This window comes from Corynebacterium sp. AOP36-E1-14 (assembly GCF_052377495.1).
Lineage (GTDB): Bacteria > Actinomycetota > Actinomycetes > Mycobacteriales > Mycobacteriaceae > Corynebacterium.
Window position 1 is genome coordinate 113619 of record NZ_JBQSWV010000004.1, and the last position, 43606, is coordinate 157224.

38 protein-coding genes and 1 tRNA gene (1 of these 39 running past the window's edge) are annotated in these 43606 nt (G+C 68.3%); 22 read left to right on the top strand and 17 right to left on the bottom strand.

Annotation, left to right across the window (positions count from 1 at the left end):
* The 3 genes from ACT3TD_RS03325 to prfB form a co-directional block, all read right to left on the bottom strand.
* On the bottom strand, positions 1 to 1009 hold the 5' portion of the coding sequence (locus tag ACT3TD_RS03325) for a sodium:solute symporter family protein (RefSeq protein WP_301443105.1). The gene continues 644 nt to the left of window position 1, outside the view; only the first 1009 of its 1653 coding nucleotides appear in the window; it begins with the start codon at positions 1007 to 1009; the stop codon falls past the left edge of the window.
* Positions 1010 to 1078: 69 nt separating this feature from the next.
* The gene (locus tag ACT3TD_RS03330) at positions 1079 to 2020 is read right to left on the bottom strand and encodes an aldose epimerase family protein (protein ID WP_301443106.1); all 942 of its coding nucleotides are present in this window, start codon (positions 2018 to 2020) and stop codon (positions 1079 to 1081) included.
* 250 nt (positions 2021 to 2270) lie between these two features.
* The gene (gene prfB / locus ACT3TD_RS03335) at positions 2271 to 3395 is read right to left on the bottom strand and encodes a peptide chain release factor 2 (protein WP_301443107.1); all 1125 of its coding nucleotides are present in this window, start codon (positions 3393 to 3395) and stop codon (positions 2271 to 2273) included.
* Positions 3396 to 3469: 74 nt separating this feature from the next.
* Here prfB and ACT3TD_RS03340 point away from each other — a divergent pair, with 74 nt between their 5' ends.
* The 3 genes from ACT3TD_RS03340 (at position 3470) to pgi (ending at position 6893) form a co-directional block, all read left to right on the top strand.
* Positions 3470 to 4315: an inositol monophosphatase family protein gene (locus tag ACT3TD_RS03340; RefSeq protein WP_301443108.1), complete on the top strand. Its 846-nt coding sequence runs from the start codon at positions 3470 to 3472 to the stop codon at positions 4313 to 4315.
* Positions 4312 to 5100 carry an inositol monophosphatase family protein gene (locus ACT3TD_RS03345; protein WP_301443109.1) on the top strand — a complete coding sequence of 263 codons (789 nt, stop codon included), beginning with the start codon at positions 4312 to 4314 and terminating at the stop codon, positions 5098 to 5100. The genes ACT3TD_RS03340 and ACT3TD_RS03345 overlap by 4 nt, the downstream gene beginning before the upstream one ends.
* Positions 5101 to 5189: 89 nt before the next feature.
* The gene (pgi, locus tag ACT3TD_RS03350; RefSeq protein ID WP_444614802.1) at positions 5190 to 6893 is read left to right on the top strand and encodes a glucose-6-phosphate isomerase; all 1704 of its coding nucleotides are present in this window, start codon (positions 5190 to 5192) and stop codon (positions 6891 to 6893) included.
* Between the two features lie 79 nt (positions 6894 to 6972).
* On the opposite strand, the gene ACT3TD_RS03355 is transcribed toward pgi, so the two are convergent.
* The 5 genes from ACT3TD_RS03355 to ACT3TD_RS03375 form a co-directional block, all read right to left on the bottom strand.
* Positions 6973 to 8034 carry a DUF559 domain-containing protein gene (locus ACT3TD_RS03355; protein WP_301443111.1) on the bottom strand — a complete coding sequence of 354 codons (1062 nt, stop codon included), beginning with the start codon at positions 8032 to 8034 and terminating at the stop codon, positions 6973 to 6975.
* Between the two features lie 198 nt (positions 8035 to 8232).
* Positions 8233 to 9075, bottom strand: coding sequence for a DNA-formamidopyrimidine glycosylase family protein (locus tag ACT3TD_RS03360; RefSeq protein ID WP_301443857.1), 843 nt, complete (start codon positions 9073 to 9075; stop codon positions 8233 to 8235).
* 89 nt (positions 9076 to 9164) lie between these two features.
* A complete protein-coding gene (locus ACT3TD_RS03365; RefSeq protein WP_441578968.1) occupies positions 9165 to 10988 on the bottom strand; it encodes an oleate hydratase in 1824 nt (607 codons plus the stop codon).
* A gap of 26 nt (positions 10989 to 11014) precedes the next feature.
* A complete protein-coding gene (locus tag ACT3TD_RS03370) occupies positions 11015 to 12697 on the bottom strand; it encodes an AMP-binding protein (protein WP_301443859.1) in 1683 nt (560 codons plus the stop codon).
* A gap of 81 nt (positions 12698 to 12778) precedes the next feature.
* Positions 12779 to 13762 carry a GDSL-type esterase/lipase family protein gene (locus ACT3TD_RS03375; RefSeq protein ID WP_301442805.1) on the bottom strand — a complete coding sequence of 328 codons (984 nt, stop codon included), beginning with the start codon at positions 13760 to 13762 and terminating at the stop codon, positions 12779 to 12781.
* A 501-nt stretch (positions 13763 to 14263) separates the two neighbouring features.
* On the opposite strand from ACT3TD_RS03375, the gene ACT3TD_RS03380 reads away from it, so the two are divergent.
* Positions 14264 to 15076, top strand: a complete 813-nt coding sequence (locus ACT3TD_RS03380; protein ID WP_301442806.1) for a DUF4143 domain-containing protein — start codon at positions 14264 to 14266, stop codon at positions 15074 to 15076.
* Entirely contained in the window at positions 15073 to 16203 is a 1131-nt protein-coding gene (locus tag ACT3TD_RS03385) for a Swt1 family HEPN domain-containing protein (protein ID WP_301442807.1), read from the top strand. Before ACT3TD_RS03380 ends, ACT3TD_RS03385 begins: the two co-directional genes overlap by 4 nt.
* 91 nt (positions 16204 to 16294) lie before the next feature.
* Here ACT3TD_RS03385 and ACT3TD_RS03390 read toward each other — a convergent pair whose 3' ends face one another.
* Entirely contained in the window at positions 16295 to 21163 is a 4869-nt protein-coding gene (locus ACT3TD_RS03390) for a DEAD/DEAH box helicase (RefSeq protein ID WP_441578966.1), read from the bottom strand.
* Positions 21164 to 21293: 130 nt separating this feature from the next.
* On the opposite strand from ACT3TD_RS03390, the gene ACT3TD_RS03395 reads away from it, so the two are divergent.
* The 10 genes from ACT3TD_RS03395 to ACT3TD_RS03440 all read left to right on the top strand — a co-directional run bounded on the left by ACT3TD_RS03395 (position 21294) and on the right by ACT3TD_RS03440 (position 29943).
* Positions 21294 to 22061, top strand: coding sequence for a 3'(2'),5'-bisphosphate nucleotidase CysQ (locus ACT3TD_RS03395; RefSeq protein ID WP_301442809.1), 768 nt, complete (start codon positions 21294 to 21296; stop codon positions 22059 to 22061).
* Positions 22062 to 22089: 28 nt separating this feature from the next.
* Positions 22090 to 23325, top strand: coding sequence for a phospholipase D-like domain-containing protein (locus tag ACT3TD_RS03400; RefSeq protein WP_441578965.1), 1236 nt, complete (start codon positions 22090 to 22092; stop codon positions 23323 to 23325).
* Positions 23326 to 23370: 45 nt separating this feature from the next.
* A complete protein-coding gene (locus ACT3TD_RS03405; protein WP_301442811.1) occupies positions 23371 to 24183 on the top strand; it encodes a thymidylate synthase in 813 nt (270 codons plus the stop codon).
* A gap of 20 nt (positions 24184 to 24203) precedes the next feature.
* On the top strand, positions 24204 to 24821 hold the full coding sequence (locus tag ACT3TD_RS03410) for a dihydrofolate reductase (protein ID WP_301442812.1): 618 nt from the start codon (positions 24204 to 24206) through the stop codon (positions 24819 to 24821).
* 17 nt (positions 24822 to 24838) lie between these two features.
* On the top strand, positions 24839 to 25081 hold the full coding sequence (locus tag ACT3TD_RS03415; protein ID WP_301442813.1) for a mycoredoxin: 243 nt from the start codon (positions 24839 to 24841) through the stop codon (positions 25079 to 25081).
* A gap of 257 nt (positions 25082 to 25338) precedes the next feature.
* Positions 25339 to 25707, top strand: coding sequence for a DUF485 domain-containing protein (locus ACT3TD_RS03420; RefSeq protein ID WP_301443498.1), 369 nt, complete (start codon positions 25339 to 25341; stop codon positions 25705 to 25707).
* A gap of 29 nt (positions 25708 to 25736) precedes the next feature.
* Positions 25737 to 27368 carry a solute symporter family protein gene (locus tag ACT3TD_RS03425; protein WP_301443499.1) on the top strand — a complete coding sequence of 544 codons (1632 nt, stop codon included), beginning with the start codon at positions 25737 to 25739 and terminating at the stop codon, positions 27366 to 27368.
* 179 nt (positions 27369 to 27547) lie between these two features.
* Positions 27548 to 28735 (top strand): cation:proton antiporter, encoded by a 1188-nt coding sequence (locus ACT3TD_RS03430; RefSeq protein ID WP_441578963.1) that lies wholly within the window; start codon positions 27548 to 27550, stop codon positions 28733 to 28735.
* Between the two features lie 61 nt (positions 28736 to 28796).
* Positions 28797 to 28869: transfer RNA gene (locus tag ACT3TD_RS03435), tRNA-Arg, on the top strand.
* Positions 28870 to 29001: 132 nt separating this feature from the next.
* Entirely contained in the window at positions 29002 to 29943 is a 942-nt protein-coding gene (locus tag ACT3TD_RS03440; protein WP_301443501.1) for an amidohydrolase family protein, read from the top strand.
* Between the two features lie 17 nt (positions 29944 to 29960).
* Here ACT3TD_RS03440 and ACT3TD_RS03445 read toward each other — a convergent pair whose 3' ends face one another.
* The 8 genes from ACT3TD_RS03445 to ACT3TD_RS03480 form a co-directional block, all read right to left on the bottom strand.
* Complete coding sequence (locus ACT3TD_RS03445) at positions 29961 to 30365, bottom strand: hypothetical protein (RefSeq protein WP_444614801.1); 405 nt, start codon at positions 30363 to 30365, stop codon at positions 29961 to 29963.
* Entirely contained in the window at positions 30277 to 32472 is a 2196-nt protein-coding gene (locus ACT3TD_RS03450; protein WP_444614800.1) for an MMPL family transporter, read from the bottom strand. Before ACT3TD_RS03450 ends, ACT3TD_RS03445 begins: the two co-directional genes overlap by 89 nt.
* 106 nt (positions 32473 to 32578) lie before the next feature.
* On the bottom strand, positions 32579 to 33253 hold the full coding sequence (locus tag ACT3TD_RS03455) for a CE1759 family FMN reductase (RefSeq protein WP_441578960.1): 675 nt from the start codon (positions 33251 to 33253) through the stop codon (positions 32579 to 32581).
* Positions 33250 to 34377, bottom strand: coding sequence for an LLM class flavin-dependent oxidoreductase (locus tag ACT3TD_RS03460; protein WP_301443135.1), 1128 nt, complete (start codon positions 34375 to 34377; stop codon positions 33250 to 33252). Before ACT3TD_RS03460 ends, ACT3TD_RS03455 begins: the two co-directional genes overlap by 4 nt.
* 36 nt (positions 34378 to 34413) lie before the next feature.
* Complete coding sequence (locus ACT3TD_RS03465) at positions 34414 to 34812, bottom strand: MmcQ/YjbR family DNA-binding protein (RefSeq protein ID WP_301443136.1); 399 nt, start codon at positions 34810 to 34812, stop codon at positions 34414 to 34416.
* Entirely contained in the window at positions 34805 to 37246 is a 2442-nt protein-coding gene (locus ACT3TD_RS03470; RefSeq protein WP_301443137.1) for an HAD-IC family P-type ATPase, read from the bottom strand. The genes ACT3TD_RS03465 and ACT3TD_RS03470 overlap by 8 nt, the downstream gene beginning before the upstream one ends.
* A gap of 17 nt (positions 37247 to 37263) precedes the next feature.
* Positions 37264 to 38034 (bottom strand): enoyl-CoA hydratase, encoded by a 771-nt coding sequence (locus ACT3TD_RS03475; RefSeq protein ID WP_301443138.1) that lies wholly within the window; start codon positions 38032 to 38034, stop codon positions 37264 to 37266.
* Between the two features lie 96 nt (positions 38035 to 38130).
* On the bottom strand, positions 38131 to 39012 hold the full coding sequence (locus ACT3TD_RS03480; RefSeq protein ID WP_301443139.1) for an aldo/keto reductase: 882 nt from the start codon (positions 39010 to 39012) through the stop codon (positions 38131 to 38133).
* A gap of 83 nt (positions 39013 to 39095) precedes the next feature.
* Here ACT3TD_RS03480 and ACT3TD_RS03485 point away from each other — a divergent pair, with 83 nt between their 5' ends.
* The 7 genes from ACT3TD_RS03485 to ACT3TD_RS03515 all read left to right on the top strand — a co-directional run bounded on the left by ACT3TD_RS03485 (position 39096) and on the right by ACT3TD_RS03515 (position 43523).
* Positions 39096 to 39359 carry a helix-turn-helix transcriptional regulator gene (locus ACT3TD_RS03485; protein WP_301443140.1) on the top strand — a complete coding sequence of 88 codons (264 nt, stop codon included), beginning with the start codon at positions 39096 to 39098 and terminating at the stop codon, positions 39357 to 39359.
* Positions 39359 to 39871, top strand: a complete 513-nt coding sequence (locus tag ACT3TD_RS03490) for a hypothetical protein (RefSeq protein ID WP_301443141.1) — start codon at positions 39359 to 39361, stop codon at positions 39869 to 39871. Before ACT3TD_RS03485 ends, ACT3TD_RS03490 begins: the two co-directional genes overlap by 1 nt.
* Positions 39868 to 40419 (top strand): hypothetical protein, encoded by a 552-nt coding sequence (locus ACT3TD_RS03495; protein WP_301443142.1) that lies wholly within the window; start codon positions 39868 to 39870, stop codon positions 40417 to 40419. The genes ACT3TD_RS03490 and ACT3TD_RS03495 overlap by 4 nt, the downstream gene beginning before the upstream one ends.
* 37 nt (positions 40420 to 40456) lie before the next feature.
* On the top strand, positions 40457 to 41347 hold the full coding sequence (locus ACT3TD_RS03500) for an ABC transporter ATP-binding protein (RefSeq protein ID WP_441583008.1): 891 nt from the start codon (positions 40457 to 40459) through the stop codon (positions 41345 to 41347).
* The gene (locus ACT3TD_RS03505) at positions 41344 to 42561 is read left to right on the top strand and encodes an ABC transporter permease (RefSeq protein WP_441579828.1); all 1218 of its coding nucleotides are present in this window, start codon (positions 41344 to 41346) and stop codon (positions 42559 to 42561) included. Before ACT3TD_RS03500 ends, ACT3TD_RS03505 begins: the two co-directional genes overlap by 4 nt.
* Positions 42562 to 42639: 78 nt before the next feature.
* A complete protein-coding gene (locus tag ACT3TD_RS03510) occupies positions 42640 to 42858 on the top strand; it encodes a hypothetical protein (RefSeq protein WP_301444242.1) in 219 nt (72 codons plus the stop codon).
* Positions 42855 to 43523, top strand: coding sequence for a Fic/DOC family protein (locus tag ACT3TD_RS03515; RefSeq protein ID WP_301444241.1), 669 nt, complete (start codon positions 42855 to 42857; stop codon positions 43521 to 43523). Before ACT3TD_RS03510 ends, ACT3TD_RS03515 begins: the two co-directional genes overlap by 4 nt.
* Positions 43524 to 43606 lie beyond the last annotated feature (83 nt).

Here is a 43606-nt window from a genome sequence, read left to right on the forward strand (position 1 = left end):
CGAGCAGTCCGGTGGGAAGCAGGTCGCGCATGAGGTAGAGGATCGCGTCGTTCGGCTCGGCGTCGCCGCCCTCGGCGTAGGCGGAGACCACCACGCCGGCGATCATGCCGGGGATGATCACGATGAACGGAATGAACAGCTTCACGAAGGAGCCGATGATCGGGGTCTTGCGCGCCGCACTGATCGAGTCCGACGCCATCGCCCGCTGCACCTCCACGAAGTTCGTGGTCCAGTAGCCGAAGGACAGCACGAAGCCCAGGCCCAGCACGATGCCGATCACGGAGAACACCGGGCTGTTGAACCCGGACAGCTCCTGCGCCGGCCACGCGTGGTTCTGGAAGTCCTGCACCTGCTCACGCAGCGCACCCCAGCCACCGACGCGGTTCAACCCGATGATGGTCAGCGGGGCGAGCGCGGCGACGATGACGAAGAACTGCAGCACCTCGGTGTAGATCGAGGCCGACAGCCCGCCGAGGGTGATGTAGGACAGCACGATCAGCGCCGCGGCGATCAGCGTGATCCACAGCGGCCAGCCGAGCAGCGCGTTGACCACCTTGGCCAGCAGCACCAGGTTCACACCGGCGATGAGCAGCTGCGCCACGGCGAAGGAGATCGCGTTGACCAGGTGTGCCCCGTTGCCGAACCGGCGGCGCATGAACTCCGGCACCGAACGGACCTTCGAGCCGTAGTAGAAGGGCATCATCACGATGCCGAGGAAGACCATGGCCGGCACGGCGCCGATCCAGAAGTAGTGCATGGTCTGCAGGCCGTACTCGAGACCGTTGGCGGACATGCCGATGATCTCGACGGCGCCGAGGTTCGCCGCGACGAACGCCAGGCCGGTGACCCAGGCGGGCAGTCCACGTCCGGAGAGGAAGAAGTCGATGGAACTGGAGACCCTGCGCTTCGCGGCCCAGCCGATGCCGAGGACGAAGACGAAGAACAGGGCCACCAGCGCGTAGTCCACCCAGCTCGCGTCGAGCCGGAGGACGTTGGGTGCGGTCTCCATGAGAGAGTCGCTTTCTGGTCGGGATCAGGCGGGCTGATCGGGGTGGAGAAACGTCAGTTTCAGGGTCGTTCAGGGGGTGAGCACGTCCAGCCGCCAGGAGCAGGTCAGGGCCTCCCCCGGCGGCAGGCGGACGAGGTCGGTGCCGGAGTTCAGCGCGTCCGGCGGTGCGGTCATCGGTTCCACGGCCACGGCCCGCCCACCGGGGCGGCCCGGGTAGGGCTGCCCGGTGGAGTCGTCGGGCGTGAAGACCTGGATCCAGTGCAGCTCCGGCGACGTCGTCAGCGCCACGCCCGCACCGTCGGGACGGTGCAGGACGACGCGCGCGCCCGCGCCGTCCGGCACGTCCTGCGCACCGTCGTCGATACGCAGGCAGTGGTCCAGCACGTGCCCCGCCAGCGGCGTCACCGCGTCCGGCAGGACGTCCCTGTCGTCCTGCAGCGGACCGTCCGGCAGGCCCCGCCCGTCGAGCGGCAGGACACGGTGGGCCGGCACACGCAGCGAGCAGGTGTCCGTGTCGGCGCCGAGCGCCGAGGGGTAGAGGTGGAACCCGAGTGCCGCGGGCATGTCGGTGTCACCGTCGTTGCGAAGGGTGGCGTGCGCCTCCAGGCCGTCCTCCCCGACCCGGTAGAGCACCGACAGGTGCACCGGCCACGGCCACCCCGGTTGCGGGCCCGGCTCGACGGAGAGCCGGACGGAGTCGGGATGCCGCTCCGCCACGGTCCACTCCAGGTCGGAGACGAAGCCGTGGATGGCGGTGTTCTTGTCGGGTTCGGTGACCTCCAGTTCACGGCGCCCGTCGAAGTCGTAGACCCCGTCGCGGGTCCGGTTCGGCCACGGCGCGAGGACGAGGTTCGCCGACAGGGGTGGGGTGTCCGGTTCCCCGGGGCCGCCGTACCCCTCGAGCATCCGCCTCCCCCGCCAGGTCCACTGCGAGAGCCCGCCGCCCCGCAACCGGAGGACCGCCCGGCTCTCGCCTGAGCCGATCCCTACACCTGTCGTGCCAGCCGTCATTCATCCGACACTAATACACCCGGGCCAAAAAAGGGACCCTCCTATAAGCCGCATACCGGGGGTGCGTAGCGGGGGCCCAGGTGTCCCCAGGTGTCCCCGGATGTCCCCGGTGCCACATGAGGCCGCATGCCGGCGGACATGTCATCTGAGTCATGCCCCAGGGCGGAAAACGGGCGGAAATCTACCTGGGGCATGAGTCAGATGACATGCACCAGCCACAGCCACCAGCCGCGCCCACCAGCCGCAGGCGCTACTTCCCCTCGCCCTGCTGCTCGGCCATACGCCAGCGGATACCGGCCTCCAGCAGGCCGTCGATGCCGCCGTCGAGCACCTTGGACGGGTCGTTGACCTCGAAGTTCGTCCGCAGGTCCTTGACCATCTGGTACGGGTGCAGCACGTAGGAGCGCATCTGGTTGCCCCAGGAGTTCGAGCCGTCGCCACGCAGCGCGTCCAGCTCCGCGGCCTCCTCCTGGCGCTTGCGCTCCAGCAGCTTCGCGGCGAGCACGCGCATGGCCGAGGCCTTGTTCTGGATCTGCGACTTCTCGTTCTGGCAGGTCACCACGATGCCGGTGGGGATGTGCGTCAGCCGCACCGCGGAGTCGGTGGTGTTCACCGACTGCCCGCCGGGGCCGGAGGAGCGGTACACGTCCACGCGCACGTCGTTGTCGTCGATGTCGACGTGGTCGGAGGTCTCCACCACGGGCAGCACCTCGACCTCGGCGAAGGAGGTCTGGCGGCGACCCTGGTTGTCGAAGGGGCTGATGCGCACCAGGCGGTGGGTGCCCTGCTCCACCGACAGGGTGCCGTACATGTAGTCGCCGTGCACCACGAAGGTGGCGGACTTGATCCCGGCCTCCTCGGCGTAGGAGATGTCGTAGACCTCGACCTTGTGCCCGGACTTCTCGGCCCAGCGGGTGTACATGCGCATGAGCATCTCGGCCCAGTCGGCGGCGTCCACACCACCGGCGGCGGAGCGGATGTTCACCACGGCCTCACGGGAGTCGTACTCGCCGGAGAGCATGGTGGTGACCTCGAGGGACTCGATCTCCTCGCGCAGGTCGGAGAGTTCGCCGTCGGCCAGTTCAGTGGCCTCGGCCGCCTCGTCGCCCTCGGACTCCTCGGCCATCTCGTACATCACGGGCAGGTCGTTGAGCCGGTCGCGCAGGCCACGGACCTTCTTCAACCGGGCCTGCACGTGGCTGAGCTGGCTGGTGATCTGCTGGGCGTGGTCGGGGTCGTCCCACAGGGAGGGGTCGGCGGCCTGGTCCTCGAGTTCGCGGGAACGCGACTCCATCTCGTCCAGGTCGAGCACCTTTTCGATGGTGGTGAGCGTGGAGTCGAGGTCGTCGATCGCGGAGATCACATCGGGCTGCATGGTCGTCCACTGTACTCACCCGCCACGGACCCCAGGGGCTGCACCCCGGGCGGACCGGGTGCACAATAGTGGGCATGAACTCACCCATCCCGGCGGACGCCCTGCAGGCCATCACGAAGACGTTCATCATCTCCCACGACCGGGACGACGACGGCACCCTCGCCCAGGCCCTGGTCTACAACGCCGGCCGGCTGGCCTGGCGCATGCGCGAGGCGGGGCTGACCACCGAGTTCAAGACCTCGGTGTCGGACGTGGTGACGGAGGCCGACCGTGCGGCGGAGGGTTTCGTCGCCGAGGTGCTCAGGACGCTGCGTCCGCAGGACGGCCTGCTCGGCGAGGAGGGCGCCTCCGCGCCGTCGGAGTCGGGGCGCACGTGGGTGATCGACCCGGTGGACGGCACGTACAACTTCACCACCGGTTCGGACTACTGGTGCTCGGCGTTGGCGCTGGTCGACGGCGACCCGGAGGATCCGGAGCGGCTGCACTTCGGCGCGGTGCACCGTCCGGCGATGGGCTACACGTGGTTCGGCGGCCCCGGCATCCCCACCACGCTGGACGGCGCCCCGGTGGGCACGCTGCCGGACCTCGCGCCGCAGCAGTCCTGCCTCAGCGGCTACCTGCACCCCACCGACATCACCAACCCGGAGCTCAACGCGGTGTTCACGAAGGTCGTGGGCGATTTCGCGACGGTGCGCTGGAACGGCTCGGCGTCGGTGGACATGGCGGGCGTGGCGGCCGGCAACGGCGCGTGCTGGTTCCAGCACAGCGTCCTGCCGTGGGACCTGCTGCCGGGCCGCGCGCTGATCGAGGGCGCGGGAGGACGCTGCGAGCGGGTCAGCGCCGGCGGGCGACTGTGGTCGGTCGCCGGGGCACCCTCCAGTGTCGAGGCGGTCGTGGAGTCCCTATCCTTGGGTGCATGAGCGCATACGCCGACGACCTGACCCTGGCCCTGCACCTGGCCGACACCGCCGACGCCGTCACGATGGACCGCTTCGGCGCCGGTGACCTGCAGGTCTCCACGAAGCCGGACCTGACCCCCGTCTCCGACGCCGACACCGAGGTGGAACGCCGGCTGCGCGAGGTGCTCGCCACCCGCCGCGCCGACGACGACGTGCTCGGTGAGGAGTTCGGCGGGGACGCCGCACGCACCGGCCGCCAGTGGGTCATCGACCCGATCGACGGCACGAAGAACTTCGTGCGCGGCGTGCCGGTGTGGGCCACGCTGATCTCCCTGGTCGTCGACGGCACCCCGGTGGTCGGCGTGGTCTCCGCCCCGGGCCTGTCGCGGCGCTGGTGGGCGGCGGCGGACATGGGCGCCTGGTCCACCTTCGGCACCGGCGAGGCACGCCGGATCGGCGTGTCGAAGGTGTCGGACGTGGCGGACTGCTCGATCTCCCTGTCCTCCTTGGAGGGCTGGCACAAGGTCGGACGCCGCGACGACCTCATCGCACTGACGGACGCCGCCTGGCGCCTGCGCGGTTTCGGCGACTTCTGGTCCTACTGCCTCGTCGCCGAGGGTGCGGTCGACGTCGCCGCCGAACCCGAGGTCAACCTGTGGGACCTCGCCGCGCTGGACGTCCTGGTGCGCGAGGCCGGAGGACGCTTCACCGCCCTCGACGGCACGCCGGGTCCGTACGCCGGTTCCGCCGTGGCGTCCAACGGGCTCCTGCAGGACGCGGTGCTCGCCGCACTCACCCCGAACTGACCCCCTGACGCCCGGCCGGGCAACCGGTTTTCCGCTACCGTGGGCGGTGAACTGACAAGACACACCGGATTCTCGAAAGGGCGACACCTGTGACTTTCACCGTCCCGAACCCCACCCCCGTGACGAAGACGCCGGAGTGGCAGGCCCTCGTCGCCCACGCGACCCGCTTCAAGGGCACCACCCTGAAGGAGCTGTTCCAGGACGATCCGGGACGTGCCGGCGACATGACCTTCGAGGTCGGCCCGCTGCACGTGGACCTCTCGAAGAACCTCGTCGACGAGAACACGGTGCGCCTGCTGCTCAACGTGGCGCGCGCCAAGGGGATCGAGAACTACCGCCAGTCGCTGTTCAACGGTGAGCACGTCAACACCACCGAGGACCGTGCCGCGCTGCACACGGGCCTGCGCGTGCCGATCGACCAGGACCTCACCGTCGACGGGCAGGACATCGCCGATGACGTGCACCACACCCTGGACCGCATGCGCGGTCTGGCCAAGGCGCTGCGCAGCGGTGACTGGCGTGGCGCCACGAACCACACCATCAAGAACGTGGTGAACATCGGCATCGGCGGCTCCGACTTGGGCCCCTCGATGGCGGCCCAGGCGCTGCGTCCGTACTGCACCGCCGGGATCACCCCGTACTTCGTGTCGAACGTGGACCCGGCGGACATCACCGCCACGCTCGACGGGCTCGACCCGGAGTCCACGCTGTTCGTGGTCTCCTCGAAGACCTTCACCACCTCCGAGACCCTGGCCAACGCGCACAGCGCCCGGCGCTGGCTGCTCGACGGGCTCAAGCGCACCGGTGTCGACACCTCCGACGAGGCCGCGTCGAAGGACGCGGTGGCCAAGCACTTCGTCGCGGTGTCCACCAACGCCGACGAGGTGGAGAAGTTCGGCATCGACACCCGCAACATGTTCGGCTTCTGGGACTGGGTCGGCGGACGCTACTCGGTGGACTCGGCGATCGGCCTGTCCCTGATGGCGGCGATCGGTCCGCGTGACTTCATGGAGTTCATCGCCGGCTTCCACGAGGTGGACAACCACTTCTACTCCGAGCCGTTGGAGATGAACGCGCCGGTACTCATGGGCCTGTTCGGTGTCTGGTACACCTCGGTGCTCAGCTCGCAGTCCCACGTGGTGCTCCCCTACTCGCAGGACCTGGGCCGTTTCCCCGCCTACCTGCAGCAGCTGATGATGGAGTCCAACGGCAAGTCCGTGCGCCTCGACGGGGAACTGACCACCGCCGAGACGGGCGAGGTGTACTGGGGCGAGGCCGGTACGAACGGCCAGCACGCCTTCATGCAGCTGATCCACCAGGGCACGCACCTGATCCCGGCGGACTTCATCGGCTTCGTCAACCCCCACACCGACCAGAAGGGCTCCGACGGGGAGACCAGCATGCACGACATGCTGCTGTCGAACTTCCTCGCCCAGTCGCGCGTGATGGCCTTCGGCCGGTCCGCCGAGGAGCTGCGTGAGGCCGGTGTGGACGAGGATCTGATCCCGCACAAGGTGATGCCGGGCAACCGTCCGTCGTCCACGATCGTGGCGGACAAGCTGACCCCGCGCACCCTCGGCGCGCTGATCGCCCTCTACGAGCACATCTGCTTCGTGCAGGGTGTGGTGTGGGGCATCAACAGCTTCGACCAGTGGGGCGTGGAGCTCGGCAAGAAGCAGGCCAATGAGCTGCTGCCGCTGCTGAGCACCAACACCGACTCCTCCGACGTCGACACCGGCGACCCCTCCACCGACTCCCTGCTGCGCCACGTGCTGCGCAACCGGAAGCGCTAGTCACCGGACTTTCGCCACCTGTCCCAGAACCCCACGCGATTGTTGGTCCAACTCCTTGTGACCACCATCTGCGGGGGGTTCAGGATGTCCGGGCCTCCAGCGCCGCCATCGCCCTGCCGATGACGTTGCACACCTGTTCGCGTAGATCGCCGGGACACCGTAGATGGCGTTTGTTGAACCTCAGCGCCTCCCACTCCAGGTCCCGCAGCGCGTGGAACTGGTCGAAGTCCACGTCCGTCTGCTGCGCGGTGTCGTGGTGGGCGCCGTCGTAGTAGACCGCCACCTTGAGTTTTGGAACCCCCAGGTCAGGTAGCGTCCGGGCGGTCCAGCCGGAGTGCGCTCCCCGTTCCAGGTCGACCCTCACCTGGGAGACCCACCGGTGGGGTGCCGGCAGCAGGTCCCGGACCATCAGCCGCATCGTGGTCTCCATCGGCGACTGCGCTCCATCGTCCGACAACGCCAGCACGGGTGCGAGGTCACGCCTGTTCACCATGCCTTTCGCCGCAGCCAGAATCTCGTCACGGGTGATCCAGGTGCACTGCGCGAAGGCGTCGATGAACTGCACAGCACGGACCTGTTCCCAGGTCAGGCCGGGGACGCCGTCCACCCACCAGGTGTGCCGGCTGGTCAGGATGCTCCACAGGCACTGTGCCGCAGCAAATGCCGGGGTGACGACTCGCATCTGCGGGAAACGCGGGTCCGGACAGGTAGTCGCCATCGTCGCCGGCAGTGGCTGGACCACGGGTCGGAGGAGTGTACGCACCGCCTCGGCGGTCACCGCAGACAGGCGATGCTTGCTCCCCATGTGGATCAACACGGGCGCGTGGTCGGCCCAGTCCGGACGCAGCCCGTGCAGCGCGGCGGCAGCCCATCCGCCGATCACGGCCTCCGGCTGGACGAGGTGTTGGGCCCGAGCGCGGGTGACGATGTCGACCCCGAATCCGCCGCTGTTGTCATGGCCGGTCCCGGCGTCACGCGGCACCACCACCCCGTGTGCCACGGCACGGTAGTGGTGGCGCAGCTTCCAGTCGGTCACCTTTCCGGCGGCCTTCAGTTCGGCCCTGGCCTGCGGAATGATGCCCGGCATCACCCGCCAGGTGTAGGCGGGCCCCCGTCCCTGTGCCCGCGTATTCTTCCCCATCGGTGTGGTCCTCTCCCCCGGTGTCAGCCGTGCACCGAAGTAGACACCAGCCCCGCCGCCCGGTCCACCCTGCCCCCCACAGTCCCCGAAAACTGTGGACAACTTCCGATGCCTTCTTCCGGAGTTGTCCCCAGAACCCCACGCGGATGTTGGTCCACCTCCCGATGACCACCATCTGAGTGGGGTTTCAGGACAACCTCACTGCGGCTGGCAGACCGGGCACCACCAGATGACCCGTTCGAGTTCCCCGTCGTCGCCGCCGGCGTCCACCCCGCCGAGGAAACCCTTGAGCACCGGGGTGCCGCAACGTCGGCAGGCCTTCGCCGCCCGGCCGAACACGTAGTTGCCCATACCGGGGCGTCGGTCGCCGGTGAACAGCCGACGGGGTTCCAGCCTGTTCTCCCACATCACGGTGCGCGACAGGTCGAGCAGGTGCGCGGCGGTGCTCGCAGCGTCCTGCCCCTGCCCCACCGGGCGGCGCGGGTCGACCCCGCCGAGGAAGCAGACCTCCGCCCGGTACTCGTTGCCGATGCCGGCGACGTTGCGTTGGTCAAGCAGCGCGGCACCGATGCTGCGCTCAGGCCGGGTCAGGATGCGGGCCAGGGCGTCGTCGCGTCCACCCGCCGATGCCCAGTCGGGCGCGAGGATGTCGGGGCCCAGGTGTCCGACGACCTGCGGGTACTCGTCGATGTCGAAGAGTCGGACGAAGCCGAGGCTGTGGCCCACGGTCTCGATCTCGGGGCCACCGGGATGCTGCGGGCTGAAGCGCAGGACGACCCGGGCGGTGTGCCCGGGCCGACGCCAGCGCGCGCCGGCGGCGTGGATGGACCACACACCCTCCATCTTCAGGTGGGTGTGCAGAACGCGCCCGCCGACGTCGATGAACAGGTGCTTGCCGTAGGGCCACACACGCCGGACGCTGAGTCCGGTGAGGTCCTCCGTGGCGAACCGGGGCACGCGGATGTCGCTCCGGGTCACGGTCCGCCCGGTCATCCACTGCATGCGGTTGGACAGCTGCAGCACGGAGTCGCCCTCGGGCATCTGGCGCACCTCCTTCTACGAGCCGGGGATCACCGTGACCGGTGATCCGGGGCTCAGGGTACGCCGCCCGGCACGCGCGGCGGAACTGGTCAGCGCTTCAGCAGACCGGAGTCCTGCAGCAGCTCCTCGATCCAGGTCCCGTGCAGGACACCGTCCAGCTTCGCGCGCACCTTCGCCTTGACGAAACCAGGCACCGGCAGCTTGAACTTCGTGGTCACCGGCTGCTCGTCGAAGCTCTTGCGGTCACGCAGGTGGTAGGTGGCCTTGAGCAGTTCACGCAGGTCGTAGACCGAACCGAAGACCTCCGGGATGCCACGGTCGACGTTCATGAAGGTGTAGACGGCCTCCATGGCGGTACGCACGGAGTACTCCGTGGTGAATACCGTGTCGCGCGAGGGCGACTCGGCGAAGTTGCCGATGAACGCCAGGTTCGCCGAGCCCTGCGGCACCACGGCAGGACGGTCGCCGGCACGCCGCGGCATGAAGTACGCGGTGATGAACGGCATGTACACCGGGTTGGTGTTGATCGACGTCTGGGAGGCCAGCTCGTCGATCTGGTCGACCGGCACACCGAGGTGGTAGAGCCACTCCTGGGTGATCTCCTCGCCGGTGCACTCCACGATCGGCTTCTTCACGTAGTCGCCGTCGACGTCGGAGTACAACGCGTAGATCCACACCACGGTCTCGTCGGGGTTCTGGGAGGTGAAGTGCGGCTGGCGGTGCACCGCGAAGCTCATCAGCCAGGTGGAGTCGGTGACGGTGATGATGCCACCGGTGTTGACCTTGCCGTCGTGCAACGAGCGCCGGGTGAGCCGCTCGATGAACGGTTCGACGCGGGCGTCCTTGACCGTGGCGGTGGCCGAGACGTACCAGCTCTTCTCCGGCAGGTTCTTGTAGAACACCGCCGGGCGACCGAAGTCAGGCGACTTCGACGCGAGGTTCTCCCACAGCTCCCATGCCCCACCGGGCTCGGTGGTCACCGGTGCCGCGGTGTGGTGTGAACCGTAGGTGGTGGACTCGGTGATCGACCCGTTGGTGACGAACACGTAGTCCTCGGCGCCCAGCTCCACGGTCTGCCCGCCCTCGGCGGTGGCCAGGTGGAGCGCGGTGGCCATCTTCTTCTCGCTGTCGCCTGCACCGTCGATGGTGACGTCGATGTCGGTGACGGTGGTGCCGTAGCGCACGTCGACGCCGTGGTCGAGCAGGTAGGCCAGGATGGGCCGGACCATGGAGTCGTACTGGTTGTAGCGGTTGAATTTCAGGGCGGTGAAGTCCGGCAGGCCGCCGGTGTGGTGGATGAAACGCATCACGTAGCGGCGCATCTCGATCAGCGAGTGCCACTTCTCGAAGGCGAACATCGTGGCCCAGTAGAACCAGAAGTTGCTGGCGAAGAACTCCTCGGAGAAGTAGTCCTCGATGGTGCGGCCTTCGAGGGTGTGCTCGGAGGCGGTGACCAGCTTGACGATCTCGAGCTGGGCGTTCTCCGTGAGGGTGAAGTCCCCGTCGGTGGGCACCCGGTTGCCACGGTCGTGGATCAGCCGGCAGTTCGACGAGTTCGGGTCGTCCTTGTCGAGCCAGTAGTACTCGTCGAGGTAGGACGCACCGGGGATCTCCAGCGACGGGATCGAGCGGTACATGTCCCAGAGGCACTCGAAGTGGTTCTCCATCTCCCGACCACCACGGGTGATGAAACCGATGTCGGGGCGCTCTTCACCGTCGAGGGAGCCACCGGCCAGCGGGAGTTCCTCGATGAGGTGGATGTTGGCGCCGGGCATCTGTGCGTCGCGAATCAGGAAGGTCGCCGCAGCCAGCCCGGCCAGGCCGGTGCCGACGATCCAGGCGTGCTTGTCGTCGACGCCTTCGGGCTTGCGCGGGCGGGCGAAAGCCTCGTAGTTGCCGTTGGAGTAGTACATGGTGTTCTCCTTGTTCTCGTTGTTGGCTAGGAGGCGTTGTCGGCCTTGTCGGCGACCTGCGGCAGCAGGCGCGGGACGACCTTGCCGGAGTCGTTGCGGGGCAGGTCGTCGAGGCGGACGATGTTGTCGAGCGAGCAGAACTGGTTGACCCCGGCGAGTACCGCGGCGTTGAGCTCGTCGTCGGTGACCTCAGCAGACTCGGCGGACAGGACGATGAAGGCGTTGAGTGTGGCGACCACGTCGTCCTGGTGGCCGATGACGAAGGCGTCGTCGATCTGAGGCAGGGTGAGCAGGAACTCCTCGATGACGCGGGGGTGGATGTTCTCGCCGCCGCGGATGACCATGTCGTCGGCGCGACCGCACACGTAGAGCTTGCCGTCGGCGTCGATGTAGCCCTTGTCACCGGTGGAGAGCATGCCGTCGACCACGTCGCCGGAGTCCTTGTCGGACAGGAAGCCCAGCGAGGTCATGGAGTTCGACGAGTAGATCACTCCGGTCTGGCCGTCCGGCAGCGGCGTGAGGTCGTCGCCGAGGATCTCCAGGCGCACGCCGGGGCCGGGGCGTCCGGCGGTGGTGGGGTCGGTGACCATGTCGGCGGCGGTGGCCAGGGTGATCTGACCGTGCTCGGTGGAGCCGTAGAAGTTGTGGACCACGCCGGTCCGGTCGCCGAAGCGCTCGTTGAGCTCGACGACGAGTTCAGGGGCGATGGCGTTGCCGGCGGAGACGATGTAGCGTACGCCGGTGACGTCCACGTTGCCGTCGTTGACGCCGGCGAGGACCTGACGCAGGTACACCGCGGCGGAGACGATGCCGGTGACCTTGTGGGTGGTGATGTCGGCGACCTCGGTGTCCACGTCGAACCAGCGGCGGGTCAACAGGGTCGAGCCGGTGGCCATGGAGATGTGCAGGTTCAGCCAGCCCCAGGCGTGGAACATGCCCACGGACAGCTGGATGACGTCACCGGAGCGGAACGGGATGCGCTCCAGGATGCTGCCGAGCACCTTGGGGGTGCGCGGGACGGGCAGCACGACCGCCTTGGGCACCCCGCGGGTGCCCGAGGACATGATGACGGTGGACGCCTGGGTGGGGCGCTGTGGCAGTGCGACGTGGCGGTACTCACCGCGTCCTGCACCGATCAGCGACTCGAGCGTTTCGGTGTCCTGGATGCTGCCGGACCATTCGGCGACAGCGATCTTGTTGTCGGCGTTGAGCTCGGCGAGCACCTCGCCGAACTCGGCGTCGATGAAGGTCACGTCGCTGGGGTACTCGCGGGCGATGTCCTGCAACTGCGACAGCGAGGACCCGGGGTTGAGGATCTTTGCCTCGGCGCCGAGGTAGGCCGCGGCGATGAGCGGCAGGACGAGGCCGCGGCTGTTGCGCGCGATGACCGAGATCGACGAGACGTCCTGCCCGTCGTCGGTGGTGTAGCTGCGCAGGGTGCGCGCCAGGGCGCGGGCGTCGTCGCGCAGCTGGGTGAAGCTCATCGCGCCGCGGTCGTCGATCAGGGCGGTGCGCTTGGGGAACGACGTCGCGCCCATCTCGGCAAGGGCGGCCAGGGACATGCCCCAGTTACCCATCGCGCCGATGAGTCCGACGGACTCCTTCGGCCCACCGGTGCGCAGCACTCCGGCCTTGACCAGGGGCTTGAGTGAGTCGATCATCTGGGTGACCTGCGTACGGGCCGACACGTGGGTTCCGTGCTTGTGCATGTTGCATCCTTTCAGTGCTCGAGACCCCCGGGGTGGGGCCGGAGGTCTCGGGAGGGGTGGGGTGTTGCGTGGTGAGCGGGGTCAGAAGGTCGCTGCGATGACCTCAGCGGACCGGGTGACGCCCCAGTTGGTCATGTGCACCGGCAGGTTGTAGCCGGAGCGGTTGGTGGTGTCGATGACCCCGGCGATCAGCCGGACGTTGTCGGGGGCGCACTCGCCGCGGCCGGCGGTCGCACCGCGCAGGTCGGCGAGCACGACGTTGTCGCGGGCGCGTGCCGCGACCAGTGCCTTGGACCAGTTGCTGATGTTGACCTCGGCGTCACGGATCCAGAAGGCGGGGATGCCGATGTCGCCGGGGATCATCTCGACGTGCAGCAGGCACTGCTCGGCGGTGTCGGGCTTGGAGATCGTCGGGTAGCTGGCGATGGTGACCCGGGCGTTGGGGGCGGCGGCCTTGATCCGGTTGATCGCATCGTTCATCGCCCGGTCCCACAGGACCTTCTGCTCGGCGTAGCGCTGCTGCAGGTTGAGGTAGGTGTCAGGCAGGCCGTTGGCCATGACTTTGCCCAACAGCCAGCTGTAGGAGTCGTTGAAGCCGAACTGGATGACGACGTTGCTGGTCTGGGCGTTGAGCGCCCGGTCGGCCAGGGCGTTGTCGATTTCGCCGCGCAGCGTCATCGCCGGGGTGCCGGTGGAGTAGGCCATCGCACCGGGGCAGGAGTAGTCGTTGACGGTCAGGCCGGTCATCCGGGCGATCTGACGCGGGGCGTTGGTCGGCGACTGACCGCAACCGTGGGCGGTGTACTGGCCCAGCGGTGCGGTGACCGGGTTGTCCAGCGGGATGCCGGCGTTCTCGGCGGCCGAGCGGACCTTGGCGCCGACGGCCTCGGCGGGTGTGGGGTTGGACATGTAGGAGTCACCGAAGGTGACCAGGTTCCGGGCCGGGGCCGCCTGCGCCTGCGGGCTGACCACCACGGTGCCGGCGACGGCGACGCTCCATGCCGCGACGACGGCCAGGGCCGCCCGCCTGATCTTGCGCTTTCCCGCCGTGCTGTTCTTCTCCACTGAAGTGCCTTTCGTACAGAAATAGTTCCCCGAGGAATTCCGTCAGACAATTCCTCGTCTCGCCACCGTAGGCGCAGGACAGTTTGAAGATACATCGAAATTCAACCGAGCGCGACATTCCCCCATTTGATATGGAATATTTGTAGGTATGTGCAGTTTTTAATGGCTATCAGATAGTCAATACCGCGCACTGATCGGCAATATTCAATGCACTTCAGTGCATATCGGGCGAAAATTGTTAATAAGTATCCGGAACATACGACAGTTCGTACGGAGCGAACATCTCTCCACCCCGGAGACAACTTCTCTAGCGGCACCTGCCCGCCCCTTCCGTACCGACGGTCCCCTGGATCCGAGACGGACAAGGGGGACGCCGTCCGACGTGCGGTCGACCGCCACGCACCGGCAGGCAGATTCCTCGCTACGGGAAGCGCCGCTCCGAGGGCGGACTCCAACACCCACTCCGGGGCCGGACGGATCATTTCATTGCGCATGCGCCCCATGTCCCTGTTCGAGCGTGGGGACTTCACCGCTACCGTCCGCTTCAACGACGTCATATCCGGGAATAACCCCCGAATCAGCGAAACCTCGGCCGCCACACTCCCCGACTACACAGCGGCGATCGCGGACAGCGGATTCCCTGGCATCCTCTCGCTTCCGGAGCGCCGGCGGAGCCAGGCCCTGGATAATTATCTTCGCCAGGTCGTGGATCGCGACCTTCCGGGAGCCGGATATACCGCACGCCGACCGGAAACCCTTCGTCGCTGGCTGGCGGCATACGGCGCAGCGTCGTCGACACCGACGTCCTACTCACGAATCCTCGACGCGACGACGGGCCGCGACGGCTCCCAACCGAGCAAGGACACCACCGCGCACTACCGCGACCTGCTCTCCCCGATCTGGGTCCTTGATCCGGTTCCTGCCTGGAACCCGGTACGCAACCCGTTGAAGGCTGCCCAGCTCGCCCCGAAACACCAGTTGGTGGATCCAGCCCTGGCGCTACGCCTGCAAGGCCTCAGCGCCAGGGATCTAACGCTGCCCCGGGGCTCGCACCTGCTGGGGGTACTCTTCGAGCCCCTGGCGACGTTGAGCACCTCCTGTGGTTCCGCGACCAGTTCCCCGACGACGTCGTCGACCTCGTTGTTCTCTACTCGGGCCAGTACGCCTACCGCCGCCCGGACGGTGTCGCCGTCATTCCCCTCGCCCTGCTCGGCAGCTGACGCGACCGAAGTTTCGCGAGCACCACCAGCAGAGTGCGAACACTGCGAGGCCCCGTCTTTCCAGAACGACGAGATGGCACAATCAATCGCATGACCGAGTCTCCCCGCGCCACAATCTCCCCGACAATCGTGGTCTCGGAGATCCTCACCACTCTCGCCCGTCGCCTCGATCCACTCATCGCCGGGCACCTGCAGGACCGGCTCCGGGGACGGGAGTGGACGAGCCTGCTGACCGAACTCGATCACTCCCGCGGGCGCGCTACGCGGGCCTACAGGCGCACCGACCTGCAATCCCAGCTCCGCATGCTCACCGAGAGGCTCGGTCGACTCGGCTACCCCTTCGACGACCAGCTCCGTCAGGTCAGTACCGTCGCCAGCGAGCTTCGCATCATTCGCAACCGGTGGGCACACAACGACATCCTCACCGACCTCGACGCGATCCGTACCGCAGACTTCGGCGCACGCCTCCTGAATTCCCTCGGTGATGCCGCGGCCGCACACAGCCTCGAGGAGGAACGGACCAGGCTCATCACCGCCTACGTTGCGGCGCACGGCGAGGCGTCGCGAGCATCAGTGTCGCTCCCGGATCTCCCCACCGTGCAGCCTGCCGATCAGCCCATGAAACGGAAGGACGACTACACGGCCCCCAGCGCCGACGACCTGCACCGCACCGACAGCAAGGGTGCTGACCCGACCAACACGCCAACCATCGGCAACGGACGCTACGAGTTCGAGGGTTGGGAGGTCGTCCCCGCCGGTGGCTCCGAGGTCATCGACGGCCTCCCCAAGAAGGCCGCCAAGATGCAGGTGCGGGGAGTCGCCGCCGAGATCGCTGAGTTCGAGGGCCCCATCAGTATCGAGCGGCTCATCACACTGACGACCAGGTCATTCGGAAAGTCCCGGTGCGGTCCCAAGAAGAAGCAGCAGATCGCCCGCCAACTTCGGCAGATTGGACTCGCCGTCGATGAGGACGACTTCGTCTGGCCGTCCGACATGACCCCCGAAAGCTGGCGGGAGTTCCGCCCGAATGACTCCATGGCTGACCGCCCCTTCGATGACATCAGCCCGGTCGAGATCGCCAATGCGTGGCGCATCATCGTCGCGCGCACACCGAGTGCCTCAGATGGCGAAACCCGGCGCGCTGTCCTGCAGGCATTCGGCCGCAAGCGCATGACCAGCGCGATCACCGCGCATCTGGACCGTGCCCAGCAGCACCTCTGATCAAGCGCGTGTCATCGGCAATCCGCTCACTTCTTCTTCGCCGCGGTGAACTCATCGAAGGTGAAATCGGCGGGCTCTCCACTTGCCTCCGTCACCGCACCACCAGCCCCTTCGGCGTGAACCGGGCACCGGCCTCGGTCCACACACCGGTGGCCACACCCATCACGTCCACACCGTTGACGCGCTCCACGGTCACCGGCGACAGCCTGCCCGCCTGTACCGCGTCGGACAGCACGGCGACCACGCCGGCAACGTCGCCGGGGTCCAGCGGCGTCGGAGCGTCCGACAGTCCGGGCCTGGTGAACACGGTGACCGTGCGCCCGCCCCGCGTCAGGTGCGCCAGCAGCCGCCCGTCACGCAGGACGACCAGGGCGCCGGCACCGCGGGTCGGACGCGGTGCGTCGTCCGGTACGTCCGGCCAGGGCACCGCCGCACCGTAGGGGTTCGCCGGGTCGGACGCCGCGAGCAGCCGTGGGGCGGCCGCCCCGTCGCCGGAGTCGGTGTTCTCCTCTGCCCGGCGCAGTTGGTCGATGACCTCCCGGGAGGCGAACTGTGCCCCGCCCAGGCCGTCGACCACGTAGCCGCGCAGCACGGTGCCGTTGTCCTCCCAGGCGGTGAGCATCCGGTAGGCCGCTGCGAATCCGCCCTCGGTGTGCTCTGCCATCACCGCGCCGCGGGTCACCACGGCGTAGCGGTCCAGCCACGCCTCACCGGTGGCGATGGCGCGTTCGGCCGCCGCGCCCTCTGCCACGGGCACCTGTGACCAGCGTCCGGGCACCCCTGCGTGGGCGTTCATCGCCGCCCGGCGCGAGCGGACCTCCTGAGACGCGACGGTCTGGGCGAAGGTGCTGCGCCCCATCCTCAGTCGTCGGGTGGTGCCCCGGCCGCGGTTGCGTCGCGGTGCCTTGTGCGCACCTGAACCGGTCCCCCCGGCTCTACCACCGGCTCCACCACCGGCACGGTCGGTGATCCCGGTGCCGGCCAACCGTGCCCGGATCGGGGCGAAGGAGTCCGGCATGAGTAGGCCGACGTCGAAGAGTTCCCAGATGGCGGAGTCCACCGCGTCGTGGTCGCTGCTGTCCCCCAGCCCGCGTTCGATCTCCGCGGCGAGGAACGCCCCTCCCCCGCCGACACGGTCACGCACCAGCGACGCCACCGGCCCCACAGGATCCTCCGAAGCATCTGCAGCCTCATCGGTGCCCGTCTCCTCCACGAGCAGGGGGGCCAGGTCGGCGGGCAGCAGCATGATGCGCGGGTCCGTCGCCGAGGTCGCCCCGGCCCCCACCACCAGGACCTCGCCTGCGGCAACCAGGTCGTCCAGGTCGCCGGTGCGGTAGTCGGGGATGCGCGCGGGCAGCACCACGGTCTCCCAGGCACTGGCGGGCAACGCGACCCCGGCGAGCTGTTCGATGACCCCGGGCAGGTCCTCGCGCTCCCCGACACCCAGGCCGTGCCAGTCGGCGAGCACCGCGGCGTAGGTCTGCACGCTCACCGGTTCCAGTGCCCCACGGGCCTTGGCCAGCGTGGCCGCGCGCAGCCGACGCAGCACGCCGGCGTCCACGTACTCGTTCTCGCCCCTATCCTCATGGGACTCCAGGCGTCTACCGCTGACCCACCGCCGGGCCAACGAGTCGGCGGTGGCCACGCCCAGCCCGAACTCGGCGGCCACCTCGGCGGCGCTGAACGGACCGTGGGTGCGCGCCCAGCGCAGGACGAGCTGGTCGACCGCGTCGTCCACCGTCGCGCTCGCGGCGGCGACGCCGGGCGGCACGGGGATGCCGAGACCGTCGCGCAGCAGGGCGGCGTCCTCCACCACCGCCCACCGTCGCACGCCGCCGACCTTGACCTCGCACACCCGCCGCGGAATCATGCCCCGAACCTGGTCGACCACCGTCTCCACCTCGACGGGGTCCACCCGCCGCCGCACCTCCTCGGGCGCCAACGGGCCCAGGGCGCGCAGCATGTCCACGACCTGCTCTGCGGTGCCGGCACGGCGCCCCTCCGCCAGCCACTGCAGCGAGTCGACGACCTCGGCGACCACGTCCGGGTCGAGCACCAGGCCCTCACCACGTGCCCCCAGCACCGCGGCGAGCAGTGCGGGGTCCACGGTCAGCGCGGCGGCCCGGTCTGCGGAGTCGCCTTCGTAGAGGAACGCCCCGGTGTAGCTGAACAGCAGGGACTCGGCGAAGGGCGAGGGAGTCTCGGTGGTGATCTCGGCGACGCGCATCGCACGGGTGCCCACCGCGGCGACGACCTTCTCCAGGGCGGGCAGGTCGTAGACGTCGCGCAGGCACTCGCGCATGGTCTCCACCATGATCGGGAACTCCGGGTGCGGGCGGGCGACGTCCAGCAGCTGGGCGGCGCGCTGGCGTTGCTGCCACAACGGCTGCCGTTTGCCCGGGTTTCGCCGAGGCAGCAGGAGGGCGCGTGCGGCGCACTCGCGGAAACGGCCGGCGAACAGGGCGGACGACCCGACCGCGTCGGTGACCTCGGCGACGACCGGCGCGGCGTCCGAACCTGCCACGCCACCTGCCCCGCCGGTGAGCAGCTCCGCGCCCGGAGCGTCCTCGGTGTAGGGCAGGCGCAGGACGATGCCATCGTCGCCGGCGACGGCCATCGCGTCGATGCCGGAGCGCCGCGACAGCTCCGCCCCGATCGCCAGTGCCCAGGGCGCGTTCACCGAACGGCCCCAGGGGGTGTGGACGACCACGCGCCAGTCGCCGACCTCGTCGTGGAAGCGTTCGATCAGGATCGTGCGTTCATCGGGCACGACCTGGGTGGCCTCGCGTTGGCCGGCGTAGAAGTCGTCGAGGTTGCGCCGGGTGTAGTCGTCGAGGAAGTCCGAGCCGCGCAGGTCTCCGTCTTTCCCCTTGCCCCAACCGCGACGCGCGGCGCCGAGCACCGGGGCGAGATCGGCGGGACGGCCCTCGGCGTCGCCGACCCAGAACGGCAGGCGCCCGGTGTGCCCGGCCGCCGGGGTGACGATGACCTGGTCACGGGTGATCTCGGCGATCCGCCACGACGAGGCCCCCAGGGTGAACACGTCGCCCACCCGCGACTCGTAGACCATCTCCTCGTCGAGCTCGCCGACACGCCGGCCACCGGTGTTCGCGTCTCCGTCGGCAGGGAGGAAGACGCCGAACAGGCCACGGTCGGGGATCGTCCCGCCCGAGGTCACCGCGGTGCGCTGGGCACCGGGGCGTGCCTCGAAGGCCCCGGTGGCCGGGTCGTAGACCACCTTGGGACGCAGCTCGGCGAAGTCGGTGGACGGGTACCGGCCGCTGACCAGTTCCAGCACCCCGTCGAAGGCCTCGCGCGGCAGGGCGGCGTAGGGGTGGGCACGCCGGACGGTGCGGAACCAGTCCTCCACGTCCACTGTGCCGTCGCCCTCCCCTACCTGGGCGGCCGCCTGTGCCGCCACGGCGACGGTCTGCTGCGCCAGCACGTCCAGCGCATTGGCCACCACCCGCAACGGCTCCAGGTCGCCGGCGAGCATCCGGTCCACGATCACGGTCGCCACCTCGGCATCCGCCCGGTGCAGCGGGTAGATCGTGGCGCGTGACACCGCACCCACGGAGTGCCCGGCGCGCCCGCAGCGTTGCACCGCCGAAGACACGCTCGGCGGCGCCCCGACCTGCACCACATGGTCGACCAGCCCCATGTCGATGCCGAGCTCCAACGACGAGGTGGCCACCACGCACCGCAGCGAGCCGTCCTTCAGCGCCGCCTCGATGTCGGCACGCTCGTCCTTGGACACCGACCCGTGGTGCGCCCGGGCGATGACCTGCGGGGCGCCGGGCACCGCACCGGACTGCGCCATGAGCTGGGCGGGGTCGCGTCGCGTGGGCGGGGCCAACGAGTCCGGGTCGTGCTCCAGGGCCCACATCTCGTTGAGCGCGCCGGTGAGCCGCTCGGCGGTACGCCGGGCGTTGACGAACACCAGGGTGGACCGGTTGTCCATGACCTGTTCGTAGATCGCCCGCTGCACGTGCGGCCACACGGACTTCTGCTGCGGCAGCGCGGACTCGCGGTCCACGCCGGACGCCACCCGCGAACCGCTGCCTGCCTCGGTGACCCCACCGACGCCCTCGCCGATCAACGACGGGCCGGCCAGCGCCTCGTCGAACGGCACTGCATCGTCCGTGACGCCCGTGTCATCTCCCGAGCCCTCCCCTGCCGCGGCCGCCACGTCCTCCAACGCCGGCGGGTCGCGGAAGTCCTCGACCACGCTGCGTACCCGCACGTCCCACAACTTGGTGGTCGGCGGGTTGACCACCGTGACCGGACGGTCCCCGCCGAGGTAGGCGGCGACGGTGTCCACCGGGTTCACCGTGGCCGACAGCCCGATGCGCTGCACGGGGTCCTCGGTGAGCTGCTCGAGCCGCTCCAGGCTCAGTGCCAGGTGCGTACCGCGTTTCGTGCCCGCCACGGCGTGGACCTCGTCGACGATGACGGTGTCCACCCCGCGCAACGTGCCGGCTGCCTTGGAGGTGAGCATGAGGTACAGCGACTCCGGGGTGGTGATCAGCACGTCCGGCGGGGTGCGCAGCATCTTCGCCCGCTCGGCCTGCGGGGTGTCGCCGGACCGCACGCCCACGCGCACCGGGGCGATGTCGGCGCCGGACGCCGCGGCGGTGCGCGCGATACCGGCGAGCGGGACCTGCAGGTTGCGCTCCACGTCCACACCCAGCGCCTTCAGCGGGGAGATGTACAGCACGCGTGTGCCGGCACCGTCCTGCGTCCTGTTCATCAGCCCCTGCGAGGTCAGCCTCGACAGCGCCCACAGGAACGCCGCCAACGTCTTTCCCGAACCCGTCGGGGCGACGACGAGGGCGTTGTCGCCCCGGCTGATCGCGTCCCACGCCTGTGACTGGACCACCGTGGGCTCGCTGAACACCTCACGGAACCAGGCGGCGACCGGGGCGGAGAAACGGTCCAGCGGATCGGGGGCGTCAGTCATGTCCACCAGTCAACCACGCGGCACGGACATGGAATTTCCGGCGCACAAAAGGCCCTGCTCCGGCGTCATCGGCGGACTTCACGACACTTTCCGCTGTGACTCCCCGCCGCTGCGATTACAATGGGTTCCCATGACGCGCTTCATCGACGACGAGACCCTTGCCGGTCGCCTTGCCCAGGGCACCGGAGAGATCCTCAAAGGGGTCCGCAACGTGGGACTTCTGCGGGGCGGGGATCTGGGTGCCGCCGGTGACGCGATCGCCCAGGACTGGATCGCCCGGTCCCTGGCGCTGCACCGCCCGGACGACGCGGTGCTCTCCGAGGAGGCCACCGACGACCTCTCCCGCCTCGGCAAGGACCGGGTGTGGATCATCGACCCGCTGGACGGCACCCGCGAGTACGCCGGCGTGCGCCAGGACTGGGCGGTGCACATCGCCCTGGCGGTGAAGGGCACCGTCACGGTCTCCGCCGTCGGCATGCCGGACCTGGGTCAGGTGTTCACCTCCGCGGAGTCCCGTGCGGTCTCCGGGGCGCCGACGAACCGCTTCGTGATCTCGCGCAACAGCACGCCGGACGTGGCCCCCTACGTCGCCGAGTCGCTCGGCGCGGAGCTCACGACGATGGGTTCCTGCGGCGCCAAGGCCATCAGCGTCCTGCTCGGCGACAACGACGCCTACATCCACGCCGGAGGCCAGTACGAGTGGGACAACGCCGCCCCAGTCGGCGTGTGCCAGGCCGCCGGCCTGCACTGCAGCCGCCTCGACGGTTCCCCGTTGGTCTACAACAACGAGGACACCTACCTCCCCGACCTGCTGATCTGCCGTCCCGACGTGGCCGAGGACATCCTCGCCGCCGCCGCCCGGTTCACCGCGGAGAACGGTTCCTACACAACCGCGTAGCTCCGCGGGCTTCTCTACACTGGGCGGGATGACTTCCGCCCGCACCGCCGCCACCTACGGTGGCCTCGCCGTGAGCGGCGCCGCCGCCCTCGCCGCGGCCGCCGCCCTGCCCGCACTCACCGCCGACCTCGTCCGGCGCCAGGGCCGCAAGCAACGTGAGGCCCCACGTCCGGGCACATTCTCCGCCACCGTCGGCGACTCCGAGATGACCGTCTACACCGACGGACGCAGCCTCTACGACGACATGGTCGACGCCATCGGCGCCGCCGAGGACATCATCGTCATGGAGAACTACATGTGGAAGGCCGACGAGGACGGCCTGGCCTTCATCGAGGCACTCAACGCCGCCGCGGACCGTGGCGTGGACGTCTACGTGATCTACGACGGCCTCGGCAACCTCGTGGTGCCGCGCTCGTTCTACCGCAACTTCTCCGACAAGGTCCACGTCGCCCGCCTGCCCGTGGTCACCCGCAAACTGTGGACCGCCCCGGTACGCACCACCGGGGTGTGCCACTCCAAGATCCTCGTCGTCGACGACCACACCGGCTTCGTCGGCGGCTACAACATCGGCTCCGAGTTCGCCGGGCACTGGCGCGACACCCACGTGCGCCAGGTCGGCCCGAAGACCTGGGGGCTGCGCAATGCGGTCACCCGGGTGTGGAACCAGAAGTGGCCGGACGGCGGGGACATCCCCTGGACCGCCCCGGACAGCTGGGACTCCCGGATCCAGGTCGTGGCGAACCTGCCGGTGCAGCTGGTGTACCCGCTGCGCAACATGTACCTCACCGCCATCGAGCGCGCCCGCGACCACATCTGGATCACCACGCCCTACTTCATCCCGGACCAGCAGATCCTGCAGGCGCTCTACCGGGCGTCCGACCGTGGGGTGGACGTACGCCTGATGGTGCCCAAGGAGTCCAACCACATGGTCGCCGACTGGGTGAGCCGGGGGTTCTACGGCGAGATCCTGGAGCACGGCATCACACTGCACCTGTACGCCACCACGATGATCCACGCGAAGACCGCCACCATCGACGGCGAGTGGTCCACGGTGGGTACGGCGAACATCGACCGGCTGTCGCTGTCCTTCAACTACGAGACGAACATCGAGGTGACGGACAAGGACTTCGCGGCCACGCTGGAGGAGATCTTCACCGCCGACATCGAGCACTGCGAGACGGTCAACTCCACGTCCTGGCGCGACGAGCACCCGCTGTCCCGTGTCGCCGAGATCGCGCTGATGCCGCTGCGCAAGGTGTTATGAACCCGGCGGATGCCGCCGGGACCGACGACACCTATTCTTGACACCATGAGTTCCGCCTCCCCCATCTCCACGCCCTACGAGGATCTCCTGGCCGAGATCCTCGCCGACGGCACCGCCAAGGGCGACCGCACCGGCACCGGCACACGCAGCCTGTTCGGCCGCCAGATCCGCTACGACCTGTCGGCGGGGTTCCCGCTGATCACCACGAAGAAGGTCCACCTCAAGTCCGTCGTGGGCGAACTGCTCTGGTTCCTGCGCGGGGACTCCAACGTGTCCTGGTTGCACGAGCACGGGGTGAGCATCTGGGACGAGTGGGCCGACGACAACGGCGACCTGGGTCCCATCTACGGCGTCCAGTGGCGCAGCTGGCCCACCCCGGACGGCGCACACGTCGACCAGATCGCCGCGGCGTTGGAGACGCTGAAGCAGAACCCGGATTCGCGGCGCAACATCGTCTCGGCGTGGAACGTCTCCGAGCTCGACGACATGGCTCTGCCGCCGTGCCACCTGATGTTCCAGCTCTACGTGGCCGACGGGAAGCTGTCCTGCCAGCTCTACCAGCGCAGCGCGGACATGTTCCTGGGCGTGCCGTTCAACATCGCCAGCTACTCCATCCTGACCCACATGTTCGCCCAGCAGGCGGGCCTGGAGGTCGGCGAGTTCGTGTGGACCGGTGGCGACTGCCACATCTACGACAACCACGTGGAGCAGGTGGAACGCCAGCTCAGCCGGGAGGCGCGCCCCTACCCCACGCTGTCGCTGACGAAGGCGGACGACATGTTCAGCTACACCTTCGACGACATTTCCGTGGACGATTACGACCCGCACCCGGGTATCAAGGCCCCGGTGGCGGTGTGAGGAAGGACGAGACAGTCACCATGAGCGATACCACACTAACCAGGGACGCACTGCGCGCCGCCGGGCTGCCGGACGACGTCGAGGTGGCGATGATCTGGGCGCAGACCACCGACAACATCATCGGCGACGGCACCGACATGCCCTGGTACCTGCCGGAGGACCTGGAACACTTCAAGAACTCCACCGTGGGCGCACCCGTGGTGATGGGCCGGATCTCGTGGGAGGCCCTGGACCCGCGCTTCCGTCCCCTCCCCGGACGCGACAACGTGGTGATCACCCGCAACACCTCGTACGACGCCCCGGGCGGGACGGTGTGCGCGACGATCCCGGAGGCCGTCGCCGCCGCCTACCGCGTCGCCGGGGCGGACGCGTCCACAGTTCCCACGGTGTGGATCCTCGGTGGCGGGGAGATCTACCGCCAGTGCCTGCCGGTCGCCGACCGGGTGGTGGTCACCGAGATCGCCTGCGGGGCGCCGGAGCGCTTCACCGTCGCCGCCCCCGACATGCGTGCGACGCTGGAGGACGGCTCCTTCGCCGTCGCCGACGGCCCCTGGCTGGAGTCGGCGAAGGGAACCGCCCTGACCGGCGAGGACCCGTTGCGTTACCGTATCTGCGAATACACGAACACGAACCGCTAACGATCAAGGAGTAACCCATGTCCGTCACCCTGTACACCACCACCTGGTGCCCCTTCTGCAAGCAGCTCACCGCTGACCTGGACGCCACCGACACCCCGTACGAGCGTATCGACGTCGAGGAGCACCCGGACGCCGGCGAGTGGGTCAAGTCCGTCAACGACGGCAACCGTGTGGTGCCCACCGTGAAGTACTCCGACGGCACGCACGCCACCAACCCGCCTGCGGACGACGTCCGGGCGAAGCTCGCCGAGCTCGGTTAGCGGAACCGCACACCCATAAGCACATATTTTCGGAAACACTTACGGAGGGCCTGCCGCACATCTGCGACGTACCCCTCCCGACCCCCACCCCCGTTTGTCTCCCGCTTAGACGCATGTCAGGACGACGAACGGGGGTGCACTGCGTTCATCGCCCCCGCCCAGTCACATTTGGCCTTGAAATGGCTTCGTCGGGTTCTGTAACTTGACACCCATCCACAGCGCGGCTGTGACCATTATCACTGACAGAAAGGGAGCCGATGTCGACACCCGACCTCCGGCACACACCGACCCCCGAGGAGTTCGTCGAGGCGCAGAAGAGCCCCGAGTTCCAGGAGCTCCGCAAAAAGCAGCGTGGCTTCGCCTTCCCCGTGACGATCTGTGCGCTGCTCTGGTTCGCAGCGTACGTCCTGCTCGCCATGTTCGCCCCCGACCTCTTCGCCGGCAAGGTCTGGGGCAACATCAACGTCGGAATCATCCTGGGCCTGCTCCAGTTCGTGACCACCTTCGCCATCACCTACGCCTACGTGAAGTTCGCCGACCGTGAGCTCGAGCCGCGTACCGCAGCACTGCGTGACCGCCTCGAGCGCACCGGTGACTTCGCCGAGACCGGCAACGCCCCGGCGTAAGCCCCGCTGACACGGAACTGAGAGAAAACATGCAGACACATCTCCTCGCCCAGTCGGACACGGGCAACCCCATCCTCAACATCGCCATCTTCGTCGGCTTCATCGTGATCACGATGTACATCGTGACCCGGGCCAGCAAGTCCCAGCAGAAGGACTCCGCCAAGGACTTCTACACCGGTGGCGCCAGCTTCTCCGGTACGCAGAACGGTCTCGCCATCGCCGGCGACTACCTCTCCGCGGCATCCTTCCTCGGCATCGTCGGTGCCATCGCATTGCAGGGTTACGACGGATTCCTCTACTCGATCGGCTTCTTCGTCGCCTGGGTCGTCGCGATGCTGCTGGTCGCCGAGCCGCTGCGTAACACCGGTAAGTTCACCATGGCCGACGTACTGTCCTTCCGGCTGAAGCAGCGCCCGGTCCGACTGGCCGCCTCCTTCGCGACGCTGTTCGTGTCACTGTTCTACCTGATCGCGCAGATGGCCGGCGCCGGTTCGCTGGTCTCCGTGCTGCTCGACATCCACGAGAAGCCCGCCCAGGCCGCCGTGGTCGCCGTGGTCGGTGCCGTGATGATCGCCTACGTGCTCATCGGCGGCATGAAGGGCACCACCTACGTGCAGATGATCAAGGCAGTGCTGCTGTGCACCGGTGTGGTCGTCATGGCCGTGATCATCATGGTCATGGTCAAGGGCAACTTCTCCGAGTTGCTGCAGATGGCCATCGACAACCACGCCGAGGCCGGCACCGAGAACCCCGAAGGTATCCTCGAGCCCGGACTGAAGTACGGCGGTTCCCTGATGGGCCAGCTCGACTTCATCTCCCTGGCCATGGCGCTGTGCCTCGGTGTCGCCGGCCTGCCCCACGTTCTGATGCGCTTCTACACGGTGCCCACCGCCCGTGAGGCCCGCAAGTCCGTGACCTGGGCCATCGTCCTGATCGGTGGCTTCTACCTGCTGACCCTGATCCTGGGCTACGCCGCCGCCGCCTACGTCGGAGTCGACCGGATCCAGAACGCCCCGGGTGGCGCGAACGCCGCAGCCCCGCTGCTGGCACTCGAGCTCGGCGGATCGATCTTCATGGCACTGATATCCGCGGTCGCCTTCGCCACCGTGCTCGCCGTGGTCGCCGGCCTCGCCATCACAGCCTCCGCCTCCGTCGCCCACGACTTCTACGACGCGGTGCTGCGTGGCGGCAAGTCCAGCGAAGCCGAGCAGGTCCGTGTCTCCAAGATCACCGTGGTCGTCATCGGCATCGCCTCAATCATCCTCGGCATCCTGGCGATGGACCAGAACGTGGCCTTCCTGGTCTCCCTGGCCTTCTGCATCGCGGCCTCCGCCAACCTGCCGACCATCCTGTACTCCCTGTACTGGAAGCGCTTCAACACCACCGGCGCAGTCTCCTCGATCTACGTGGGACTCATCTCCTCCCTGGTCGTGCTGTTCTTCTCCAACTCCGTCTCGGGTACCGAGACCGCAATGTTCGCCAACTCCGACTGGTCGCTCATCGACCTGACCAACCCTGCGATCATCTCCATCCCGCTCGGCTTCCTGGCCGGCATCGTCGGTACCTACCTCGGCAAGCCGGACCACAAGGAAGAGCTGCAGGCCGAGATGGAGGTCCGCTCCCTCACCGGCGTCGGCGTCGAGGCCGTGGTCGAGCACTAAGGCCCCACCTCCCAGCGACTCCACCGCATCCACCACACCACGCACCACCGCTTCACACACCACACACCACCTCGACCGCCGTCTCCTCCCCACACACCACACGGGGAGGGGGCGGCGGTGTTTTATGTCCCCCGACTTCCGTTGCCAGCCAAGAGAAAACACCCGGTAGGCTCAGCTACATGACAGACGCCCTCGTCTCCTTCGCCTGGATCGCCGGAGCCGGACTCCTCGCACCCGTTCTCGCCTTCCTCACCGGAAAGCGTGTCCCCGCCGTCGTCTTCCTGCTCATCCTCGGACTGGTCATCGGCCCCTTCGGCTTCCAGCTCGCCACGGACGGTGAAGCCGTCGACCTGCTGCGCGAACTCGGCCTCGGTTTCCTGTTCCTGCTCGCCGGCATGGAGATCAACCCGTCCATGCTCAAGTCCCGCCAGGGTGGCCACGCCCTGCTGACCTGGGCGATGTGCCTGGTGCTCAGCTTCGGCGCGGCGATGCTGCTGACCTCCGGGGACATCGGCGTCTCCGTCGGACTCGGCATCGCCCTGACCTCCACCGCGCTGGGCACACTGATGCCCATCCTCAAGCAGAACGGTCTCAGCGGCACCCGGGTCGGCGACAGCGTGATGATCCACGGCGCGATCGGCGAACTCGCCCCGGTCATCGCCATGGCGATCCTGCTCTCGGCCCGCACGACGTGGGCCAGCGCCGCCGTGCTCGCCGCCTTCTTCGTCGTCGCGATCGTCGTCGCGCTGCTGCCCAGGACGGTCCGGACGCTCACCCCGTGGATCGGCTGGGCGATCCGCGACGGTGCCGGTTCGACGAACCAGACCGTGATCCGCTCGGTCGTCCTCATGCTCGCCGTCCTGATGGCGGTCGCCGCGGTCTTCGACCTTGACGTGGTGCTCGGCGCCTTCGCCACCGGCATCATCCTGCACCAGATCGTGCCGGAGACCTACCGCACGGGCCTGGAGGAGCAGCTGGAGACCATCGGTTACGGCGTCTTCATCCCGGTGTTCTTCGTGACCTCGGGCATGGCCATCGACACCGGCGTGATCGCCGACCGGCCGTGGTTCGTGCTCGCCATCGTCCCGACGATCTTCATCGCCCGCGGCATGCCCATCTTCCTGCGGGAACTGTGGAGCAACACCGGTTCCGGGTTGTCGGGCTGGCGGGAGAAGTTCGAGATGTCGCTGTACTCGGCCACCGGCCTGCCGATCATCGTCGCGGTCACCGAGGTAGCGACGTCCTCGGGCATCATCGGCCAGGAGGAGGCGTCCCTCCTCGTCGCCGGTGGGGCGCTCACCGTGCTGATCTTCCCGCTGCTCGCCCCGGCGGTCGGCCCGAAGCGGGAACAACCCGCGGCACACTGAGTTGCATCGGGTTACCTCGTTTCCGACGCCGCCGCCCCGGCACGGTACACTGTTGCGGTGCGCCCCAGTAGCTCAGGGGATAGAGCACCGCTCTCCTAAAGCGGGTGTCGGCAGTTCGAATCTGCCCTGGGGCACGGTCACACAAGCCGTCGGTCGACAAGACCGGCGGCTTGTTTCGTGCATCGGGCACCATCCCCGGGAGGCACACTCCACGGGTAGGATCGCGAACGTAAGATCCTTAACTTCGAGAGTCCGGGAGGTAGCCCATGCCACATGACCGCATCGACGTACACCAGCACATCATCCCGCCCCGGTGGCGGGAGGCGTTGGAGAGCACCGGGACGACCTCCGGGGGATGGCCCACGCCGGACTGGAGCCCGGCGTCCGCCGTCGACATGATGGACAGGCAGGGCATCGCGACCGGAGTCCTCTCGGTCACCTCCCCCGGCACTTCCTTCGAAGGTATCGACGACCCGCGGGGCCTGGCCCGCGCCGTCAACGACTTCGGCGCGGAACTGGCGAAGGACCGGCCGGACCGCTTCGGCACCTTCGCCTCGCTCCCGCTGCCCGACGCCGACGGGGCCGTCGAGGAGGCCGTGTACGCGTTGGACGTCCTGGGGTCGGACGGCGTCGTCCTGATGTCCAACGCCGGCGGGAAGTACCTGGGCGACCCGGACTACGAGCAGCTGTGGCAGGAACTGGACGCACGCGGCGCAGTGGTGTTCATCCACCCGGCACAACCACCGATGCCGCTGCTGGACGGCACCCCGGCCCCCATGGCCGACTACGTCTTCGACACGACCAGGACGGCGTTGAACATGGTGTTGGCCGGAGTGATGAACCGGTACACGGACATGAGGGTGATCCTTGCCCACGGCGGCGGATTCCTACCGTACGCCGCCTACCGTTTCGCCTCACTCACCGCGACGACGGTCGATACCGGATGTACCGAGGACAGCGTCCTGACCGCGATGAGACGCTTCTACTTCGACACTGCCCTGGCCTCCAGCCCGAGTTCGCTCCCCAGCCTCCTCGAGTTCGCCGCCCCCGGACACGTCCTCTACGGCAGCGACTGGCCCTTCGCCAACGAGAAGGCGGGAACCTACTTCAACTCCTTCCTCGAGACCTACGACGGATTCACCACCGGCCAGCAGCACGAGGTGAACCGCGGCGCGGCCGAGGTGTTGTTCCCCCGTCTGGTTCCCTGACTTCGGCCGGGGTCTGCCTACACTTCCCGGCCCTCCCACAACAGCGTGTGCCCCGACCACGGGATCGCGTCGGGTGTCACCTCGAACAGCTCGCCCGCCTGAAGCTGGCGCTCCTCCTCGCGTGCGTGCGGGCAGATGATGTCCACGACCGCCTCAGCCACCTGCTGCGCCTCGGAATCCGCGAAGCCGGTGGCATCCACGGGGCTGTCGGCACCCGAACCGATCGTCCGTATCCGCCGCTGCCCCACCGGCTGTCCGGGGTGCTCGATGGTCCACTGCTCCACCAGGGAAGCGGTGTCCTCTTCGTCCCCGTCGGTGAAGACCACCCCGACATCACGCCCCAGGCGTCGCTCCAGCTCGGTGATCACCTCCTGCTCCACCTCGGGCAGGATCAGCATGGTCACCAGTTCTGTGCGGCTCATGTCCACGCACCCTACCGGTTCTCCCCGGCCACCAGATCCGATCGCCGAGAATGTGCGTCAACGCCGGTACCAGGAACGAGCGCACCAGGAAGGTGTCGATCAGCACGCCCAGGGAGATGATGATCGCCAGCTGCACCAGGAACTGGATCGGGATGACCAGCAGCGCGGCAAAGGTCGCGGCCAGCACGATGCCCGCACTCGTGATCACCCCGCCGGTGCTGACCAGCCCGCGGCTGACCCCCTCGGCAGTGCCGTGGACCATGGACTCCTCGCGGACACGCGTCATGAGGAAGATGTTGTAGTCGATCGCCAACGCCACCAGGAACACGAACGCGTACAGCGGCACCGACGGATCAGACCCGCTGAACCCGACCAGCGAGAAGATCACCGCCCCCACGCCCAGCGCCGTACCGAAGCTCAGCACCGTGGTGGCCAGCAGCACCAGAGGTGCGACCACCGCGCGCAGCAGCAGCGCGAGCATCACCGTGATCACCAGCAGCACGATCGGGATGATCAGCGTACGGTCGGCGACGGAGGTCTCCTTGGTGTCCAGCTCGGTGGCGGTCGTCCCGCCGACCATCGCTCCTAAGTCCCCGACCTCCGCGCGGATCTCGCGCACGGTGTCCTCCGCCGCATCGGAGTACGGGGAGTCGGCGAGCGTGACCTCGAGCAGGATGTCTCCGTCGACCTCGGTGCGTCCTTCCGGGGAGTCAGCGCCGGTGGCGTCCACCGACGCCACACCGTTCAGCGCGGCCACCGCCGACTCCACCTCGTCCTGGTTCCCGGCGGGTGTGAGCACGTACGTCGGCGCCCCGGAACCGGCCGGGAAGTGCTCGTCGAGGACGTCCTGTCCGTCGCGCGCGTCACTCTGCCCGATCACGTAGTCGCTGGTGGGCACGCCGTCGGCGTCCAGGGCGAACAGGCCGGCGCACCCGGCCACCAGGACGACGCCGACGCCGGCGGCGATGCGTCGCGGGTGGCGTCCGACGACCTCCGCCACGCGTGGCCACAGCCCACCGCCGGACGCTGCGGCGTCCTGTGCGTCCTGTGCGTCGTGCGGCACGCGCGGCCAGAAGACCCGGCGCCCCAGCAGCGCCAGCACCGCCGGCAGGAACGTCAACGAGGTGAGGAACGCCGCGGCGATGCCCACCGCCGCCACCGGACCGAGCCCTGCGTTGGACGCCAGGTCGGACAGCAGCAGGCACAGCAGCCCCGCGCTCACCGTCGCCGCCGAGGCGAGCACCGGCTGCCACGTGCCGCGCAATGCCGCCACCGTCGCCGACCAGGCGTCCGGGTGACGTCCCAGTTCCTCGCGGTAACGTGCGGTGTACAGCAGCCCGTAGTCCGTGGCCGCGCCGATGACCAGGATGAACAGGATCCCCTGGATCTGGCCGTTGATCATCACCACCCCGGAGCGCGCCAGGGCCACGTTGACCAGCACCGCGGCGCACAGGGCCACCATCGAACTCAGCAGGACGATGAACGGCAGGAACGGCGAGCGGTACACCAGCACCAGGATCACCAGGACCGCGGCGACGGCGACGAGCAGGAGCAGGCCGTCGATGCCGGCGAAGGCCTCCGAGAGGTCCGCACTGAACCCGGCGGGGCCGGTGATGCGGGCGTCCAGGGTGTCCGGGAGAGCTTCGTTTAGGGGTGAGTTCAGGGCGTCGACCGCGTCCGCCGGGGCCACGCCCTCCGGCGGCAGGACGATGAGCTGCACCGCCTCACCGTCCTCCGAGGGGATCGGCGGGCTGGCCTCGGTGCCGGTGCCCTCACCCAGCCCGTCGACAGCGGCGATGAGCCGGTCGGGCAGATCAGCGAGGCCGGCCACGGTCGCGGGGTCCAGGGAGGTGTCGTCCTGACCGGTGAGCACCACGATCGCCGGGGCGGCCCCGGAGTCCTGGAAGTCCGCCAGCCGCTCGCCGACCTGCGTGGACTCGGCGGATTCGGGCAGGAAGGACGACTGGTCGTTGGTGGCGACCTCGCTGATCTCCCCGAACTTCGGGCCGCCGACGGCCGCGACCGCGAGCCACAGCAGGATCAGCAGGGCCGGGAGCAGTCGTCGCAGCAGGGTGGTCGGTGCGGTCGCTGTAGTTGCTGCGTGCACGGTGGCGTCTCCTCGGGCGTCGTCGCCACGGGAGCCCACGGCGTTGAGACCCAAGAGTGCCAGAAACCGGCACCCAGAATTCGGTGCCTAATCCATGTGCCGGAGGTCAGGAACCCGAGTGCGCCTTCAGCAGGGCCTCGAAGCCGCCGATACCGCCGGTGTCGGCGTCGCCAGAGGCGTCGTCAGATGCGGGGGCGGGGGCGGCGGTTCCACCCACCAGCCCGGTACCCAACTCTGCGGCCAGCTCGCGCCCGGCGCGGGCGATGCGCTCCTGCAGGTCACCGTCCTCCCCGTCGGACCCGGCCTCGCCGAACTCGCCGGTGGCGACGAAAACACCGGTCGGCAGGACCGTGGCCTGCAGGAACGACAGCAGCGGGCGCATGGCGTAGTCCAGCACCATCGAGTGCCGGGGCGTGCCGGCGGTGGCGACGAGGCTGACCGGAACTCCCCGCAGCGCGTGCTTCTCCAGGGTGTCGAAGAACATCTTGAACAGTCCGGCGTAGCTGCCCTGGAAGACCGGCGTGGCGGCGATCAGCGCGTCGGCACTGGAGACGAGCGCACGGGCACGGTCCAGCTCGGGGGTGGGGATCATGGTGGTCATGAACGTGGCCAGGTCGCCGGCCAGCGAGCGCAGGTCCACGATCTCGACGGCTGCGCCAGCACCCACCGCGGCGTCCGCCACACGCACGGCGATGTCGCTGGTGCTCGACGGGTTGCTCAGCCCCGCGTTGACGACGACCAGCGTCCGGTCGTTGCCCGGACCGTTCTGCAGGTTGCTCACTTCGTGCTCCTCTCCTTCACGGGGTCAACGTCGTGGAAGGGGTCGTCCATTCCCGCGGCCACGAGGGAGGCGTGGGACGGCGGCCCGGAGGGCACGTGCGCGGGGCGCCTGGCCTCGAGCTCACGGCGCAGCACCGGGACGACCTCGGTGCCGAGGATCTCGATCTGCTCCATCACGACCTCCTTCGGCAGTCCGGCGTGGTCGACGAGGAACATCTGGCGCTGGTAGTCGCCCACGGCGTCGGCGTAGCCGAGGTAACGCTCGATGACCTGGTCGACCGTGCCCACGGTCAGCGGGGTCATGCGGGTGAAGTCCTCCATGCTGGGGCCGTGGCCGTAGACCGGCGCGTTGTCGAAGTAGGGCCGGAAGAAGTCCTTGGCCTTCTGCTCGGTGTCGCCGATGAAGACCTGCCCGCCCAGGCCCACGATCGCCTGGTCGGCCGAGCCGTGGCCGTAGTGCTCGAAGCGTTCACGGTAGGTGTTCACCATCTGTGCGGTGTGCTCGATGTTCCAGAAGATGTGGTTGTGGAAGAAGCCGTCGCCGTAGTACGCGGCCTGCTCGGCGATCTCCGGGGAGCGGATCGAGCCGTGCCAGACGAACGGCGGGACGTCGTCCAGCGGACGCGGCGTGGCGGTGAAGTTCTGCAGCGGCGTGCGGAACTCGCCCTTCCAGGAGACGTCCTGCTCACGCCACAGTCGGCGCAGCAGGTGGTAGTTCTCCACGGCCAGCGGGATGCCCCGGCGGATGTCCTTGCCGAACCAGGGGTACACCGGGCCGGTGTTGCCGCGGCCCATCATCAGGTCGATGCGTCCGCCGGTGAGGTGCTGGGCGTAGGCGTAGTCCTCCGCCAGACGGACCGGGTCGTTGGTGGTGATCAGGGTGGTGGCGGTGGAGAACCGGATGTTCTCGGTCACCGCGGCGAGGTGGGCCATGAGGATCGGCGGGTTCGCCGGGGCGACGAAGGGCGGGTTGTGGTGCTCGCCGGTGGCGAAGACGTCGAGGCCGACCTCCTCGGCCTTCTTCGCGTACTCGACGGTGTCGGCGATGCGCTCGTGTTCGCTGGGGGTGCGTCCGGTGGTGGGGTCCGTTGTGACGTCACCGATGGTGAAGATTCCGAAGTCCATGTCCCCATGATCCACCCAAAGTAGATGACATGTCAACTACTTTGGGTGGATCCCCGGTTTCCCGAAGGTCTCCGGGTCGATCGGCCAGCGCTTCCGCGGCAGGTTGTTGGCAACCACCAGACGGTAGGACTCGGTCACCAGCTCGCGCACCAGATCCTCTTCTAACCCCTCACCGTTCCCCGGTTTCAGGGTGATCCAGTGCCGCTTGTTCATGTGGTAGCCCGGCGTGATCAGCCGGTACTGCTCCCGCAACGCCGTCGACTCCACCGGGTCGGACTTCAGGATCACGATCGGCTCACCGGTGACCTCCGTGAGCAGCATGAAGACCTTGCCGTGCACCTTGTGCACCTCCCAGTCCGGCCCGAAGGGCGCGGTCGGACGCGCCCCCGGCAGCTCCTCCGCGCGCTCACGCGCGACCTCCTGCGGCTCACGCATCGGCGTCCTCCTTACTCAGCGCTTCCTGCGTTTTCTGTGTTTTCTGTGTTTTCCGTGTCCTACGCGCCCACCACTGCACCAGCCGATGCACCGCCTCGATCGCCGCACAGCCCACCGCGCCGACCACCAGACCGGTCAGCATCAGGCCGGTGTTGCCGGGCTCCAGCAGCACCAGCTCGCGCAGGAACGGCACCGTGAACAGCAGCACGTAGCCGGTCACGCAGCCCACCAGCAGCAGCACCTTCCACCACACCAGCGGCCGTGCCACGATGCCCAGCACCCACAGCCCCATCACGATCAGCGCCAAAAGCACCGCCGTGCCCGCCTGGGCCCGCTCCATCGCCGGGGCGTCGCCACCGGGGTACACCACGATCCACATCGCCACGGCGATGCCGCCGACAAGCACGCCGGACGGCACGGCCAGTGCGAGCACGCGGCGCAGGAAGCCGTCCCGCGGACGCTCGTTGTTCGGCGCCAGCGCCAGGATGAACGCCGGGATCCCGATGGTGAACCAGCCGGTGATGGTCACGTGGATCGGCTGGAACGGGAAGGACATGCCCAGCACCGCCACCACCAGCGCCAGCACCACCGAGTACACGGTCTTGGTGAGGAAGAGGTTCGCCACCCGCTCGATGTTGCCGATCACCCGGCGGCCCTCCCCCACCACCCGCGGCAGCGCGGAGAACCGGTTGTCCAGCAGCACCAGCTGAGCCACGCTGCGCGTCGCCGGGGCACCCGCACCCATGGCCACGCCGATGTCTGCCTTCTTCAACGCCAGCACGTCGTTGACCCCGTCGCCGGTCATCGCCACCGTGCGCCCCGCCCGGTGCAGTGAGCCGACCATCTGCTGCTTCTGCTCGGGACGCACCCGGCCGAAGACGTTGGCGCGGGCGACCTCGGCGTCGAAGTCCTCCTCCGACAGGTCGTCGAGGTCGCGGGCGTCCACGGCAACCAGCTCGTGGTCGGTGGCACCGCGGGCGACGGCGGCCACGGAGTCCGGGTTGTCACCGGAGATGATCTTCAGGTCCACGTCCTGGGTGTCGAAGAAGTCGAGCGTCTCGCGGGCATCGGGACGCAGCTGCTGGCCGAGCGCGACGAGCGTCGGGTCCTGGAGTGTCGGTACGGTCGAGCCGTCCTGCGCGGGTGTGCCGTCCACCCGCCCGAACGCCAGGACGCGCAGTCCCCGGTCGCCGAGCTCGCGGGCGGTCGCCGCGGCGACCCCGTCGGCGAGCAGGACGTCCGGCGCGCCGAGGATCCAAGCGGCGTCCTCCAGCTGCACGCCGGAGTACTTCCACGCCGACCCGAAGGGAATCTCCGTGCCCTCGAAAGGGTCCGGCGCGGATTCCCCGTCAGCGTCCCCGAAGGACGCCAGGATCGCCTCGGCGGTGGTGTTGCGGTCCTGCTGGGACGCCACCAGGCGGCCCAACGCCTCGCGCGCCGCGGGCGACGCCACGGACCCGTCGGCGGCGTAGACGCCGTCCAACTCCATCTCGTTGGTGGTCAGCGTGCCGGTCTTGTCCGTGCACACCGTGTTCACGCGGGCCAGGCCCTCGATCGCGACGAGCTCGTTGACCAGCGCCTTGTACCTGCCGAGGCGTACCACCCCGGCGGCGAAGGCGATGGACGTCATCAGCACCAGCCCCTCGGGGACCATCGGCACGATCGCCGCCGCCATCGACAGGATCGACTCGCGCACGCCGGTGCCGGAACGCACCAGCTGCGTCCAGATCGTGAGCACACCGGTGGGGATCAGCAGCCAGGTGATCACCCGCAGGATGGAGTTGATGCCGCTCATCAGCACCGAGTCGGTCAGCGAGAACTCGCTGGCCTCGGCGGCGAGCTTGGCGGCGTAGGCGTCCTGCCCCACCCGCCCGGCGCGGAACACCGCGGTGCCGGCGGAGACGAAGGACCCGGAGAGCACCTCGTCGCCGACCTGCTTGGACACCGCGTCCGCCTCACCGGTGAGCTGCGACTCGTCGACGGAGAAGCCGCTGTCGACCACGGCCACCAGTGGGCCGTCGACCACGATCTCGTCGCCGGTGCGCACCACGACCAGGTCGTCCACCACGACCTCGGACTGGTGCACGGTGCGGCGTTCCCCGTCGCGCAGCACGGTGGGCTGCGTCTCCCCGACGATGCGCAGGTTGGACAGCGTGCGCTTGGCACGCAGCTCCTGGATTACCCCCACCGCCGAGTTGGCGATGATCAGCAGGCCGAACGCCGCGTTGATCCACGACCCGGTGGACAGCACGATCACGCACAGCACGCCGAGGATCGCGTTGACCCGGGTGAAGACGTTCGCCCGGATGATCTGCCACACACTGCGGCCGGTACTGCGTCCGACCTCGTTCGTCCTGCCCTCACGGACGCGCTGCGCCACCTCCGCCGAGCTCAGCCCGGTCAGGTCACCGCCGATGTTCTGGGACACCGCCATCTACCTTCCTCGAAAACCTACCGTCCCTCGAAGACCGGGGGACGCTTCTCCTCACGGGCCCGGCGCGCCTCCGCGGCGTCGCGACTGAGCCAGCAGGCCCCGCCGAGCCGGTCGATCTCCCCGGCGAGCTCCTCGTCCGGTGACGGGTTGTTCATCGCCAGCTTGAAGTAGTGCATCGGCATCGGCGCCTGGCCGGCCATGGTGCGGACCAGCTCCAGGGCGTCGTGCGCAGGACCGCCGAGTGTGGCGAACCCGGTGGACACGGCCATGGCCTGGCCCACCTGCGCCCCGGCGATCAGCACGTTGCGCGCCACCGAGCCGCCGAGCAGCTCCACCGCACGGGCGACCGTCCAGCGGTCGAGGCTGAAACCGTGACGCACCGCGGGCACCCACACCCGCGCCTTCGGGCCCATCACCCGCAGGTCACAGGCGAGCACGAGCTGGCAGCCCGCGCCGACCGCCGGGCCCTGCACGTCGGCGACGATTGGCACCGGGGCCTCGGTGACGGCCCGGATCATACGTTCGAGACTGCCGAAGAAGTCGGTGGCGTACACCCCGCCCTTCAGGTTCGCGCCCGCGCAGAAGGCGGGTCCCTCGGCGCGCAGGAGGATCACGCGCACCGGGTCGCCGGAAGCTACAAAGCCCTCCACCGCCTCGGCGACGGCCACGCACACGTCCGCGTCCAGCGCATTGCGCCGTTCCGGACGGCACAGCGTGATGATGCCGACTCCCGGCGTGGTGCCGTCGCGCGTGACCCGTACCCCTGATCCCGCCTGTGCCTCTGCCATACCCTCAACTGCCTTCCCGTCCGGTTGGTCTCCGGTGGCCCATTGTCCCCGAAAGTTCCGGCGGCGGTGGGGTGAACACCTCAAACGAGGGGCAGGTCACTCCTCCGGGACGCCGAAGGACGCCTCGCGCGGGTCCGCGCCGACACGCCCGGCGGCGGCCTCGTCGTCGTCCAGGGCGGTGATGCGGTCGATCTGCTCGTCGCTGAGCTCGAAACCGTCCACGTCGAGGTTCTCCTTCACCCGCTCGGCCTTGCTGGAGCGCGGGAACACCACGATGCCCTGCTGCAGGTGCCAGCGCACGATGACCTGCGCGGCGGACGCCCCGACCTCATCGGCCACGGCCGTGACGACCGGGTGGTCCAGCAGTCCACGGCCCAGCGGCGACCAGGCCTCGGTGACGATGCCGCGCTTGGCGTCGTCGGCGCGCTGCGCCTGCTGGGACAGGCCCGGGTGCAGCTCGATCTGGTTGACGGCCGGGACCACACCGGTGGCGTCGATGATCTCGTCGAGCACCTCCGGGTAGAAGTTCGACACACCGATGGAGGTCGTCTTACCCGCCTCGCGCGCCTCGATCAGCGCGCGCCACGCATCGACGTAACGGCCGTAGGACGGCACGGGCCAGTGGATCAGCCACAGGTCGACGTGGTCGAGACCGAGGTTCGCCAGGGAGGTGTCGATCGCCCCGGCGGCCTTGCCCGGTGCCTGGTCGGCGTTCCAGAGCTTGGTGGTCACGTAGAGGTCGTCGCGGGTGACCTCACCCTCGGCGATGGCGTCGGCGATGGCACGTCCCACGTCCGACTCATTGCCGTAGGCCGCGGCGGTGTCGATGTGGCGGGCGCCGGCGCTGATCGCCGCGCGGGTGGAGGCGTAGGCGTCCTCCGGGGAGAGCTCCCACACGCCCAGGCCGAGCTGCGGGATCTCGTGGCCGTCGTTGAGCGTGACTGTCTGCGCTGTTTGCGCTGTTTCTGCGTTGGTCATGGCCGCCAGCGTAGGCCTGCCCCTGGTCCGTCCGCCACCTAAAATTCTTGACAAGTCATTGGGTTTATACAACACTTTGTGTCATGTCCCCGAAGAAGAAGCCCGCCACCCCGATCCACAACAGGATCCGGGTGCTGCGCGCGGAACGGGACATGTCGCGCGCGGACCTGGCGGCACTCATCGACGTGAACCCACAGACCGTGGGCGCACTGGAACGCGGCGACCACTCCCCCAGCCTCGACCTGGCCTTCCGCGTCTGCGAGGTCTTCGACCTCCCCGTCGCCGCGGTGTTCAGCCGCACGGAGTTCGGCCCCATGTCCACCGAGATCTACCGGAAGGATCAGTGATGAAACGGTCAGTACCGAAGATCGTCACCTACCGTCAGCGACTCGTACTCACCGCACATGTCGGCATCGCCCTCGTCATCTGCGCTGCGGTCCTCTCCCTGACGTCGACCGGGTTTGCCTTTGTCTGCTGGATGATCGGAGACCTCGTGGCCGTGACGGCTATCTTTCTTCTCCGTCGTAGCGTTCACCACCAGGACCGGCGACCGGAGCAGGACCTCGACGAGTACGAGCTGCAGCGCCGCAACAAGGCGCTGCGCGGAGCCCTGGGCACCTGCATCTGCTTCATCATGCTCGCCCTGTTGGCGTTCTCTTTGGTCCCGCTCGTCAGATTGAGCGGCGATGATCCTCGGTCGGCACTGAATTCCGTGGTCCGCGCACTCCAGGCCTGCAGCTACATGACATTTGCCGCGATTCTCTACATTCCCCTGCAGATACTCCAGGGCATCGCGGGCGGCATGAACAAGGACCTCCTCGTCTCCGTGGAACACCGGGAAGAGGTGCCAGCATCATGAGCGTCCTCACCAGAGTCAACGACTGGGCAGAGAACCGAGCCGAGAACCGCGCCGAGCGCTGGCGGCGCCGCGAGGAGACCCTGTCCACCCAGGCACCGTCCTGGCGGACCGAGGCCCGTGTCCGCCTCCTGATCAGGATCTACCTGTGGTCCCTCGTGCTCGGGGTGGCCACCACCGTGGCACAGATCTTTTGGCTGCCGCTGATCCTCGCGTGGCTGCCCTTCACCGTCATCGTCTGCGTGAGCTGGACGATGCTGCGCACCGTGATCAACACCCGCGACGTGGCCCCGGACTCCGAGCTCGACGAGTACGAGGCGAAGGTCTTGAGCACCTGGCAGTCCGTCGCCTACGGCTGGACCACCCTGTTCCTCCTGGTCGTCGCGCTGTTCATGATCTTCGTCGCCGTCGCGAACCCGGAGAGCCTGCACCGCTGGGTCTACACCGGCGGCCTGCTGACCGTTCTCTCGATGATGGCAGCGACGGCGATGCCCACCATCGCCTACGCCACGACCTTCGGCCCCGTTCCGGTTCCCCCACCAAACAACTAGTCTGGCCACCACGTCCCCACAACCAGAGGAGCAACCCGTGCCCACCCTGGAAATCGACCACCTCAACAAGACCTTCGGCAGCGGCGACTCCGCCGTCCGCGCCCTGACCGACATGACCTTCACCGTGCGACCCGGCGAGGTCTACGGTTTCGTCGGATCCAACGGTGCCGGCAAATCCACCGCCATGCGCATCGCGCTCGGCGTGCTGACCTCGGACACCGGGGAGGCCCGCGTAGACGGCACCCCGATCAACGACGACATCCGCCGCACCATCGGATACATGCCCGAGGAACGCGGCCTCTACGACAAGGAGAAGATCGCCGACCAGCTGATCTTCTTCGGACGCCTGCACGGACTCACCAAGCAGGCCGCCACCACCGCCACCGACGAGCTCCTCGAGCAGCTCGGCCTGACCGAGCGCGCCAACTCCAAACTCCAGGAGCTCTCCCTCGGTAACCAGCAGCGCGTGCAGCTGGCCGCCTCCCTGGTGCACCACCCCGAGCTGCTCATCCTCGACGAGCCGTTCAGCGGTCTCGACCCCGTCGCGGTCTCGGTGATGAGCGAGCTGCTGCTGGCGAAGGCCGCCGAGGGCGTGCCGGTCCTCTTCTCCTCCCACCAGCTCGACCTGGTGCAGCGACTGTGCCACCGGGTGGGCATCATCACCAAGGGCCAGATGAAGGCCGAGGGCACGGTGGACGACCTGCGCGACCGCGGCCCCGTCCTCTACGAGGTCCGCACCACCGCGCGGGACTGGTACCCGGCGGGCACGCGGGTCGTCGAGTCGGACGCGGATTCCGTCGTCCTGGACGCCGGACACGTCGGCGACCAGCAGATCCTCCACGCCGCGCTCGACGCGGGCACCGTCCACGGCTTCTCCCGCCGCGTCCCCGACCTGACCGATCTTTTCAAGGAGGTCGTCTCTTCATGACCACGCGAACCCCCGAGCGAACCCCCGCTCCCGCCCCCTCCGGCTACTCGCGCGCCGGTGCGATCCGCACCGTCACCGAGCGTGAGATCCAGGTCGCCACGAAGAACAAGGCGATCATCGCCACCTTCATCATCGTGCTCGTCGGCGTGATCGCCGCGGTGTTCATCGTCAACTTCTTCACCGGCAGAGACAGCGACAACCCCGAACTCGTCGTCGGCGGCACGGACTCCTCCGTCGTCTCCGAGATCGCCGGCGACGGTATCGACGTCAGTGCGGTCGACGACCGGGACGCCGCGGTCTCGGCGGTCCAGGACGGGAAGGACGCCGCACTCGTCCGCACGTCCGACGGTTTCGAGCTCATCGCCGACGGCACGCCGGACCCGGCCGTCGCCGCTGCCGCGCAGGCCGCGGCGTCCGCCATCGCCCAGAACGAGGCGCTGGACGCCGTGGGCGTGGATCCCGACGACTTCGCCGCCTCACTCCCCGACGCGGCGGTGACGACCGTCGACGTCTCCGAGGACGCCCAGGACGACAACATCGCCGCCGTGGTGACCACCATGCTCGGCACCTCGGTCATCCTGATGTTCATCATGATCTTCGCCGGCAACGTGGGCGGACGGGTCACCGAGGAGAAGTCCTCGCGCGTCGTCGAGATCATCCTCGCCACCATCCGTCCGATCGACCTGCTCGTCGGCAAGATCCTGGCGATGCTGATCATCGGTTCCATCGGCACGGTGGTGATCCTCGGAGCCGCATTCGCCGCGCTCGGGATGACGGGCATGCTCACCGACATCCAGATCGACGCGGCGACGATTCCGGTGCTCCTGGTCTCCTTCATCCTGGGCATGCTCTTCTTCAGTGCACTGTGGGCGGCCGCCGGGTCACTGGTGAGCAAGGCCGAGGACCTGAGCAGCACACAGATGCCGGTGATGCTCGTCTTCTTCGTGGTGCTGTACCCGCCGATCTTCGGCTGGAGCGCACCGGACTCCACGGTGATGCAGGTGCTTTCGTGGGTGCCGCCGATGTCGCTGGGTGTCGCGCCGATGCGCTACGCCTCCGGAGACATGTCGCTGGGGCTGCTGGTCGCGTCCTTCGCGCTGCTGGCGCTGACCATCTTCCTGGTGCTGCTGCTGGTCGCCCGGATCTACCGTGGTTCGATCCTCAACAACGGCAAGAAGATGACCTGGATGCGCGCCATCAAGGCCGGAAAGTAAAACATTTCCGCTGTTCAGATCGCCTTTCCTTGGTAGACTGTGGTGGTCGTCGACCACCACAGGAAGGCCCTGAGAACCGTGACAGACCACCGCACCGAGGACCAGAAAGCCGCCGCCGTCGACGCGTCGATGACCATGGCCGGCCAACCCTTGAGCCAGGACACCGAGGCCGAGGTCCGGCGGATCCTCCGGGGTGAAACCAGCGCCGACAACTCGGTGCTGGCGATGCTGGAGCACGACGGCTACGGCGATTCCACCCATGCCCGCGAACTGCGCGAGCGGGTGGCCGGGGCATGACGGGCAGTTTCCCGGAGAACTTCTTCAGCATCACCGACCTCGCGGAACTGGAGTCGCTGGCCGGACGGACCGCCGCCCTGCGCCTGGCCGAACTCGAGCGCGGCGATCCCCTGACCAGCTTCACCCGTGATGAACTGGTCAGGGTCCACTCGTACCTGATGCAGGACGTGTACCCGTGGGCGGGTGCTGTGCGCACCACCGAGGTCGGTGCGATGGGCATGGCGATGTGCCGCGCCCAGTTCGTCGACAAGGAACTCGACCGGGTGCTCCACGACATCGACCGCAAGCCCCCGTCGGACTCGGACCTCGACGCGGCGGTGCGCACCGTCGCCGACCACTGGTCGGAGATGACGATGGTGCATCCCTTCCAGGACGGCAACAGCCGGACGCAACGCTACTTCTTCGACCAGCTGCTCCGGCACGTCGGCTGGACGGTGGACTGGACGCGGATCAACGCCGAGCAGGTGCACGCCGCCCGCTACGTCGGTGCCGCGACGGTCGACCCGTCCTACCTCGCGCAGATGCTGCGCCCGGGTGTGCTTGCCGACGGTGCAGGTCCGGACACTGATGCAACTAGTGACGACCGTTCCTCCGCCGAGATCTTCCACGACATGATGACCTTCCGTCGCAACAACCCCCGCGGAACCCCGTATATGGTGCACTAACGACCGCTGTTCGAACAGGTGCACGTTTCATGTCCGGGCCCTGGTATACACTTCATCCAACAAATGGAAGAAGGGGGAAACCA

What these genes read in the sequence shown, in the direction of transcription:
- ACT3TD_RS03470 (WP_301443137.1), bottom strand. Translation starts at nt 37,246, where the DNA reads ATGGCGGTGTCCCAGAACATCGGCGGTGACCTGACCGGGCTGAGCTCG.
- ACT3TD_RS03420 (WP_301443498.1), top strand. Translation starts at nt 25,339, where the DNA reads ATGTCGACACCCGACCTCCGGCACACACCGACCCCCGAGGAGTTCGTC.
- ACT3TD_RS03405 (WP_301442811.1), top strand. Translation starts at nt 23,371, where the DNA reads ATGAGTTCCGCCTCCCCCATCTCCACGCCCTACGAGGATCTCCTGGCC.
- ACT3TD_RS03330 (WP_301443106.1), bottom strand. Translation starts at nt 2,020, where the DNA reads ATGACGGCTGGCACGACAGGTGTAGGGATCGGCTCAGGCGAGAGCCGG.
- ACT3TD_RS03505 (WP_441579828.1), top strand. Translation starts at nt 41,344, where the DNA reads ATGACCACGCGAACCCCCGAGCGAACCCCCGCTCCCGCCCCCTCCGGC.
- ACT3TD_RS03515 (WP_301444241.1), top strand. Translation starts at nt 42,855, where the DNA reads ATGACGGGCAGTTTCCCGGAGAACTTCTTCAGCATCACCGACCTCGCG.
- ACT3TD_RS03365 (WP_441578968.1), bottom strand. Translation starts at nt 10,988, where the DNA reads ATGTACTACTCCAACGGCAACTACGAGGCTTTCGCCCGCCCGCGCAAG.
- ACT3TD_RS03465 (WP_301443136.1), bottom strand. Translation starts at nt 34,812, where the DNA reads ATGCGTGAGCCGCAGGAGGTCGCGCGTGAGCGCGCGGAGGAGCTGCCG.
- prfB (WP_301443107.1), bottom strand. Translation starts at nt 3,395, where the DNA reads ATGCAGCCCGATGTGATCTCCGCGATCGACGACCTCGACTCCACGCTC.
- ACT3TD_RS03395 (WP_301442809.1), top strand. Translation starts at nt 21,294, where the DNA reads ATGACGCGCTTCATCGACGACGAGACCCTTGCCGGTCGCCTTGCCCAG.
- ACT3TD_RS03380 (WP_301442806.1), top strand. Translation starts at nt 14,264, where the DNA reads ATGTCCCTGTTCGAGCGTGGGGACTTCACCGCTACCGTCCGCTTCAAC.
- ACT3TD_RS03410 (WP_301442812.1), top strand. Translation starts at nt 24,204, where the DNA reads ATGAGCGATACCACACTAACCAGGGACGCACTGCGCGCCGCCGGGCTG.
- ACT3TD_RS03440 (WP_301443501.1), top strand. Translation starts at nt 29,002, where the DNA reads ATGCCACATGACCGCATCGACGTACACCAGCACATCATCCCGCCCCGG.
- ACT3TD_RS03425 (WP_301443499.1), top strand. Translation starts at nt 25,737, where the DNA reads ATGCAGACACATCTCCTCGCCCAGTCGGACACGGGCAACCCCATCCTC.
- ACT3TD_RS03485 (WP_301443140.1), top strand. Translation starts at nt 39,096, where the DNA reads ATGTCCCCGAAGAAGAAGCCCGCCACCCCGATCCACAACAGGATCCGG.
- ACT3TD_RS03390 (WP_441578966.1), bottom strand. Translation starts at nt 21,163, where the DNA reads ATGACTGACGCCCCCGATCCGCTGGACCGTTTCTCCGCCCCGGTCGCC.
- ACT3TD_RS03475 (WP_301443138.1), bottom strand. Translation starts at nt 38,034, where the DNA reads ATGGCAGAGGCACAGGCGGGATCAGGGGTACGGGTCACGCGCGACGGC.
- ACT3TD_RS03445 (WP_444614801.1), bottom strand. Translation starts at nt 30,365, where the DNA reads ATGAGCCGCACAGAACTGGTGACCATGCTGATCCTGCCCGAGGTGGAG.
- ACT3TD_RS03340 (WP_301443108.1), top strand. Translation starts at nt 3,470, where the DNA reads ATGAACTCACCCATCCCGGCGGACGCCCTGCAGGCCATCACGAAGACG.
- ACT3TD_RS03480 (WP_301443139.1), bottom strand. Translation starts at nt 39,012, where the DNA reads ATGACCAACGCAGAAACAGCGCAAACAGCGCAGACAGTCACGCTCAAC.
- ACT3TD_RS03415 (WP_301442813.1), top strand. Translation starts at nt 24,839, where the DNA reads ATGTCCGTCACCCTGTACACCACCACCTGGTGCCCCTTCTGCAAGCAG.
- ACT3TD_RS03460 (WP_301443135.1), bottom strand. Translation starts at nt 34,377, where the DNA reads ATGGACTTCGGAATCTTCACCATCGGTGACGTCACAACGGACCCCACC.
- ACT3TD_RS03495 (WP_301443142.1), top strand. Translation starts at nt 39,868, where the DNA reads ATGAGCGTCCTCACCAGAGTCAACGACTGGGCAGAGAACCGAGCCGAG.
- ACT3TD_RS03370 (WP_301443859.1), bottom strand. Translation starts at nt 12,697, where the DNA reads ATGCACAAGCACGGAACCCACGTGTCGGCCCGTACGCAGGTCACCCAG.
- ACT3TD_RS03400 (WP_441578965.1), top strand. Translation starts at nt 22,090, where the DNA reads ATGACTTCCGCCCGCACCGCCGCCACCTACGGTGGCCTCGCCGTGAGC.
- ACT3TD_RS03490 (WP_301443141.1), top strand. Translation starts at nt 39,359, where the DNA reads ATGAAACGGTCAGTACCGAAGATCGTCACCTACCGTCAGCGACTCGTA.
- ACT3TD_RS03345 (WP_301443109.1), top strand. Translation starts at nt 4,312, where the DNA reads ATGAGCGCATACGCCGACGACCTGACCCTGGCCCTGCACCTGGCCGAC.
- ACT3TD_RS03355 (WP_301443111.1), bottom strand. Translation starts at nt 8,034, where the DNA reads ATGGGGAAGAATACGCGGGCACAGGGACGGGGGCCCGCCTACACCTGG.
- ACT3TD_RS03360 (WP_301443857.1), bottom strand. Translation starts at nt 9,075, where the DNA reads ATGCCCGAGGGCGACTCCGTGCTGCAGCTGTCCAACCGCATGCAGTGG.
- ACT3TD_RS03385 (WP_301442807.1), top strand. Translation starts at nt 15,073, where the DNA reads ATGACCGAGTCTCCCCGCGCCACAATCTCCCCGACAATCGTGGTCTCG.
- ACT3TD_RS03430 (WP_441578963.1), top strand. Translation starts at nt 27,548, where the DNA reads ATGACAGACGCCCTCGTCTCCTTCGCCTGGATCGCCGGAGCCGGACTC.